This is a genomic window from Prevotella sp. P4-119, assembly GCF_002251345.1.
Classification (GTDB): Bacteria; Bacteroidota; Bacteroidia; order Bacteroidales; family Bacteroidaceae; genus Prevotella.
Genome location: NZ_NPJB01000080.1, coordinates 1 through 49,902 on the forward strand (window position 1 = coordinate 1; position 49,902 = coordinate 49,902).

Genomic DNA, 49,902 nt, shown 5'->3' on the forward strand with positions numbered 1-49,902 from the left:
ACGGTGACCGGTGCAGGTCGCTACCCTGCGGGTCAGTCGGTGGAGATTAGTGCCTCGCCTGCCGAAGGTTACCAGTTCAACCGATGGAGCGATGGCGACACCAATGCCTCACGCAGCATCACGCTCAGTTCAAACACCGCCCTCACTGCCTACTTCAAGTCGGATAGCGACGCTGGTGATCAGGAACCCGGTGGTGGTGGACTGGAAGGCTGAACCACAGAGTCCTGCGGAACGTCCGCGGGACTCTTTAACCCCCACTTTTAGCGTATGAAACGAATACTCTCATTAGCCAGTTTCGTCTGTGCTATCCTCTTCGCTGTAGCTGGCATGATGATGCCTCCGCAAGGTGAGATTTCGGGATCCGTCCTCATCCTCGTTGCCCAGCTTTTGATACTGTGTGCCACCTTCCTCGGCATTAAAGACTATCACAACATCATCAACAGAAAACTATGACTCAAGATTCTAAAAACAAGTGGAGCGTCATCATCAACATTGCTTTGACCACCATCACCGCCGTGCTCTCGGCCCTTGGTTTCACCATCGGGTGACACTCCCTCTCGTAAACCCATGAACCGCCCCGTGTGGTTCGTGGGTGTTTTTTTTATCCACGGATCACACGGAGAACACGGAAAAAGATTCTCGTTAAAGATTATTCTAAAGATTTTTATTTAGATTTACACCATAGGTTATTTTTGTCGCGACTCGGCAAAGAATAAATTTTTGGATTTATTCTCTGTTCTCACTGCTCCAAAAATTCGAGCCGTAAGGCGATCCATAATAAATTCGTCCCCAAAAGCGAGGTATTCGAGCGCATTTTCAGTCGAGATTTTTGTTAAAGATTATATTTTTAGTTGCCTGTCGGCAAGAAATCTTTGGAGGAAATCTTTAATAAAAATATGGCCTATGGCCAGAAATCAATCATCGGAATTTAGACGGTCACACGAAAAGACACGGATTCTAGTTAAAGATTATTCTAAAGATTTTCGTTAAGATTTACACCATAGGTTATTTTTGTCGCGACTCGGCAAAGAATAAATTTTTGGATTTATTCTCTGCTCTCACTGCTCCAAAAATTCGAGCCTGTAAGGCGATCCATAATAAATTCGTCCCCAAAAGCGAGGTATTCGAGCGTATTTTCAGTCGAGATTTTTGTTAAAGATTTTGTTTTTAGTTGCCTCCCTGAATTACAGATTATTTCTTGCCGTAGGCAACATCTTAAACAGGATTTCCTCCAAAGATTTCTTGCGCTCGCGCAACCCAAAAAAAATCCACGGATCACACGGAGGACACGGAGAAAGATTTCCGTTAAAGATTTTGTTTGTGTTACAAGCGTTACAGTTGACAGTTGACAGTTTCCAAAAATGATTTTTTTGCGGTACAGATAACAAATAACAGATAACAGTTTTGGAAAATCATTTTTGCGTTACAGTTACAGTATTACAGTTTTTGGAAAGCAAAAACAGCCTTTGGTGTCATTGATATGCCCTTGACATCATTGCCATCAAAAGAGATTTCGCATGGATGATGCCAAAACATATCCCTGAACAAAAGAACCACCCAGAGTAATCTTGCAGAATGTGGGTAGAATCTAGTTAAATTAAAAAAATTACAACTTAAACAAATTACAATTATGAAGAAAACATTGATTTGGGGATTGCAGGAAAAGTAGCATTATGGTAGATAAAAAGCTATGCATGTGGCTTTAGAGTATTTAAAACTAAAGCCATATGCATTGCTTTCCTTTGACAATAGTCGTGTATCGGTACCTAAAACAATAATTTAAGACAGAATTTTCTTTTTGATCGCTTTTATGCGGTGTTCGATAATATTGTCCCACAGCTTAGAACCGCCCAGTTCTGATGCAGAAATATAATCTCCATACTTTTCGAGAAATTCCTCATTGTAGGTAATAGAATCGTCACCATATCGATCTATTATGTATGCCCAATTCCATCTGTCAGCATACTTGATTAAAAGTTCGTGGGTCATGTCGATACAAGACTTGTCTGATAGCACTTCCCAATCCCAACAATCCTTAAATGTCTCTATGTTGTCTTCTGTAAACAATAGTGTACTACTGTTTGATGTCAATTCGTGCCAGTCAAGTCTGTGCTTGAATTTTTCAAGTAGGCTTTTGGTCCACACTACATCGTTGTTTCTTGAAATTTCTTTCCAGTCCACATAGTTCATATACTTCTCAAGCAACTGTTCTGTCCATGGAAAGTCTTTTGAGAGTTCTTTCCATGCAGCATCGTCCATCATACGAGAAACCAACTCTTTGTTTAACTTATCATTTGCCATATCTTTGAAAATTTAATTACGCTATTGGGTACAAAGGTATGGCTATGGTGCCCCATTATTTATGACAGGTTAGAACTAAATTAAAATTTCTTGAAAGTTTTATTGTTGATTCAATATGTTAATGGCTCTCATTGCACCGTGCCTGTCTTGCCATATTTTTCCTTCAAACTGTAATTGTCTTTGATGGTATTCTGTATTCAGAACACCATCAAAGTCAAGAAAAATTATTTTAGCAACTTTCTTTTCCATAAGTGATCTTAGGAATTTTATGTTTCTTCATTTCAGTGTTATTGTCCACCATATTATATAAACACATGGCTGCATAGTAGGCATTTGGATGTTGTGGAAGCATCATGAATGGCAGGCGATTATCCCATGCTTTTACTGGTGTTCCAAGAATCATGCTCCAAGGGCGTTCATACAAATAGAACTCTTCTTCGGGAGCCTGACTTTCTACTATTTGCCCCGTCCTTTTGGTTTTAAACTTATGTGCAATAACTACCCATGTTCCTGACGCCCACATAAAACCATTTTTGTATGGGCACGGAGTGACGTGACGATATGCTTTAAGCAAGGCATAGACTTTGTGCAATACCGTGAAGTTATTATTTACCTTTGAATCTTCGTTTTTCTGTTGCAAGCATGCCAAGACATCTTCCCAAGTGCTGTTCTTTATATAAAACAGCAACGTAGGCAAAAGCGGCTCTGTCAATTGGTTAACAAAGCCCTCACTCAATAATCGACCTGCATTCAAACGAACGATTTCATGAAATCTCCTTTTTGCTTTAGTTCCCAGCCTTGTTTTTCTTATGCACATTAAACTGAATGGAGGATGCTTCACTGCTTCTATCTTTTGCAACGGATTGTTAGAACAATCAACGATTGTAAGCAACGGATTCTTTCTGAGGTTGATTCTTTGAAGCCTATTTCCATGTACATCAAGCACAGAGAGATATTCTGTCTTGCTTAAAGACATTTGTTTCAACATTTGATTTGGACACAATAGATGCGTCAATCCCTTACAGCCGGAAACATCTATTGAGCATATTGCCTTGTGAGAAACAATATGGAATCCCGTCAATACGTTCTCCTCGTCTGTTTTTATTGTAATACAGTAATAGCCTGGCGATTGATATGAATGTCTTACCTGTCCCCAGTCATCCACTTTCCATTTTACTGATTCAGTTTCACCATCACCCCATTCAATTGTGACTATTGCATTCATCATGACCTTCAACTGAAGAACCATGTCGTTACATTTTTGGCAAGTCGCAAGTGTCAGACAGTCAACTATAGGGTTGAGCTTCTTCTTCATCTGTCTAAAAGCAATCTCCAATCGAAGTGGAAACAAGTCTTTCGGCTTATCTCTCCTGTAGAAGCTGTACTTGCCATACTCGCGGCTATCAATATTTTTCCTATAGTACCACATCGCTTCTATATAGTTATGCCTTTTCTCTGCCATTCTTCCCAACTGGTATTGGGCTCTGTTTCCCCAGCAGTAACCATTTTCAAGCTCTTTGTAGGATTGAGCCCCTTTGTCGAGATTTTGCTCTACACCTAATCCATAGGTATATAGATGAGCGAGTTTGTTAGTGATTTCTTGCTTAATCGCCCAATCATACCATTCGGTTGTCTGCATTTTCTCATGCAAAGCTTTAAATAAAAGAAACGCCTTGGAAAATTGACATTTATCGAAGTAGTAAAGTGACACACGCTCCATGGAAAGAATGTCGCCTTTGGCCGCAAGATGCTCCAACACTTCCAAAGCCAAGCTGTTATCTTCCTGAAGATGGTAGAACAGAGGAAAATGGAAATTGCGCCAGTAGAAAGCGTCGTTGCGAACAAATGGAGAAAGCGGATTGTAGGGTTCGGTTTGTGCAGGATGATTCATCAAGTGTTCAAACCAAGGATGGCGCATCATGTCGGCAAACGTAGGATGCTTGCCAAAGATGTTTTCGCAGACTGTCCTTGAACATTCTGTGCATCCCTTTCCCATGACAAAATCCAAAAGCATATACTGAACGAGGTAGTTTTTTTGCTTTTCTGCTATAGACCGAAGGTCGGACAGAATAGCCTTGGCTTCATTCTGTTCTTCTGCAAAGTTCAATCTACGCATAGTATGATGGAGTTCATCTTCGAAGATTTCATCATCCGTACTATCCGCATTTCTATTCCGCATATGGTGCAATATGCCATTAAATGTCGCAATCCCCATAAGTTTACTTATTTATCTTTTAGAAAAATATCAGGGATATGCTCCTTAATGTCATCTAAAATTGCATGATAATTCTTCCATTTCTCTGCATCTGTGATACCCTTATATCCATCCTTGGTCGCTGTAGGATGGTAAGTCTTGTAAGCAAGGCTGATGCCTTCAATATCAAGTTTTGCTACTGCGTCAACATCATTCCCAGCCAAAGGCATTGGCGAACCCTTTACGTTGAAGTTCTCTTTGATGTAGCTGTAATAGGTGTTTTGGCCAGGACCAGTCAAGAAAACGAGAACATCGGGCTTCAAGATCTCTATCTCTTGTGGGATGACATGAAAGTATTTCTCCTCTAACTCATGTATTTCTTTACAAACTCCATTGCGTCCACCTACAGACAACTTTGAAATGTTGTTCCAAAGGTATGCTACTTTCTTGTCGGAATACTGTTCGCCGAAAACGAAGTCTTTGATACCCGACATGATACCATTGAATCCCATGCTGAAGAACTTATTCTTAGCCAAGTGATTGTCAGAATCAGTAAGGAAATATTGCCCTTTATAATTGTCAGAATAGAAACGTTGGTATAGTTCTACGAAATCGTCCGACTGTATTTGAGTTCCATCATCCGATACAGGTATGGGCCAATTGAGGGCTTCTTGTCCGAATACCATAACTTTCAAGTCGGCATCAGTCCACCAACTCTCGTCAACATAACCTCCTTGGTTGTTATGTTCCAATGCTACACCCAGCATAAAAGGTGCTTGTACCTTGATGCCTTTAGCATCCAACTGTTGTTTCAGTTCATTCCACTTTGGCTCATATAAGTTAGCCAGTTGTTTTGTTAAATTGTTCATAATTAATATGTTTTATAATTAAACTTTTGGTTCGTACAAGTATAGAACCTCTACAATATTGTCTGTAGAGTTTTGGACAGACCACTGCAAACCAATATCTTCACCCATTTCGTCTAAATTTTCATTAAACGTTTTCATGTAAGAATCTGCAAATTCACAATTCAGTTCGAAGCATAGACCATAATATATAGCTTTTGCGTTAGAATCAATTGTGACTTTCTTCCCGATTTCAGTAGAGACAGCTCTCACAAGTGGATATGTAACGCTGTATTCTCTGAATTCTTGTATGGAGAAAGTTATCCTACTTGGATTCACCAAGTGATGATGTATAAAATTAAGAAGTACTCCTACAGATTCCTTGTCTGTCATGATATAATTGTCCCATAGTTTCTGTAAATGCTTGTAATTGGCACATGGATGCAAATTTATCACAAAGCAAGTCTTGGGATGCTTCATTTTTGCAACTATTGCATTTATTTCATTGAGATAAACTTCTGCGTCATCAGTCAGAATTACAACCCAATCTGTTCTTGAATCCATGGTTTCTAATGGTATTGTTTTCCAGTTTTCTGAATTGACAGTATTAGCCTGGTCACCGAACTTGAAGATAACTTCTTCTTCGATGGCCAGGTTTTCCTGAACTAAATTGAAGAAGACATCTGATTCGAAAAAAGCGAACCTGAACTTATACACAAGTTCTTCTTCTGAAACACGTAGCTCCAGGGATTCGGAATCACCTCCCATTTTTCTGACAAGTTCTTTTACAGGCTTCAGGCTACCTTCCAATATAGTAAAATAAATATACCATTCTCCTTCTATACATGAGAAGTTGATATACGTGGTAATCCCATCGTAGCTAACTTGATATCCGTAATTGTCCACGTAGGGTATTCTGCCATCGAAGTTTGCTTTAATCTCCGAATTGATCTCATCGATGAATTTCTTTCGGCAAGAACGCTCGTATTCTTCCAAAATCTCATTTTTGGCATTACTGATATCTGATATGGCTTCTCTTAGCGTACAGCATAGGTCATCCAATGCAGAGCATTTAGCTCTGACAGACAGTCCTTCTAAGTTTTTGAGCTCTTTGTTAATATCAAATCTTTCCATAATCTATATTTTGTTAGTCGTTTTCATATAACTCCCACAAGTCACTTACCCAACCTTTCATGGTCTGTCGTAGGGATTGTGGTTCCAATACCTCTATCATATTTCCAAAATGTAACAGTTCCATGATGAAATCATAGGTAGGACGCAATGTCAGTTCGAAGTCTGCGTAGTCCTTACAGGTGAATATCTCTTTCTGGGTAGGATGCAATGGCAGAGAACGAAGATAATGCTGATGTTGCTTGTTGGCCCGAACCACAATGCGTTGCAATGGGATGGTCTCGTCTGTTACTATTCCATAGAATGAGGAAAAATAGGTGTTTGCATCAAAATTCTTGGGCATCGTGAAATGCTCTTTGGTTTCCTCAAAATTTTCCAAACGGTCAAGCCCATAGATACGCAGATTGTTATCAACGAGATTCTTCGCCAATAAATACCATCTTTTTTGGAACATCTTTAGGCTGTAAGGTTCTACAGAAAACGTATGAGAGGAGCCATGTATAAAACTCTTGTATGTCAGCGTCACCACATGGTTGTTCTTCATCGCCTCTATGATGTCTGTCAAGTAGTTACGGTTGGATGGTATTTCTTCAACAAGAATTCTGTCTTTCAACTGAGTGCTTTGCGACAGGGTATTTGCTGTAGAATATGTATCAAGTAGCCAACGGATGAGCCCACCTTTACTCAAACATTCTGGATTGGAGATGTAATACCGGTAACCGCCTTTTAACCGGCATTCAATGTTCACGCCGAGTATCATCAGAATGTTTCCTTTCCATCGGTCGAAGGTTTGCCGTGGCAAAGGCTCTCCATTGCTGATGTTCTCGTCATGTATCCATTTGTCGTTGAGTTCTTTCAGCGACAATCCACGTTCTCCTTTGTTATAGATAGTATTTACTATCCAAAAATATTTCTCTAATACTGTCATACTTTGAGTCTTTTGTTTGAAAAACGTACAATACTCTTCAATATTGTTTGAAGTCATTTTTTTTATTCGTAATAAGCCACATCTATTCTTATTTCTTTACCAAGAGTATTGTCAAGTCTGTGACAAAATATTTTAGGAAGCAGATCCACAGAAAAATCTCCTGGCGCATAATCGTATGTATAATGCCTTATGAGGAAAGGTGCAATTTCGTCGAACGAAAGCGAGTCGAGTAATTCTTTTAATGTCATAATACAATTATTTTTTATTTCGGCTGCAAAATTACGGCTAAGGTGTCTCAAATCACGTGACACGTTTAATAAATGAGTGATTTCAAAGCAGATTTTCCTAATTAGAACAAGAATCTTGGAGAGTAACCCCAAAAAATGTCACAGGGACGGGTCATGGACATCATGACTTTCAATTCTTACAGCTTACAGTATTACAGTTTTCGGAAAGGAAAAATAGGTTTCGGATTCTTGAAACACGAGGACTGTTCCTGTTTCTTGGTCAACGCTAATTTCAACTCCCAAGCGTTACAATATAACAATATAACAGTTTCCAAAAACGGATTTTTTTTTGCGTTACAGGCGTTACAGTTGACAGTTGACAGTTTCCAAAAACAATTTTTTTAAGATGCCACAGAGAAAGGTCAATGTCATAACGGAACGTCGGATATTTGGGGATGACAATGACCTACCCCATGACATACGAGACATGAAGAGTGGGGGTTCGGGGGATTCTCTGCTCCGTTATAGTAGCGACACTGGAAGTATGACCAGTGTCGCTTGTTTTTTTTTTATGTATATTATACCTTGTCTTTGTCTTCGTCAAAGTAACTGCCTACAGGCATTTCACGTTTGCAGTATAGACATTCATTATAACGCTCTCGGCTTCTGCGCTCCTTGGCGAACATTCTTTCTGTTGACTCGGCATCTTCGGTAAATGAAAGGTGGTTGTCAATGGCCATGGAACCAGCCATGCCTTCCACATCGAGGTCTTCTGTACCAATGAGCGTGAATGTCCAGCCTTGCTTCTTCAGCTTCTCAATGAGGTTCTTGACCATCTTGAGATTGTACTCCTCTGAACAGTTTTCCTCGCCGTCGGTGATGATGGTAACAAGAACATTATCATCGGCTTCTGTCTGTGCGTTGATCTTGGCAATTCCCTTGCCGATAGCATCGTAAAGTGGAGTGGCTGCACATGGCTTGTAGTCCTTCAGAGTCAATGGACATGCTTCTGCTGCATTGATATTGTCATAGTGGAGCTTGAAATGATCGCTGTCAAAGGTGATGAGGGTGATTCGCTGCTCCAGGTCTTTGTGGGCTTTCTGCATCTTCTGACAGGTGGTGATGGTCTCGTTGATACCTGCAAGTGCTTGTCTGCGGATGATATTCATACTGCCTGATTCATCGATGATAACAAGGTTATATACTCTCTTGGTGGTTTTGCTTTCTGTTGTCATAATTGTTGGAATTTAGATGATTAAACATTGATTTATAAGACGTCTTTATACATTAAGAAGAATATAGGGTAAAAAAATTAAGCAGAAAACTGTAAAAACTCGATTTTTTTGATTGAAAAAGATTATCTTTGCAGTTAACTACAAAAGTTCAATATGATGGAACATGCTGATAAATACATCATTGACGGATTCCGCTCGTTCGATCCTGCTATAACCAAAGAATACTTCTATGGTTACTGCCGTCGCGCATATAACATATATGATTATAAATACCAACTCCGCAACAAGACGGGACTGGACTTCTACTCACTGGCACATGAGTATTACATCCATCTGCTGAAATTCAAGTTCAAGCCTCTATTGGATAAGCCAAAGGAGATGAAACTTTCTACTTGGATGGCCAAAGGTTTTCACTTTGTAGTACTCGATGCGCTGAAAGCATACAACAAGGAATTTGAGCACAAGGCTGAGGAAGCTGCTGACGTGGTACTGGAATATGTTCGCTCTACCGATAAGGAAGAGGGAATGCTCTCTTATGTGGCAGAGGCTGTTGCAGCTCACTACCATGACCGTATCATGCATGAAATTGCATTCATGATCTTCCGTGCCGGTTTCAAGCAGAAAGAGGTGGCTGCGCAACTGGGAATGACTCCAGCAGCCGTTAATCAACGATACAAGAAAATGATGGAAGAGGTGGTGACTCCTTTCGTTATAGAAAACTATGGATCCGGACTTTACACAGGCACTGTGGAATTGTGTAAAAGAATGGACAAGGAGACTCCACGCGGCACATCTTGTTATGCTCGCATGTATGAGGAGATCGGACATTCTATTATGGCAAAAAATCAATCATATATGGACAACAAGCGTATTACTCCTTCTTTTATATCTTCCCTCAAATCAAACGAGATATTTGTTTTCGGTTCAAACCTTCAAGGTATTCACGCAGGTGGTGCAGCACGAATGGCTCACACGAACTTCGGTGCTGTCATGGGTAACGGTGTCGGTATTCAGGGACAGTCGTATGCCATTCCTACCATGCAAGGTGGCGTAGAGACTATCAAACCTTATGTGGATGAGTTTCTGGCATTCGCTTCTCAGCATCCTGAAATGCACTTCCTCGTGACTCCTATAGGTTGCGGCATTGCTGGCTTTGAACCAGAAGACATCGCTCCACTATTCATAGCAGCTAAGAATGTGGAGAATATATCTCTGCCAGAAGAGTTCTGGAGTATAATAAGCTAATTTATTGAAAACAAACATGAAACAAGGGGACTTGCCCCCGTGTTTTCACTTTTGTCCTTACAGGACGTAGTTGATAATATGCCATGATATCCTCAGGGCGTTGCCCTGGGCTAGGAAAACCATTGGGCTTTCAGCCCGTTATTGCTTGTTACGTGATTCCGTGTCGTGTGATCCGTGTGACATTAAAAATTTCTGTAGTTTCTATGTGATATAAAGAAAAAGGGAAGCGTCTTCACAGATTGCTTCCCCCGAGGAAAATGATAAATATAGATTAAAATTACTAGTTGCGTGATACAAAGGTACAATTTAATTTCAGAATAGCAACACTCTATCAACACCAAAATGCATTTTAAGCACGTTTTTTAACCATTTATGCATATTATAAGTGTGCTATTAACATTTATTAAGCGCCTCATAGATGCGTTGCACCGGTAATCCCATCACATTGAAGTAACTGCCATGAAGGGAAGTCACGCCAACATATCCGATCCACTCTTGAATGCCATAGGCGCCAGCCTTGTCGAAAGGACGATATGTGCGGATGTAATAATCAATCTCGTCGTCTGACAATGTCTTGAAAGTGACATCAGTAGTGACAGAAAACGATTCGCGATGATGACGGGTAACCAGACACACTCCGGTTGTCACTTGATGGGTTTTACCACTCAGCTTGTGCAACATGGTGCGGGCCTCTTCCTCATCGGCTGGTTTGCCGAGCACTTCCTGTCCTACAATAACCACGGTATCGGCTGTAATGACAAGTTCGTCATCATGCAGGGTCGGCAAATAGGCGTCTGCTTTCTTCTGCGAGATAAATCCTGCCACCTGATCTACGGGAAGCGATGGTGGATAACTCTCGTCGATGTCGGGTATTACCCTTACCTCAAAATCCACATCAATGCCTGCAAGTAATTCGCGACGACGCGGAGAATTGCTTGCAAGGATTATCTTGTATTTGCTGTTTAACATCATTTGTCGTAAAAATAAAGGTCCCTTAACTTCTCTCTTACTTCCCTAACTTCCCTTAACTTCCCCACATGCGCAACTGAGGGAATTGATTGAAGTTAAAGGAGTTATCACTCCCTACGGTCGTTCGGGAAGTTAAGAGACAATAGCCTTTTTGCCGTAAGACGTAGGACATTTGTCCCTTAACTTCTCTCTTACTTCCCTCTAACTTCTCTCTTACTTCCCTAACTTCTCTCTAACTTCCCTTAACTTCCCCACATGCGAAAGTTCAGTAAAGGGAATTACCACCCGAAGGCTTTTTCATCCTTCAGCCATTTGCCTTGTGCTTTCAATACTTGCTCCAATACGTCGCGACCGCAGCCGTAGCCTCCATCGTAGTCGCTGACATAAAGACTGGCTGCCTTGACTTCGGGACAGGCGTCGTGCGGACATACAGGACAGCCTGCCAAGCGTAGCACTTCGAGATCGGGTATGTCATCGCCCATGAACATGACCTCTTCGTCGGTCAGTCCGTATTTCTCCTTGAACTGCTGATAGACCTTGATCTTAACGGATGCTCCAAGATGGATGTCTGTCATTCCCAGGCCTTCGTAGCGTTTGCGTACTGACTCGATAAGACAACCTGAGATGATGGCCACACGGAGTCCCATCTTCACCGCCAGTTGAATGGCATAACCGTCTTTGATATTGACGGTACGCAAAGGGGTTCCGTCGGCACCAAGTGAGATGGTTTCGGCAGAGAGGACTCCGTCCAAATCGAAGATTACGGCTCGAATTTTTTGTAAATCGTAGTTTATCATTTTGTCAATGCTGTGCGTTGTATGTCTTTGGAAAACTCTTCATAGATAGTTGCCAACCACGGTGTAGAGGACAACAGATCGAGATGGTGGGTGACCACATTCATGTCGTTGCGAACGGCAGGACCTGTCTGTGCTTCAACAGGAGTGAGCTGATGGACTTTTCGTGCTGTCTCGTCGATCAACGGCAACATGACACGGAAGTCTATGCCGTGACGTTGCAACACCTCTGCCGACAACGCATAACAATGGTTGGCGAAATTGCAGGCAAAGACGGCTGCAACATGCAGGTATTGGCGGTCGGCGCTGGACAACGGATAGGCTTTTGCCTTAATGCTGTCTGCCAAGGCTAAAGCGGTCTGCAAGGTCTGATCGTCGCTTCCCTCTACAAACAAGGGAATGACTGAGAAATCGACCAACCGCTCCTTGGAAAACGACTGCATGGGATAGAACACTCCGTAATGGCGGGCATGTGCCAACACGTCAATAGACATGGATCCTGCGGTATGAAAGAAGATTTGTTCTTCCCTACCCTTCACCACTTGTCGGGCTATGTCTTCAAGGGCATTGTCGGAAACCGAAAGGATAAAGGCGTCTGCCCTAACAGGCAGTTTGTCTATCCTGTCGGTAGGACACGCACCAACACGCTGCGCCAGTTCCTGGGCAGACTGCATGGTACGACTATATACTGCCACGATGTCATGGCCCACTTGATGGAGGGCAACGGCAAGATTGGTGGCGAGGCGTCCTGCGCCAATCAATACGATCTGCATCAGAACTTGTTGAGGTGTACGTTCTCCCACTTCAGCCGGTCTTCATTCTGAGGCTTGCGTTCGTCTGCTTTATGCCCGACTGCCAAGATGCAGAGGCAATGAAGGTTTTCGGGAATGTCGAGCACACCCTGGATAACCGTATCGGCACTTGTACCGTCGGAAAGTCCTCTGCCTCTCATCTGCACCCAGCATGAGCCAAGTCCGAGGGCCTCTGCCTGATACTGCATGGAAATGGCAGCAATAGAACCGTCTTCCACCCAACAGTCGTTCTGCAGGGGATCACCCAGCACAACAATGGCTAATGCAGCACCCTTCAGAAACTGTCCGCCCAAATCTTTGGCGTCGGAAAGTTTCTCCAAGTCGGTCTTGTCGTCAACCACGACAAACTGCCAGGAGCGCTGCCCCTTGGAGGTGGGTGACATCAGTCCGGCACGCAATATTGTCTTTACATCGTCTCCGTCGATTTCCTGTTCGGTAAACTTACGGTGGGAACGACGCATCTGTACTAAATCCTTAAATTCCATATTCTGTGTTTATAACTTATTATGATGGGATTGTCAACAAGGTCCGTCCAGATCAGATGCTCAGTTCATCAAGCACCTTGATCAGTCCTTTGTTTAATGGTTTGTCGCTGCGGATGGCTTCGCTGAATGGCACAAAGACCACTTCGTTATTGCGCACGCCAATCATCACATTGCGCTGGCCCTGCATCAGTGCCTTGATGGCTCCTACGCCAGTACGGGAGGCCAGGATGCGGTCGTGGGCGGAGGGACTTCCACCTCGCTGCAAATGTCCCAGAATAGATACTCTCACGTCAAACTCAGGGAATTCCTTCTTCACACGGTCTGCATAGTAGAGCGCACCGCATTTGGGACTCTCGGAAACGATGACGATACATGATTTCTTAGACTTTCGGATGCCGCGCTCCATGAAACGTGCGAGCTGATCGACATCGGTAGATTCCTCAGGAATGATGGCTGCCTCTGCACCACAGGCGATGGCTGAGTTTTGAGCAAGGAAACCAGCGTCACGACCCATGACTTCGATGAAGAAGATGCGTTCGTGGGAGTTGGCAGTATCGCGAATGCGATCGACACACTCCATGATGGTATTCATCGTAGTATCGTAGCCGATGGTTGAGTCAGTACCGTAAAGGTCGTTGTCAATAGTGCCTGGAAGTCCCACTACGGGGAAGTCGTACTCCATAGCAAAATTGCGTGCACCGGTCAACGAACCATTACCGCCGATGACCACAAGGGCATCTATCTCTTCCTTGATACATGTTTCGTATGCCTTCTGCATGCCTTCAGGAGTCATAAACTCCTTGGAACGGGCAGTTTTCAGGATGGTACCGCCTCGCGTGATAATGCCACTCACATCCTCAGTCGTGAATGATTTCACTTCGTCTTTGATCAGTCCGTCGTAACCGCGGTAGATGCCTTTTACACTAAGTCCATTGCAGATACCCGAACGGGTGACGGCGCGAATGGCTGCATTCATACCGGGAGCATCTCCTCCCGATGTAAGTATTCCTATTGTTTTAATCTTAGACATAATAATATGGTATTAATGAGTTATCCTTCTTAATATTATAATAGGTGTAGTTCTGCCCACAAGACGGCAAGTCCCAACAACCATCCTACTGCAACTTTCGATGTGAGATGGCGCAGATACCATCCCAAACGAACATGTTCCATCTTCATGAGTGCCACACCGCTGACCGATCCTACACAAAGCAGGCATCCGCCTACAGCCGTTGAGAACACCATAATCATCCAATATGCTCCGTTTACCGCCATCTCCCCACTCTCTGCCAGAGGATAGAGCATGATATGGGTTAAGCCCACGGTAAAGGAGTCTGCCACGGCACTAAGCAGTCCTGCTCCAATGCCAAGCAACCAATTGTTATGGAATGTTTCTGCCAACCAAATGCCTATATCGCCAAGCACTCCCGTTTCAAGCATGACACCCATGCCCATCATGATTCCCATGACAAACAAGATTTGCTGGATGGTGCCATATTGTAAGGCACGGGGGATGCGACGCTGCGCCATCTGATCGGCATTCATCAATCGGCGGTTGAAGGCTTCGTTGACAAGCCAAAGCACGCTCAAGACGCACAAAGCGCCTAAGAAGGGGGAGAGTTTGGTGATATTGTGAAATGTTGGGATGAACCACAATCCGCCGATGCCCACAAAGAGCATGACCAATCGTTGCCAACGGTTCAGACGAGTATCGTCACCACGGTAAGGAGAGGCTATCCACTCGGTATCGAGGCGGTCAGGCAACTCACGATTGATGAGCATGGTAGGAACTATCCAGGCTATCAGGGCAGGCAACAGCATATAGGCTGAGAAATGGCTGGCGGTAACCACGCCATCGCCCCATAGGATAAGTCCGACGGGATCACCTATTACCGTAAAGCATCCGCCACAAGTTGCAGCAAGCACAATGGCAGAACCTACGAGCATCCGTTGGCGTCCGCTCTGCAAAACATTATTCATGATGACAAGCATCATCGTAGTGGTGGTAAGGTTATCAAGATTGGCAGAGATGATGAAAGTGGCCAGGGTAATGGTCCACAGTAATCGTTTGGAGTTGCGTGTCCGGATCCATTCGGAAATGAAATCGAAGCATCCGTTGTTGTTCAACAGTTCGATAATCGACATGGTGGCCAACAAGAACATAACGATTGCCGCAGCCTTGCCTACATACTTCAAGAAGACATTCTCGCAAATGAAATACTTGACTGTTTCACTATTTGGAGTGCGGCCTGAAAGGTATTCGAGGTAATCCGCAGGGTGTTGCTGCATGACAAAGTCTGTGCCATAACAAACATAGACCACCCATCCAGCCGTGCCAAGGAACATGGCAATTGCAGCTTTGTTGACACCGGTAAAATGACCAGTGGCAATCAGCAAATATGCCGCAACGAACATGAGTACGATAATCAGTGTCATAGGTTTACGCCTTTTATTTTGTTGCGACTACAAAGGTAGGCTATTTTCAGCAAATGCGCAACGTTTTTGGAGAATATTTCAATCACGGTCATCGAGCACAGGGAATTTTTCACGTCTTCTTAACAGTTCCGACTGGGAGAGTGCTACGCTGACTGCCTCTGCTGTATCGCCAAGAGAAACCATCGTGCGACCGATAGGGTCAATGGCGCAACTCCCACCAATATAATGTGTGACTAAATCGTCACCGACCCTGTTGACTCCTATGAAATAGGATTGATTCTCTATAGCCCGGGCGGCTGTAAGTATCTGCCAAGCCGATTGGCGACCTTGGGGCCAATTAGCCACCAAGAGGATGACATCATACGCCCGATCGTCTGCATAACGTATCCAGCAGGGGAAGCGCAGGTCGTAACAGGTCAGCAGAAGGATTCTCATTCCTTCATACGCGACAATGGTGTGATGCTGTCCGGGAGTATAATGTAGGTTTTCGCCGCCATAAGAGAAAAGATGATGCTTGTCATAATACGCCACACGGTCATGGCGTCCGTCAACAAAATAAAGTCGGTTGCGATATGCCCCTTCATCATCTCGTACGGCAAGACTGCCACAGATGGCACAACGGCGCCGTGCCGCTTCTTCCTTCATCCACTGCAAAGCCACGCTATGCTTTTCATCTGGAACATTCTCCATGGTGTCTGTTACAAATCCGGTACTCCACATTTCCGGCAAGACATATAAATCGCTTCCTGGCTGGGAGTCCATAAGAGCTGTTGCACGCAAGATATTCCCGCGTTCATCCATCCATTTAGAGTCAATCTGTAACAGCGTGACTTTCATCTTTTTAACGCCTTATCAATAATTCATTTGTTTAATAGACATTTTGCCATTCAGCGATACAACGACTTCTGCCTGATAACAACTGGCATCATCTGGAATTCCTATGGTTGCCAAGAAACGGAATCCGTCGGCACCAACCTTATCATATTCCAAATTTCCCAATACCGACTGTTCCAAGACACCTTTGGGCACATATTTTTCAAACATCTGTTTGCGGAAATCCTGTGAATAAACGCGTGCTGAACCCTGGAAGATACTCAGATGGATAATATTGTCGTAATAGACATTCTCCACTTGAAGTCCGTCGTCATTATAACTCTTTTTCGTCACCTTGTATTTGGACGGATTGACTGCCACATAACAATGATAGCGGTTTTTGTCGTACATCACCACGGTATCGGTCTTTGTGATCTGTCTGCTTGTAAGAACCTTGCCGTGGCGTTTTCGCTTAAAGACATTCGCGTCTTCCGGATCGGTACTCTTGACAAGTTTCACCACGTCACCTCCGGCATTCTTGAACCACAATACATGGGGCATTTGCTTGACGATAGGATATTTGATGTCGTTGTCGCCAATAAACAAGGTGTCGTTGATCACACGAAAATAGGCAGGCACACTGGTAGAGTCAGAAAAATAGACGGTATCACCCTGCATCTTAAAGACCACCATCTCTGATTCCTGATCCATCCAAACGCCTTGCAACAACTGTTTGGCTTGCTTGCTTTCCGCACGCTCTTCTACTTGACCAGCCGATTGTTGTTTACAACCGACAGATAGAAAGACAGACACAACGAGACAAAGAATATATTTCAATTTACACATTCACTTACCAATACAATGATATTCAAATCCATTTTCTTCAAGTTCCTCGCTATCAAAAATATTACGACCGTCGATGACCAGCGGGCGTCGCATGGCCTTACGAATCACTCCCCAGGTGGGCAAGCGAAACTCTTTCCATTCGGTCAGCAACAGAAGTGCATCTGCTTCAAGTACAGCGTCATACATATCACGGCAATAAGAAATACTATCGCCGATACGACGCTTACACTCTGCCATGGCCACAGGGTCGTAGGCACGAACCGTACATCCTGCCTCAAGCAGCAATCCGATCATGACGAGTGCTGTGGACTCACGCATATCGTCGGTTTCCGGCTTGAACGAAAGTCCCCAAAGGGCTATCGTCTTACCTTCAAGCGACTCTCCGTCGAAAGCACGTTTCAGTTTATCGAAGAGTATGCTCTTCTGACGCTCGTTGACGCGCTCCACCGCCTTGAGCACCTCCATGGAATAGCCGTTTTGATCGGCAGTTTTGATCAGCGCCTTCACATCTTTAGGAAAACAACTTCCACCATAGCCACAACCTGCATAGAGGAACTTGCGGCCAATGCGGGTATCTGCTCCTATTCCTGCACGTACCATATTGACATCCGCACCCACGCGTTCACAAAGGTTGGCAATATCGTTCATAAATGAAATACGCGTGGCAAGCATGGAATTGGCTGCGTATTTAGTCATTTCCGCAGACGGAATATCCATAAAGATGACACGGAAGTTATTGATAAGAAATGGCTTATAGAGTTTTGTAAGCACCTTCTTGGCCTGTTCACTCTCCACACCAACCACTACACGGTCGGGAGACATGAAATCCTTAATAGCATTTCCCTCTTTGAGGAACTCAGGATTAGACGCCACATCGAAAGGAACATCCACTCCACGCTTGGCAAGCTCTTCCTCTATAGCCTTGCGCACCTTACGGGCCGTACCAACAGGAACTGTCGATTTGGTAACCACAACCACATAATGATTCAGATTCTGACCGATGGTGCGTGCAACCTGCAATACATATTTAAGGTCTGCAGAACCATCCTCATCGGGAGGTGTTCCAACAGCCGAAAATACAATCTGCACATCATCAAGTACAGCAGTCAAATCGGTAGTGAACTTCAGACGACCGGCTGCCACATTCTTCTTAACAAGTTCGTCAAGTCCGGGCTCATAAATGGGAATCTCCCCATTCTTAAGTCGCTCGATTTTGCCGGCATCAACGTCCACACACGTCACATTAGCTCCCGTATCGGCAAAACAAGTGCCCGATACAAGACCCACGTAACCAGTTCCAACAATTGCTATATTCATATTCCTTAATTAATATTATTATAAAGAGACTGACATAAGCCACCTATCTCTTTTTTTTGTGGTTTTATGTTTGCAAAAGTAACAATTATTCTTTTAATACGGAAATTTTTTTTTGCTTTTATAGCGCTTTTATCTTTATTTTTATTTGTAATTCTCGTAAAAAATGAGTAATTTTGCACACGTGATTGAACTGAAGAGACATTTAGAGATATTGTTGCTTGACAACGATTGCGTCGTGGTCCCCGATTTCGGAGGCTTCGTAGCATATCATGTATCTGCACATTTTGACGAAACAGACAATACGTTTATTCCGCCAATGAGAACTCTTGGCTTCAATCCGCAACTCAAGATGAACGACTCGCTCTTGGCGCAGTCATACGTGGAAGCCTACGACATCAGCTACCCCGAAGCCATACAACGCATCGAGAATGAAGTGGCCGAGTTGCGCGAAACAATCGCTCAACAAGGATCATATATACTCGACGGAATAGGTACGCTGTCAGGCAACGATGAAGGCGGATACCTCTTCACACCCTGTGAAGCAGGAATTTTGACACCAGACCTTTACGGCTTAAACACCTTCAACCTTGCTCCAATAGCAGAAAGCCTCTCTCTTGCCGACACAAACCAAAAGACAGAAGAAACTGCGAAAGCCGACGTTCCTGCTCCAAAGGTACAAACGCCCGCAACTCAAACAAAGAGCGTTGCAATCCCCCAGCCCACCCTTACTGAGATCTTGGATGAAGACGAAGAGCGAACCATCAGTATCAAACTATCGTGGATTCGCAATACCGTTGCCGTGGCTGCATCTGTCATTCTCTTCCTCATGATGAGTACGCCCATAGCCAACAGCAACTATAGTTCGCAAGCCATCACAGGACTAAAGCAAGACATGGTCTATCAACTGGTCAATAAAGATGCGTCTGACAAGCCGGCTATTACAAAGTCCGTAGTGGAAACGATTCAAGAACCAGTAGCTGACGCCACAAATACGCAAGAGCTCAATAGCGAGCCGGTACGTAAAATAGAAAAAGAGGCTATCAGCGAAAAAAGCGCAGAGAAACCGGCTGTGACCCGTCCAAGCAATACCGCACGCCCCTACTGTTTGGTTCTGGCAAGTCGCGTGAAGAAGGCCAATGCCGAAGAATTTGTAAAGAAGCTCAAAGACCGTGGATTTAAAGACACGGAGATCTATATTCACAACAATGTGGTAAGAGTGACCTATGGACATTTTCGTACTGAAGACGAAGCCTATAGTGAACGTAACAACCTCCGCTTTGAAGATGATTTCACCGAAGCGTGGGTTTATAAAAAGACTAATGTATGAAGCGTATCCGTTGCCCAAAATGTGATGCGTATATCACGTTCGACGAAACAAAATACGAAGCAGGACAATCCCTGGTATTTCAATGTGCCGAATGCGGAAAGCAGTTTGGCATAAGAATCGGCGTTTCAAAACTCCGAGAAACTCAACGTAAGGAGAACGAAATTGCCAATGCACAATTCTCCAATCTGGAAACAGACTGCGGAAGTATTGTTGTGATCGAAAACGTATTCCACTACAAGCAAGAATTACCACTACGCATGGGTGATAATGTCATAGGACGCTATCAAAAAGGAAATCCTATCAACACAGCTTTCGAAACTGTTGACCCAAGCGTGGACCTCAATCATTGTACCATCACGGTAAGTCGCAACAAGCGTGGCGAACTGCAATATACACTCAGCGACAACAACAGCAATACTGGAACATTTGTTGACAATGTAGAGCTTTCACCTCGTGAGCGCAGACGTATTGAAGACGGAACTCTCTTCACCCTTGGTGCAACAAGTATTATACTGCGCACCCCACAAAAGTAAGAAGAATAATCCCAGTCATATTTCCACCTCGCAGAACTTTACAAGCAAATAAGTATAACTTACTTATTGACAAAAACATAATACCTATCAGGTAATACAACAGGGTTGCCTGATATGCATCTTCGTATTCAAAATTTACGTCAAAACATACTTACGATTTACCTTCCACATCCGAACGCCACATCCCGACCCCATCCCGACGGCTTCCCGAAGCCGAGAGAAGAGCTGAAAGTTCACTTTTGAGCTTTGCCGAGGCAAAGAAGACCAGGTCAAAGACCGCCAGCATTTACCCACATAAAGAATGCAAACAGCATTATTATGCAGAAGAAATTGCAGAATAGCCATTTTTCATTCATTACCTTTGGTAATGTAACAAAAAAACAGTATCTTTGCAAGGAATTAAATCAAAGATACAAACACCCTTAAAGAAAATGAAAAAACCAACAGCCATTCTGCTCCTGCATTGCCCCGACCAACAGGGCATTATCTCTGAAGTGACCCGTTTTATCACAGACAACCAAGGCAACATCGTATACCTCGATCAGTATGTTGACAAACAAGACGGGATGTTCTTCATGCGAATTGAATGGGAATTAGAAGGCTTCACGATTCCACGCGAAAAAATTTTAGAGTATATCAACACACTCTACGCACAACGCTACCAGATGACCTGCAACCTATATTTTTCTGACAAACGCCCAAGAATGGCCATCTTCGTATCCAAAATGAGCCATTGCCTCTACGACCTGTTGGCACGTTGGAAAGCCGGAGAATGGGAGGTTGACATTCCATGCATCGTATCCAACCACGAAGACCTGCGCTATGTGGCAGAGCAATTCAATATTCCATATTATGTCTGGAGCATCAAGAAAGACCACTCCAACAAAGCCGAGGTAGAGGCTGCTGAAATGGAACTGCTCAAGAAAGAAAAAATCACTTTCATCGTTCTCGCACGATACATGCAGATCATCAGCGACGATATGATTAAGTCCTACCCCAACCATATCATCAACATCCACCACTCATTCCTCCCGGCTTTCGTAGGCGCAAAGCCCTACCACCAAGCATGGGAACGTGGTGTGAAGATCATCGGAGCCACCAGTCATTATGTAACAGCAGAACTCGACGCAGGCCCCATCATCGAACAGGACGTGACACGAATCTCCCACAAAGACACACCAGAAAGCCTCGTGCTGAAAGGTAAAGACTTGGAGAAAATCGTGCTCTCACATGCTGTGTCCAAACATATTCAGCGTAAAATTCTGACATTCAAAAACAAGACAATCATATTCTCATAATATGCAGGTAGCCATCGTAAAATATAATGCAGGCAACATCTTCTCGGTAATCAACGCACTACGCAGACTGGGTATAGAACCCCTGCTGACCGACTCTGCCGAAGCGCTGCAACAGGCAGACAGGGTGCTCTTCCCTGGACAAGGTGAAGCACGCGGTGCCATGGAATACCTCAAGGCTCGACGCCTCGACGAAGTAATCCGCTCGTTGCGCCAGCCCGTGCTTGGCATCTGCGTCGGCCAACAACTGCTCTGCCGCCACTCAGAAGAAGGCAACGTCGATTGCATAGGAATCTTTGATGCAGAAGTGAAGCGATTCTGCCCACAGCATCACGAAGACAAAGTTCCCTGCATGGGATGGAACAAGATTATCAAGCCATCTGCCGACACGACCGGACACGATACGCCTTGCGCCCTCTTCAAAGGATTACCAACCTTCGGACCAAGCGAAGGAGAGGCTTACGCCTACTTCGTTCATAGCTACTATGTTCCCCTCTGTCAGCAAACGGCTGCCGTGGCAGACTATATCCTCCCCTACTCGGCGGCACTTCAAAAAGACAATTTCTATGCCTGCCAGTTCCACCCGGAAAAGAGTGGAAAGACAGGCGAAACAATCCTCAAAAACTTCTTGGCCCTATGATAGAACTCATCCCTGCCATTGACATCATCGACGGACAATGCGTCCGACTGACCAAAGGTGACTACAACCAGAAGACCGTCTATCACAACCGGCCTGCTGACGTTGCTGCCGAATTTGAAAAACTCGGTTTCAAGCGCCTCCATGTCGTTGATCTCGATGGGGCAAAATCCAAACATATCGTCAACAAGGAGGCACTACAGGATATCACAACAGAGACACAGCTCACCGTAGATTTTGGAGGAGGCATCAAAACCGACGACGATATCGAAAAAGCATTCCGTCATGGAGCAAGCATGGTTACCGTAGGATCCATTGCCGTGACAAATCCAGAACTCTTCATCTCATGGCTGGAGAAATACGGAGCTGAACGCATGATTCTCGGAGCGGATGTACGCAACGGAATGATTAGCATCAACGGATGGAAAGAGGACTCTGCAGAACCGCTTCTTCCCTTCCTCAAACGCTACATCGACGCAGGCGTCAAATACGTACTATGTACAGAGATCTCAAAAGACGGAACACTACAAGGGCCTGCCATTGACCTTTATCGTCAGATCATGGAGACTTACCCCCAACTGCATCTCATCGCAAGCGGAGGAGTATCCTCACTCGACGACATCAAAGCACTCGACGCTGCAGGAATCCCTGCCGTGGTCTTTGGAAAAGCCATCTACGAAGGACGTATCGACATGAAAGAACTCATGGCTTACCATAACGCCTCGGCACAATGACAACATAAGAACAACAAGAGAATATTCAATAATATGGGACTTGCCAAACGAATCATACCTTGCCTCGACGTAAAAGACGGACAAACCGTCAAAGGCACCAATTTCGTCAACCTCAGAGCTGCAGGAGATCCTGTGGAACTGGCTAAAGTATATAGCCAGCAAGGAGCCGACGAACTGGTTTTCCTCGACATTACCGCCTCCTACGAAGAGCGCAAGACCTTTACAGAAATGGTCACACGGGTGGCACAGGAAATCAATATCCCCTTCACCGTCGGCGGAGGCATCAACGAACTTGCCGATGTGGAGCGCCTGCTCTATGCCGGCGCAGACAAGGTGAGCGTCAATAGTGCGGCCTTGCGAAATCCGAAACTCATAGAAGATATTGCCAACCGATTCGGTTCTCAAGTCTGTGTATGCGCCATCGACGCTCGCAACGATGAGGACGGATGGCATTGCTACCTCAAAGGCGGAAGAGAACGCACCGAACACAACCTCTTTGAATGGGCACACGAAGCACAAGAGCGCGGAGCAGGAGAAATCCTGTTCACAAGTATGGACCACGACGGAGTAAAAACAGGATTTGCCAACGAAGCCCTGCGCCAACTCACAGACAACCTCTCCATACCCGTCATCGCAAGCGGAGGAGCTGGAGCGATGGAACACTTCCGCGACACTTTCATAGAAGGACATTCAGACGCAGCACTCGCAGCAAGCGTTTTCCACTTCGGCGAAATCGCCATACCGACACTCAAACAGTATTTACACCAACAAGGCATCAAAGTAAGATTATGAAAATAGATTTTGAAAAAATGGACGGCCTCGTGCCTGCCATCATCCAGGACGCAACAACAAAAAACGTGCTCATGCTCGGCTTCATGAATGAAGAGGCCTATAAGAAAACCATCGAAACAGGTCATGTCACATTCTGGAGCAGAAGCCGTCAGACCCTTTGGACAAAAGGTGAGACGTCTGGACATTTCCTCAATCTCGTCAGCATCAAAAACGATTGCGACAACGACACGCTCCTCGTCAGAGTCAATCCCGTTGGACCTACCTGCCACACAGGTACCGACACCTGCTGGGGAGAAGACAACGAAACAAGTCCCATACTCTTCCTCACCGAACTGCAGGATTTTATCGACAAGCGCAAAAAGGAAATGCCTGAGGGATCTTACACTACAAGCCTTTTCAACAAAGGCATCAACAAAATATCACAAAAAGTTGGAGAAGAAGCACTTGAAACAGTAATAGAAGCCACAAACGGTACTGACGAGCACCTGGTCTATGAGGCATCAGACCTGCTCTACCATCTCCTCGTCATGCTTACCGCCAAAGGACTCCGCATCGAGGATGTCGCAGCAGAACTGCAAAAACGCCACGACCCCAACTGGGACAAAAAACGCCGCCAAGAAAAGGCTAAAGGAACTATGAAATAAAACTTTTTAAAGCTTCCATATATGCTGATAGACTATAAAAACGCCACCATCCGCCAAGATGACGGGTCTCTCGTACTCGAACATGTGGATTTCCATGTCAACGAGGGCGAATTCATCTACATCATCGGTCGTGTAGGTTCAGGAAAGAGTACACTACTCAAAACACTCTACTTCGAACTCGACTTGGACGAGGCAGACAATGCCATGGTTTTCAACCACGATATCCGCAAATTGAAACGCAGATACGTACCTGCCTTGCGCCGACAGATGGGAATTATCTTCCAGGATTTCCAACTCCTGAGCGACAGAAACGTTCACGACAATCTGCAGTTTGTGCTCAAAGCTACAGGATGGAAAGATAAGGAAGAAATCGAACAGCGCATCAGCGAAGTCCTTGAAGACGTTGAAATGACAGAAAAAACAGAGCGAATGCCTCACGAACTCTCCGGCGGAGAACAGCAACGCATCGCTATTGCACGCGCCATTCTCAACAAACCCAAGGTTATCATAGCCGATGAACCAACAGGCAATCTTGACCCAGAAACAGCCAACAACATCATACAGCTGCTGAGAAATGTTACACAGACAGGAACGTCCGTCGTAATGACTACCCACAATATTCCTTTGCTGAAGGATTATCCTGGCATCGTCTATCGTTGCTGCGGAAAACATCTCGAACTGGTTACCGACGATTACAACAAGATCATGATGCTCTCCGACGATACTGACAGTTCGCAGGAAACATACAACAGCGGATATGAAGTGCGAGAAGACCTGTCTGTTTGAAGCAAAATACAAAGTAGAACAAAATTAAAATAAACATACACTATGAAAGTAATGAAATTTGGCGGTACTTCGGTAGGTTCACCAAGCCGCATGAAGGAAGTTGTCAACCTGGTTACGAAATCAGGCGAACCCGTTTTCATCGTTCTCTCTGCCATGTCAGGAACAACAAACTCCCTGATAGAAATCTCTGATTATCTCTACAAGAAGAATCCGGAGGGAGCGAACGAAGTGATCAATATGCTTGAAAAGAAATACATGAAGCATATTGAAGAACTCTACACCACCGACGAGATGAAACAAAACACCCATGAATTCATCGCATCGGAGATGAACTACCTGCGCTCCTTCACCAAAGAGCTCTTCACTTCGTTTGAAGAGAAAAGCATTGTGGCTCAAGGTGAAATGATGTCAACCAACATGGTGGTCAACTACATGAAAGAACAAGGTATCAAGGCTGTACTGCTCAACGCACTCGATTTCATGCGCACCGACAAAAACTCGGAGCCTGACCCCACCTACATCCGCGAGAAACTCTCTGCCATCATGGAGAAGAACCCTGACAATCAGGTATATATCACCCAAGGATTCATCTGCCGTAATGCCTATGGCGAGATAGACAACCTCCAACGTGGCGGTTCTGACTATACTGCATCGCTCATCGGAGCAGCTATCAACGCCGAGGAAATCCAGATCTGGACAGATATTGACGGTATGCACAACAACGACCCACGTGTCGTTGAAAAGACCGAACCCGTACACCACCTCCATTTCGAAGAGGCTGCTGAATTGGCATATTTCGGTGCTAAAATCCTGCACCCCACCTGCATCCAACCTGCAAAATATGCCGGAATCCCCGTACGTCTGCTCAACACGATGGATCCTGAGGCTGAAGGTACTACCATTTCCAACCAGACTGAATATGGCAAAATCAAGGCTGTTGCTGCAAAAGACAATATCATCGCCATCAAGATCAAGTCTAGCCGCATGCTCCTCGCAACAGGCTTCCTGCGCAAGGTATTCGAAATCTTTGAGAGCTACCAAACTCCTATCGACATGGTTTGTACGTCAGAAGTGGGAGTTTCCATGTCAATAGACAACTCCGCACACCTTGGAGAAATCGTTGACGAACTCAAGAAATACGGCACAGTAACCGTAGATACCGGCATGTGCATCATCTGTGTGGTAGGTGACCTCGACTGGTCGAACATCGGATTCGAAACCATGACGCTCGACGCCATGAAGAATATCCCTGTTCGCATGGTCAGCTATGGTGGTTCTAATTATAATATCTCATTCCTTATTCGCGAGGAAGATAAGAAACGTGCACTTCAAAGTTTAAGTGATACCTTATTCAATAAGTAAAACCAACGACAAAGGGAGGAGACCTCTCTACTAAGGCTCCTCCCGATTGTCTGAAATGCAAAATAGACAACACAATGACAAAAGGACAATTTCCCACCCATAAATTTCAACAACTCCGCACCCCTTTCTACTACTATGACACAGAACTGTTGCGCAAGACTCTTCAGACCATCTGTCAAGAGACTATGCGACATGAAGGTTTCTGCGTACACTATGCCGTAAAAGCTAATGCAAACCCATACCTGCTCCGCATCATCAGAGAGGCTGGACTGGGAGCCGACTGCGTGAGTGGCGGCGAAATAGAAGCAGCTCTCAAAGCAGGATTCCCTGCCTCTAAAATTGTCTATGCGGGCGTAGGAAAGAGCGACTGGGAGATCAACCTCGGACTCGACAAAGATATTTTCGCTTTCAACGTGGAGAGTATTGCCGAATTAGAGGTTATCAACGAACTGGCTGCCGCCAAGGGAAAGGTGGCTCGCATTGCCCTTCGCATCAATCCTAACGTAGGAGCACACACCCATGCCAATATCACCACCGGACTGGCTGAAAATAAATTCGGTATTGCCATGGACGACATGCTGGCAAGCATCGAAGAAGCTGCCAAACTCAACAACGTGAAATTTGTAGGCCTCCATTTCCACATCGGAAGCCAGATCCTCGACATGGGCGATTTTGAAGCGCTCTGCAACAGAATCAACGAACTGCAGGACCTACTGGAAAAACACCACATCCAGATAGAAAACGTCAACGTGGGCGGAGGTCTCGGCATCGACTACCAACACCCCAACCGAGTCCCCATTCCCAATTTCCAGGATTATTTCAACGTATATGCCAAAAAGTTGCGCTTGCGTCCAGGACAAACCCTACATTTTGAGTTAGGTCGTGCCGTAGTCGCACAATGTGGAACGCTCATCGCGCGTACCTTATATATAAAACAAGGCGCCGTCAAGCAGTTTGCCATCATCGACGCTGGAATGACAGACCTCATCCGCCCTGCCCTCTATCAAGCCTATCATAAGATAGAGAACATTTCGAGCGACGAACCTGCCGACACCTACGATGTGGTAGGACCAATCTGTGAGTCAAGCGACGTATTTGCCAAACAGATAGACCTCAACAAATGCCATCGTGGTGACTTGATTGCCATCCGGTCTGCTGGAGCTTATGGAGAAATCATGGCTTCACAATACAATTGCCGCCAACTGCCGAAAAGCTACATGAGCGAAGATCTATAAACACCATAACACTCTCATCATCAAAGGACTATGACTATCACATTCGACTATTTCTCTATTGCAATATCTGTTTTCCTATTGCTGTTGGCCCTCATCTCTCCTTGGTTCAGCAGCATGGCAAGACGTCCCCGTATCAAAATGGCTGACGACATACAGAATGCCTCGGAGAACGATGTCGATGAAAGCACCTGCAATAGTGATTCTACAGAGACGACGGAGGTTCATACCCCAACAGGGGCAACCTCCGCACTACCGTTTGTTTCCATTGTCCTGGCCGTACACGACAATGCCTGTGAATTGGAAGAAAGACTGCCCCAACTCTTGGAACAACAGTACCGGGGAAAATGGGAGGTCATCATTGTCGATGAATCATCAACGGATGATACACAAGACGTGCTTACGCGTGCAAAAGCTAAATATCCACGGCTCTACACCACTTTTATTCCCGAATCAAGCCATTACATCAGCCGCAGGAAACTCTCGCTTACCATGGCCGTCAAGGCCTCAAAGGGCGATTGGATATTGATAACCGACATAGACTGCAAACCCACAGGCAACCGCTGGTTGGCAACCATGGCGGAACACGCAACCGACGACAAAGACCTGGTCATGGGCTACACCAGTTATGATGCCGACACTCCTGCCTATTGGCGCTATGACCGCCTCAACACGCTGTGTTACCAACTGCATCGCATCAAAAACGGAATTGCCTATCGTAACATCGGCTGTAATCTGATGTTCCGTAAATCAGACTTTATCCAACAAAAGGGATTTCTCCACAACCTGGTTCATCTTCGGGGAGAATACGACTTCATTGTCAACGAGATGGCAACACCACACCGCACCGCTTTTGTCTATGACTTTCAAGCGCAGCTCTGTCAGCGTTGCCCTGCTGACAAGACGTGGCTTTACGACCATCTCTACTATTTAGAGAGTCGCACGCTGATGAAGCGCGGATTACGACATCGATTGCTCTGCAACACCGACCAATGGATGCTCCATCTGGGATGGCTGCTTCCCATGGCAGCGCTTGCCTATGCCATATCCGCATCAAACCTCGTCGTGACCGTTGCTGCCACCGTAGCCCTTCTGCTGACATTGGTAACACGACTGACCATCTTCCTCAGCACCTGCAGACAGTTTGACGAACACATCTCCTGGTGGAAGGCACCATGGCTTGAAGTGCGAACCGTCTGGCAAAACGCATGGTTGATGTGGCGGCATCGGCGAGCCGACCGCTTTGATTTTATCCGAAAATAATTTCAGAGAAGCACACATAGCCTATTATCACAATTTTCAAACTTCAAATCAAGTTTACGTCTCATGAATATCCTACACTACTTCGACAAGACAGACAGCATGACCGCCCAATATATCGCCATGCTGTCAAGAGTGTCTTCACATGAGACTGCGATGTTCTTCGCCACAGACTGCCAGGAGGCGCTGAAAATACTCCAGATGGCAGACATCAACATCCTCCACATACACGGATGCTGGCGTACATCGACTGCCAGACTTTTTACCAAAGCTCGCACCAAGGCCATTCGCTTGGTCGTCTCTCCCCACGGACAGCTGGAACCTTGGTTTTTCAACCAGCGGTATTGGAAAGAGAAGCTCCCTAAAGCCTTACTGTTCCAACGCCGCATCATCAGTCAGGCATATGCCATCGTTGTGGAGGGAGCCATGGAAGAAGAGTGTCTGCGCAAACTAAACTGGAACAAACGCATCATCATTGTGCGCAACCCCATTATCACCTGTTCCATCACAGCCGAAGAAACACTCCGACAACTGACACAGATCTACCGACGCATCATGGACAGCAATACCATCGAACTGATGCAACCGGAAACCTTGTCAACACTCCGACTGGCCATCAAGGCTGGAATCACCCAAGATATCCGCTGGCTTAATCTGCCGGCATCACACACGCCGCCACACCTTGACGAAGAAGGGTGGCGCCAGATCCGCTGTTATGCACAGCAGGAGCAAATTGAACAGCTGATAGACAGAGGACTTCGTATCCTGCAATGCGATTGCCCTCACTTCGACGAAATGAAGTCGCACCCCTTCTTTCCCGACCACTACAAACCGTCAAAGGGAATAGAAGAAACCATCGGAATGAGTTTCACCAGCGAAAACAAACGACTGATAGAAACCTTCCGACTGTTGCATCGTCTCATATCCCGTAACAAACTAACTGTCTTTCACCTATGCGAACTCGACAAAGAATTACGCGAACACGACTGCAACGAAGAGAAACTCACAGAGAGTTTAGAAGAACTCCGGCTGCTGAAAAGCGCCAGACGCCTGATGCAGGTCATGGTTGAGGAAACCGGCTTCGACGAAGGATTCATGCCATTCCCCCCACTCAACGACCGCGTCACCCGAAACATAGAACGACAAATCAAAAACCATCTGAAGATATGACGAAAGAATCCGTTACCCTCCGTCGCGACATGCACTATTTGCAACTCCTGTCCAACAGTTTCCCTACTGTTGCGGCAGCATCGACGGAAATCATTAACCTTGAAGCAATACTCAATCTCCCCAAGGGCACAGAACACTTCCTTGCCGACTTACACGGTGAGAGCGAGGCTTTCCAGCATGTTTTGAAAAACGCATCTGGAAATATCAAGCGTAAGGTGGGCGAACTCTTTGCCGGCGACATCCGCGACAAAGAACAGCGAGAACTGTGCACGCTCATCTATTATCCCGAACAGAAAATCGAACTCATCAAAGCCGCTGAATCCGATCTGGAGGACTGGTACCATATCACCATCCATCGGTTGGTGGCTGTCTGCCGCGACGTCAGCAGCAAATACACACGTTCTAAGGTTAGAAAATCGCTGCCTCCCGATTTCTCTTACATCATCGAAGAACTGCTTCATGAGCGTACCGACGATACCGACAAGGCTGCCTACGTCACCGTGATTGTAGATACGATTATTTCTACAGGACGTGCCGACGACTTCATCATCGCCCTCTGCCACGTCATCCAGCGACTCGCCATCGACCAATTACACATCCTGGGCGACATCTTCGACCGAGGCCCCGGTGCCCACATCATCCTCGACACCATGCGCCATTACCATTCCTGGGACATCCAGTGGGGCAACCACGATATTCTATGGATGGGCGCTGCTGCCGGCAACGATGCCTGTATCTGCAATGTGCTGCGCCTTTCGTTGCGCTACGCCAACTTAGCCACTCTCGAAGAAGGCTACGGCATCAACCTCGTACCATTGGCAACCTTTGCCATGGAGACCTACGGCGACGATCCCTGCAAAGAGTTCAAACCCAAACTTCTGAAAGGTTCCCACCTCGATGAAAAGACCATGCGCCTCACGGCATTGATGCACAAGGCCATCACCGTCATACAGTTCAAGACAGAAGCTACCATCTTCAAGCGCCGCACAGAATGGGCAATGCAGGATCGTTGTCTGCTCGAAGCGATTGACTATGCTCACGCCACCTGCACCATCGGCGACACCGCTTACCCCATGACTTCCTGCCTCTTCCCCACTATCGTATCAGGTCCCGACTGTCAACCGACATTCGAACTGACTCCCGAAGAGACACAGTTGATGGAGAAGCTCCACCACTCGTTTCAAGTCAGCGAGAAGCTCCACAAGCATGTCAAGATGCTCCTGTCACATGGTTGCATGTACAATATCAGCAACCACAACCTGCTGTTTCACGCCTCCTGTCCGCTCAATGCTGACGGTTCGCTGAAGAGCGTTGCACTCTATCATGGAGAGCATTACAGCGGTATGGAACTGATGACACGCTTGGGCATGCTCATCCGTTCTGCATTCAATAGCGATACAGATCCGGAACTTCGTCAGTACGCCATCGACTATTTCCTCTACCTTTGGTGTGGTAAAGACTCACCCTTGTTTGACAAGTCAAAGATGGCTACGTTTGAGCGTTATTTCCTTACCGACCGCGAGACCTATAAAGAGGAGAAAGGCTACTATTTCCAGTTGCGCGACTCCGAAGAAGTCTGCGACCGCATCCTTGATGCATTCGGTGTGGCAGGCCCCAACCGCCACATCATCAACGGCCACGTTCCCGTCCATGCCTCCAAAGGTGAGAACCCCATCAAAGCCAATGGCAAACTGATGGTCATCGATGGAGGATTCTCCGAGGCGTATCATAGCGAGACAGGTATTGCGGGCTACACCTTGGTCTATCACTCACGTGGATTCCAGTTGGTTCAACACGAACCCTTCACAAGTGCTTCCGATGCTATCAGAAAAGGTTCCGACATCAAGTCAACAACCCAGTTGGTCGAACTCTCCACCCATCGCATGCATGTGGCAGATACCGACAAGGGTGACGAACTGCGTGCACAGATTGACGACCTCCGACAGCTGCTCTATGCCTACCGTCATGGTTTTGTGAAAGAAAAGAAATAGTGCCCTACCCTATGGCAACAGTAATCATCTCGCTCGGTTCCAACCATCGGCAGGCCGCCCACATCCAGTGGGCGTCACAATGGCTGCAGACTATGCTGACCGACACCACATGCAGTCGCCTCTTATGGACTACCGACATCAAAGGCAGCGGCATCATGTATATGAACCGCTTGATCAAAGGCACGACCGACTTGTCTGCCGACTCCCTCAACGCGTTGCTTAAGGCTACAGAACAGCGTTGCGGCCGACAGGGAAGTCGGGTGTCTGTCGATCTCGACCTCATGCAGTACGACCAACAGCGGCTGCACCTTCGCGACTGGCCTCGTCCTTATATCCAACAACTAATCAATGACATCTTATGAAACGTTACGTCTCATTCCTTGTTCTGCTCATGACCGCCATCAGTCTGCATGCACAAGATTTCCAACAGTTCTTCAACGACAGCACCCTGCGCCTCGACTACATCTTTGCCGGTGACAAGAAGAGCCAGCATATCTACCTCGACCAACTCCACAAGAGTGCCGGATGGTACGGTCGGCGTCATCATCTCGACCAACTGCCTTTAGAAGGCAACGGCGACATCACCATGAAAGATGCAGCCACAGGAACCGTCATCTACCGCCACTCCTTCTCCACCCTCTTTCAGGAATGGCTCTCTACTGCCGAAGCACGGCAGACCAGTCGGTCATTTGAAAACGTATTCCTCGTTCCCTACCCCCGCCAAGCTGTAGAGATCACCGTCACCCTGCGCGACTATCATGCCCGCACCATGGCGTCGATGACCCATCGTGTCAATCCCACCGACATCCTCATCCGTCGCCAGCACCAGCAGAGTCGTTACACCACGATTCATGCTGCCGCCGACACCGCCCGATGCATCCATGTGGCTTTTGTTGCCGAGGGCTACACCGTCGGACAGATGGATCAGTATCTTGCCGACTGCCGTGCAGCCACCGAGGCGCTGTTTCGCCACGAACCATTCAAGCAACTGCAAGATCGTTTCAATATCATCGCCATCCAATCGCCTTCCCATGATACAGACGTCAGCCAACCCGGTAAGAACATCTGGCTCGACACCGCCCTGGGAAGCCATTTCGACACCTTCTATTCCACACGCTACCTGACCACCCTGCACCTCAAACGCCTTCACGACCTGTTGGCAGGAACACCATACGAACATATCATTATCCTGGCGAATACAGCCCACTATGGCGGCGGAGGCATCTACAATTCCTACAACCTCTGTTACACGCGTGGCCAACAGTTCCTTCCTGTGGTGGTTCATGAATTCGGTCACTCCTTTGGCGGCCTTGGCGACGAATATCCCTACGGTGACGACGACCCCATGTATTTTGCCGATACCGAACCCTGGGAACCCAACCTCACCACCCACACCACGCATCCTGCCAAATGGCAGAAACTCATCGACGAAGGACGCGCCTCGCTGGTAGAGGGTGGCGGCTATCTCACCCATGGCGTATGGCGCGGACAGGAAGATTGTCGTATGCGCACCAACGAGCACCCCGACTTCTGTCCCGTCTGCCAAGAAGCCCTCACCCGCCTCATCAAGTTCTATACCGAAAAATAAACCGAAACTGGTTTCCGTCCGACAGCGATCCAACACCCATTGGGTCGCTGTCGGTGTGAATAAATCTTAAATAACAGACCATCATCATCATTATCTGTAATTTTTCACTACCTTTGTATCATACTTACAAGAAGAAATAAGGGGTGCGTCACGATTGTGTTGCTGAGATTATACCCATAGAACCTGATGCAGGTAATGCTGCCGAAGGGATTGCTTCTTTTTTCTCGCCTTGATGGTTCAGGCAGAAATCCAGAAGCTGTTTCTATTCCGTATCGTCTTTGAAAGTACGTCAGCAGATGTACCTCAGAAAAATGAAAACAAAATGAGGTATATTAGCGTACTGACCATAGCAGGATCCGACAGTTGCGGTGGAGCCGGCATCCAGGCAGACCTCAAGACCATGTCGGCCTTGGGCATTTATGCCGCTACCGCCATCACATCCGTCACCGTTCAGAACACCACTGGCGTGCAGGCGGTGCAAGCCATCCGTCCAGACATCGTAGCCGGACAGATCAAGGCGGTCATGGACGACATCGCCCCAAATGTAATCAAGGTGGGAATGGTCAATAATGCAGAGATCATCCGTGCCATTGCCGACACCCTCTCCCCTTATCCCCATGCCACATTGGTGATCGACCCCGTTATGGTTTCTACGAGCGGGGCGCTACTCATGCAACCCCATGCGGTTGAGGCATTCTGCCAACGCCTCCTCCCCCTATGCACCCTGCTGACTCCCAACATCCCCGAAGCCGAAGTCCTCTCCCACACCTCCATCCGCAGCATAGACGACACAGAACGTGCCGCCCGCCACATTCTGCAACTCGGTTGCAGGGCGGTACTCATCAAGGGCGGACATCTGGAAGGACAGGCCAAGACCGACGTACTCTACCAAGCCGACACCCCTCCGTTGTCATTCTCCCATCCCACCGTTACTACACGCAACACCCACGGCACGGGTTGCACCCTATCCTCCGCCATTGCCTCATTTATCGCCCGTGGCTCATCCCTTCCCGAGGCGATACAACAGGCCAAGTGCTACCTGTCCTCTGCCATAGAAGCCGGCAAGGATGTCAGCATAGGAAGGGGCAACGGCCCAGTAAACCATTTGTTTAACCCAGAAAAGCTAATCATACAATGATACAGTTTATTACACACACCAACGACCGTTACGACTACGTAGAAGGAGCACGCCTCGCCTTGGCAGGCGGATGTCGCTGGATCCAGCTCCGCATGAAAGACGCGCCGAAAGATACGTTCCTGGCGGCAGCCACAGCCATCGGCCAACTCTGCAAGACATATCATGCCACATTCATCCTCGATGACCATGCAGAATGGGTACAGGAGGCAGGTGCCGACGGCGTACATCTCGGCAAGAACGATATGCCCGTGAGTGAGGCACGCAAACTCCTGGGCAGCCGATATGTCATCGGCGGCACCGCCAACACCTTCGACGATGTCGAACGACTCTACCGCGATGGAGCCGACTACATCGGCTGCGGTCCGTTCCGCTTCACCACCACCAAACAAAAACTGTCCCCCATCCTCGGTGCAGACGGTTACCGCCGTATTGTCAGTCAGATGAAGCTCCACCACATCACCATCCCTATCGTAGCCATTGGCGGCATTTTGTCCTCCGACATCCCTGACGTCATGGCAACTGGAGTCAGCGGTATTGCCGTAAGCGGAGCCATCCTCAATGCCGACAGTCCTGTGGAAGAGATGCAACGTTTCATCCGTCTTACAGAGAAAGAAATAGCCAAATAACTCAATATAAAAGAAATGGAAACAAAAATCAAGATCAATTATCCATCTTCCGAGAAAGTCTATCTGCAAGGAAAACGCTATCCGGAACTGCGCGTGGGTATGAGAAAGGTAAACCTCACCCCCACCGTCACTTTCAAGGGCGATGTGCGCCATGAAGAAGCCAATGCCCCCGTCTATGTCTATGACACCAGCGGACCGTACAGCGACCCCGATATGGCTATCGACCTGAAACAGGGACTCCCTAAATTGCGTCAACCGTGGATTGACGGTCGCAAGGCGGGAGAGACACAGATGTACTTCGCCAAACAGGGCATCATCACGCAAGAGATGGAGTATGTGGCAATACGCGAGAACATGAACTGCGAGGAATTGGGCATTACCACCCACATCACCCCGGAATTTGTCTGCAAGGAGATTGCTGAGGGACGTGCCGTAATCCCAGCCAACCGCAAGCATCCCGAAAGCGAGCCGATGATTATCGGTACCAATTTCCTGGTGAAGATCAATACCAATATCGGTAATTCCGCCACCACATCGGGCATCGAGGAAGAGGTGGAAAAGGCCGTTTGGAGTTGCAAATGGGGCGGCGACACGCTGATGGACCTTTCCACGGGAAAAGACATCCACGAAACGCGCGAATGGATTCTGCGCAACTGCCCCGTTCCCGTAGGTACCGTACCGATGTATCAGGCTTTTGAGAAGGTCAACGGCAAGGCAGAAGACCTGACGTGGGAGATTTTCCGCGATACGCTCATCGAGCAGTGCGAACAGGGAGTGGACTATTTCACCATCCATTGCGGCATCCGTCTGAAGAACATCCATCTTGCCGACACCCGTCTGACGGGTATTGTCAGTCGCGGAGGCAGTATCATCTCCAAATGGTGTAAGGTACACCAGAAAGAGAGTTTCCTCTACGAGCACTTCGATGACATCTGCGACATCTGTGCCCAGTACGATGTAGCCATCTCCCTTGGTGACGGCCTCCGTCCCGGTTCTACCTACGATGCCAACGACGCGGCGCAGTTTGCCGAACTCGACACCATGGGTGAACTCGTAGAGCGTGCTTGGGCCAAACACGTACAGGCATTCATCGAAGGTCCCGGTCATGTTCCCATGCATAAGATCAAGGAGAATATGGAGCGCCAAATCGAGAAATGCCACGGAGCACCCTTCTACACCCTCGGTCCGCTCGTCACCGATATTGCCCCCGCCTACGACCACATCACCTCTGCCATCGGCGCCTCGATGATCGGATGGTACGGCACCGCCATGCTCTGCTACGTCACCCCTAAGGAGCACCTTGCCCTCCCCGACAAAGACGATGTGCGCACTGGTGTTGTAACCTACAAGATTGCCGCCCATGCTGCCGACCTTGCCAAGGGTCATCCCGGTGCCACCGTCCGCGACAATGCGCTGAGCAAGGCACGCTACGACTTCCGTTGGAAAGACCAGTTCAACCTCTCGTTAGATCCCGAACGCGCCCTGGAATACTACAAGGCAAGCAATTCCGTCGATGCCAACTACTGCACCATGTGTGGCCCTAATTTCTGCGCAGCACGCATCAGCCATTCCCTAAAGAGCTGCGAAGAAGAAAAGTAACAAATCTATAACCCAATAAACAACAACAAACAATGATTGAAACACAAGTATCAAAAGGTATCATCAGTACCTATTTCGACAAACTCCAACGTAATCTGAATCTCGACGTAGCCATTGTGGGCGGAGGCCCCTCAGGCATCGTCGCCGCCTATTACCTCGCCAAGGCAGGTCTCCGTGTAGCCCAGTTCGACCGCAAGTTGTCTCCTGGTGGCGGCATGTGGGGAGGCGCAATGATGTTCAACCAGATTGTCATTCAGGAAGAAGCCATGCACATCGTCAAGGACTTCGACATCAACTATCAGGCCTTTGAAGACGGACTCTACACCATCGACTCCGTAGAGAGCACATCTGCCCTGCTCTACCACGCCGTTCATGCCGGTGCCACCATCTTCAACTGCTATTCGGTAGAAGACGTCATCTTCAAAAACAATGTTGTCAGTGGTGTTGTGGTCAACTGGACTCCAGTACTCCGTGAAGGCCTCCATGTTGACCCGCTAAATATCATGGCGAAATGCGTTATCGACGGCACAGGTCACGACAGCGAGATGTGTAAGGTCGTTGCCCGCAAAAACGGCATCAGCCTCGACACAGCCACCGGCGGTGTTATCGGCGAGCGTTCCCTCGACGTAATAGAAGGCGAGCGCATGGTCGTAGAAGGCACCCGTGAGATCTACCCCGGCCTCTACGTCTGCGGCATGGCATCGTCTGCAGTGGCAGGCACTCCTCGCATGGGGCCCATTTTCGGTGGCATGCTGATGTCAGGAAAGCGCGTTGCCGACCAGATCATCGAGAAACTCAAGAAATAACCATCCATCTTCATCCTGCAACCTATGAAATGGATTGTCATCACCTCTCCCGACTTTCTGCCGGGAGAGGTTTCTACCATCGACACCCTCTTCCGCAGCGGTATCGACCTGCTCCATGTGCGCAAGCCCACCGCCTCGGCAGACGCCGTCAGACAGTTTCTTGCCACCGTTCCTACTCAGTGGCTTGGTCGCATCGTGCTCCACGACCATTTCCACCTTGTCGAAGAGTTTCCCCTCCACGGCATTCACCTCAACCGTCGCAATCCCCAGCCCCCCGCTGCCTTCCACGGCAGCCTTTCCGCTTCGTGCCACAGTCTTGCAGAGGTAGCAGAGCGCAAGACCCAGTGCGACTACGTATTTCTCAGTCCCATCTTCAACAGCATTTCCAAGACCGGTTACCATGCCGCATTCCAGGAGTCCGTCCTGCGGCAAGCCGCCCATTCTGGCATCATCGACCATCAGGTAGTAGCCTTAGGTGGAGTCACCGCCCGCCATCTCCCATACCTCAAGTCCCACCATTTCGGTGGTGCCGCATTCTTAGGCGACATCTGGCAGCGCACCACTCTCCCCTCCTTCACCGCCTATCTGCAACAGATCTCGCAAGAGATCTAATGTCTCACAGATTTTCATGTTGGTACTTTCGAGGTTTTTGTTAAGAAAAAAATCCGTAATCCGTGTGAGATATTAAAAATCCGTGTAACACATTACTTTCGTATGAACTTGAGTTTCTGTGGGTTGATAGTCAGAATAGCAACGGCAACGAGAATCAGCATCCCACCGACAACACCAATAAATCCCAAGGGTTCACCCAGTATCACAACACCAACCACCATGGCAGTCAGCGGTTCAAAAGCACCAAGAATAGCCACGATCGTACTGTCGATGAGTTTCAGCGAAACAGTCACGCAGATATTACTTATTGCCGTAGGAATCAAACCTAAGAGCGCCAGGTCAAGCCAGCAACTGCTGTCAGGAACTTCTTCCACCCCACCGTTGGTCATCAGACTATAGGCAATCAGTAGCCACATACCCGTGAAAAACACATAAAAGGTGAGTTTTAGACTCGCGATGTGCTTCACTTTCAATCGAGGCACAAGGATGAGATAGATACCATACGCCAGTCCAGACGCCAATCCCAATAGGAGACCAATCATCGAGAAGGTGCCATCTCCAGAAAACACACCAGTCATCATCATCACACCCAGAGAGGCTAACAAAATACTAGAGGTGAGTTTGATGGAGAACTTATCACCGAGAAATGCCAGTCCGATGAGTGCACACCAGATGGGGTCGGTATAAACCAAAGCCGTTGCAATACCCGACGACAGATACTTGTAACATTCAAGTGTTGCGAGGGCTGTGGTAATATAGAAGAAGGCAAGCAACACGATACGCAGCAGTTCTGACAGACTCACACGCATATTCGTCTTACGCAACAGGAGAATGGCAAGCATGGCTGCCGAACCAAACAGAAAACGATATACCAGGATGCTAACATTATCCATTCCTGCAGCAATAACAGGAATTGAAAACAAAGGTATCATTCCAAACGATACACCAGAAATGATACCATTAACCACACCGCGTAACTGACTATTCATATGCTTTGTACAAAAGAGCTGCAAAAGTACATGATTTTTTTTGAAACACAAAATATTCTGCATCAAATTTCCATTAAACCTTCATGACTGATTCAGGCCATACCCTAACCATTGTAAAATACATCAAAAAGTAATAGGCAGAAGGCTTGGCTGTCTAAGAAAAAAATAGTATTTTTGCAGCCCGTGATTGACGGTCAACCAAACGATAAAAGAAAAATGGCAAGCAAAACAAAAAAAGATTCTCGCGAACGCCGAATCTATCAAGTAACCCTCATGGGCAGCGTGGTCAATATGGTATTGCTATTGGCAAAATTTGCAGCAGGCATTTTCTGCCATTCCGCAGCCATGATAGCCGATGCCGTACACTCGTTAAGCGATTTCCTTACCGATATCGTAGTGATAGTCATGGTCAGGCTAAGTAGCAAACCTGCCGACAAAGACCACGACTATGGACATGGAAAGTACGAAACCATTGCCTCGTCGATAGTAGGAATGGCGTTGATGCTTGTAGCCATCCTGCTGGCATGGAACGGCATCATGAAGATCATTGACGCCATCCACGGCAAACAGTTAGAAGTCCCAGGAGTGTTAGCATTCTTTGCTGCCATCGTCAGTATTGTTGCCAAAGAAATCGTATTCCGCCTGACGCGCCAAACTGCACGTGCAGTCAAATCACAAGCCCTTGAAGCCAATGCCTGGCACCATCGTAGCGATGCCCTTTCGTCAATCGGCACAGCCATAGGTATTGGAGGAGCCATCATGCTTGGTCAGCAATGGGCAGTCCTAGACCCCATTGCCGCTGTTGTAGTGAGCTTCATGATCTTCTATGCCGCCTTTCGCATTTTGCGTCAGGCATCAGGAGAACTCTTAGAAGAAAGTCTTCCTGAATCCGTAGAACAAAAGATTTGCGACATCGTCTATCGTGATCCGTTGGCAAGCGACATCCACCAACTCTACACGCGTCGTATAGGCAATAATATCGCCATCGAAATGCATCTTCGTTTACCAAGCGACCTCAAGCTCTCCGATGCCCATCAGCATGCCTCCTCCATCGAACGGGCCATCCGAGCTGAGTTTGGTGCCGACACCCACATTATGCTGCATATTGAACCAACAAAAGATTAGTTCTGATCTATGATCTATGATTTATGATTTTCGTTAAAGATCCTCCAGGATTTAAATTCTCCTTCCATTAAAACATGTTATGCAGAGCGAAATTACAGCCAAGACGACTCCAACCGTGCACACACCCATCCATCCCTCACGCATCCAAGCCAATCCGGCACAATAGGTGCCAAGAGAACCACCGATAAAATAGGTAGTCATGAAGATGGTATTGGCCCTGTTTGAAGCATGAGGCACCTCCTGAATGCAACCACTTTGATTGCTTAGCTGCAGACATTGCAAACCAATATCCACCAAGATGATAGCCACCACAAGTCCCATAAAAGTATCACCAAACAGATAGGCCGTACCCCACGCCACCAGTTGCAGGCAAGCCCCATAAACACTCATCTTTCTTATGCCCCATTGGTTCACGAGCTTGCCCACACCGCTTGCCGCTATGGCACCAGCGATACCACACAATCCCAATGTTCCAACCATCTCGCTACCAGAGAAGAACGGCGCTTCAGCCAACCGGAAGGCAAGACACGACCAAATAGCCATCATACTGCCAAAACTGAAAGCGGCACGTACGGCATAAAGCCGTATGCGCCCGTTGCTCTTAACCATATCAAACACGCTAACCATCAATCCCCTGTATGAGCCCACATAGTTGCTTTTTATCTGCGGCATAATCTTGAGCGTAAGCACCATACACAGCACCATCACCAGAGCTGCGATGACATACATCTCGCGCCAGCCAAGCCATTCGCCGACGTAACCGCTAACCACCCTCGAAGCAAGAATACCCGTCAGCAGTCCCGACAGAACGCCCCCCATATTCCTACTTTTGTTCTCCTTCTTAGAATATTGTCCTGCTATAGGTATGAAAAACTGCGGAATGACAGAGCAGGCGCCCAATAGCAGAGACGCCCCCCATATCATCCATACCCGATGGGCAACAGCAATGACGACCGCCATCACGGCAGCCACCGTCATATTCACAACAATGATGCGTCGGCGCGAGTAGAGGTCGCCCATAGGAATTAGGAAACACAAGCCAAGCGCATAGCCTATCTGCGTGACAACGGTTATGAGGTTTGCCTCATGTTGGCTCACCCCAATATCGTGACGTATCATCTCCAGCAGAGGCTGGTTGTAGTAGCAATTAGCCACAGTAAGTCCCGCAACAACAACCATTGTGATCAACAGGCTGCGCGCTATACCTTCATTCTCTTTCAGTTGTTTCATTTCTATTCTTATGCCAATTATCTTATTAATTTATCCATGTGGATTGTACGTGATTGCAAAATTACGAAATAAAAACATATAATCAAAAAAATATCGTTCTTCAGAAAGACAATTCAACCACAGTATTTGTTCTCTTTCTTATAGCCTAAATATCACTTATGGGAGCAATTATATGTCACCTATTAGGGGGCAACAATATGTCACTTATGGGGGTACGTTTATATGTCACTCATGGGGTACATTCACATGTCACTTATGGGGGTACGCTTATATGTCACTCTTTGAAAGGCAATGGGTTAGGCTACCTATTTTATTAGAAATATCCTAAAAATTTTGGTGCATTCTTAACAAATAACTACTTTTGCAAAAAACATTAAGAATATGGCAAATTTCAAACTTTTCGATCCTATGACAATGGACAGCAATACGCTTCCAAATGTAGCTGGTAATTACGTTTTCCTTTTACGCAAAGGAAGTCAATTACCTAAAGTAGACATTGAGCCCAAAATACCCGAAGTCACTTTAGATGGTAATACTTATCAAGCAATCTATACCGGTATTGCAAGTGAGAATCTCAGACAGAGGGTCTACCGCACTCACTTTGTAGGCAATAACGCAAGTCGTTCAACCCTAAGAAAATCGATAGGTAGCCTTATCGGATATGATTTAATACCACGAAAAGAGGGTGATTTTAAACATAAAAAATTCAAACCGGCTGACGAAGAAAAGTTGACTGAATGGATGATGAGCAACCTGTTACTTGCCTTTGTTAAAAATGCTGCCCCGGAACCGTGGGAAGAAAAACTTACCGAAGAGCAAAACCCGCCTCTAAACCTTGAAAAAAACACCAACATGGTGAATAAAGAGTTCAGAGCTTTGTTAAGTAAGTTGAGATGCAGACCTGTTATTGGATCTGCAGAACACTTCACTTCTTCTATGAAAACAACAATAAAAAAAACAATACCTACACAATCTTGTTATCCTATAAATGGAGGAAAAATGGTAAAAATTATCCGTAGAAACGTCAACTTTAACAGAGAAACCAACAATTTCAGATGTAAGTTTAACAATAGTTCAACCTTTGATATTTTAAGAGTAGAATGCTCTTATAATGGAGAAACAAAAGTGTATGAGATAGAGTCAAAAAACCTGACAGGTAGAGAGTCTATCACATTCTATGCCTATCAGAACAGTGAATCATTCACTATTGCATGGCAAAAAGCTGTTGCAGATTATATAAAGGAGATAAAGTTATGAACCTCTACCAAGCAGAAATAACAACAGACGCAGACTTCGTTACCATAACTGTGAATGCAGATGATGAAAACGAAGCTATTTCAATCGGAGTCGGTATGTTTGATGCTGGCAATTAGATACAGCAGGCTCTTCTATTGTAAATATCGCAGCATTTCCAGCTTGCATGTAAAAGGAAATAAATCTGAGTTTATTAGAACATTATAAAGAAAATGGGGTGACTTGGAATCACCCCATTTTCTATGAACTTGTTCTTATGGCTTATGTCGCTTTTCAATATTTAGATTGTGCTTATTTTTTTGATTGTTCTTTATTTTCCAGTTCTGCCTTTTCTTTATTCATTATATCAAGCCATTTGTCAAAGCCGAGTCTTTTCGTCTTTTCCATTAAGCCCAATGCACCTTCTGCTTGATTTACTTTTCTAAACTTCTTTCCTCGATGCACAGAAATGTATATATTAGAAACAAACTTGCGTTCACGCGCACTAAACCTATCATTTTCTATTGCCCATCGATAGACATCAAACCATAAATGCGCTTCTATTTTATTAGCACGATTGACAATCTCCTGTTCTTCATCATCACAAGACTCCACAATATTTCCTTCCGACGCAAGAAGGTTGCCACCAATTTTTATGGCATCCTCTAAGCTATCCTTCATATCGTTCCAACAAGCCACACTACGTGCCCATGATCTTTTCTGATTTTGCATCAAGTGTTTCTTTGCTCTACCTACAGCTCGTTGTATGTGAGCTTCCAACTCTGGTTGCAATATCTGAGCATTCCATAATCACACGGTCTTTAGGATATTCTTCCTCAAATATCTTCTTGTCATAACCAGTCAACAAGTTGCGCTCATTACCATATTGACCTCTCATGCGTTCAAAAATACCACTTCTTTCCTGTTTTTGGTACAATCTCTGTTCTACTGATTTTTGAAAATCGAGCAGAAAGTAGTTGGATTTTGATTGTAGAGCCTTGAATTGGTGCTATTTTGTTTAAAAATAGATGTAAAACGCAATAACATGGATAATTATTTCCGTAATCTTTCTTGATTATCCAAGATTACTTTTACCTTTGTAGACCAAGAAACACATGAAAGGATATGGCACGAAAGAAAACGGAATCGGCAAACAGTATTTGCTCATAGAGTACAATCCTGATGAACCTGCAGAATTAGGAGAGTGTGATATACTGAAAGCACAGAGGAAAGGCAGTGACAGGTACATTCCTTTTGTGTGTAAGATTGGAAACATAAAGGTTGGCAATAATGACTGATAAAAACAAACAACTATACCTTGATTTCGAAGCCTACGAGCGTGTGGCAGAGCCACATAAGCGCGAAAGGGCTTCGGCATGGCGCACGGCTATAGGTCTGCAAGATGTTGATGGTCTGAAGGTGTCTGACTATCTGAAAGAGACGGCTGTTAGGCATATTGAGGGCGATATTACTATCGACGATGTTCGTGAACAGTTGAAGTCGTATTATGTCAACAAAACTACGCATGATGAGGACGATGCCGAAAAGGAAGAGGCCGACCGTGTGGCTGCCAATATAGCCAAGTTACTGAGTGAGCAGTCTTTTTCGTTCACAGTATTAGAGTTTTTGAATATCCATAGGCACTTGTTTGAGGGTATATTCAAACATGCAGGTGAGGTGCGACCTTATGACATCAGCAAAAAGGAATGGGTACTGCAAGGCGATAGCGTTGTGTATGGCCGTGCTGCCGACATTATGATGGCGTTGCGATATGATATTCAGCAAGAAAAGGACTTTAGTTATAAAGGACTGTCAACGGATGAAATTATCAGTCACATTGTAGATTTCGTCACCTTGCTATGGCAGAACCATCCGTTTCGTGAGGGCAACACACGAACAACGGCTGTGTTTGTCATCAAATATCTGCGCTCTATCGGTTTCAAGGTAGACAACGATTTGTTTGCCGACAACTCTTGGTATTTCCGCAATGCCCTTGTTCGTGCGAACTATCGCAATCCGTCAAAGGGTATAGAGCCCAACAAGTCATTCCTCATCAGGTTCTTCCGTAATTTGATGTTGGGCGAACATCATGAGCTGAAGAACCGTTATATGCTGATTGGATATGCAGATGTTGGCGACACCCATACAAGTACCCGTACAAGCACCCATACAAGTTTTGACGAAACGGCATCTACGTTATCTGAAAATATAAAACGGTTAGTTGTTGCGATTGGCACATATGAAAAGAGCGTAAAGGAAATGATGGAGGCGGTCGGTTTGAAGAATCGTCCCAATTTCCTTGAATATTCTCTTACACCAGCCATTACTGAAGGCTTGGTAAAAATGAAATTTCCGAACTCGCCCCGTCATCCTCGCCAGAGATATCTTCTGACCGTGAAAGGGCTAGCGGTGTATGATGAGTGTGTCAAATCAATGTGAAAAATCTGCCAGAGCTTGCTCCCCGAAGACGATCAGCCGAGGAACTCCGAGGATGCTTGGCTTGTCCAAGAACTCCTTTTGGAGTGGCAGCCTGATGCGGTTTAGGAAACTGTTATATTGTAACGCTTGAAATGGATATCATTGACCTGTTTCCATGACATTCTAACCCCCGCCATTGCTTGATAGGTTACTAACGCCCCGAATGGGGCAAAATTTTCATAGCATAGAGTAATACCCTGGGGGTGCGGATTATTTAGCCTAAGTCCTGTAAGTACAAAAGTAATTCAGTTCTGCTCATTTGGCTTAACGTTAGGAGCCAGAAAGCTGCCTTTCCCATCAAGTTGAGCAGTTTCTCGTCGAATTTTCGATAGTTTCTCGCTATTTTCTCGACCGACATTCGTTGCTCTTTCGTTCGTTTTTCGCTTGTTCCTCGTTCGGTCCTCGTTCGGTCTTCGATAGACTAACGAATAAGCAACGAGAGACGAACGAGAGACGAACGAGGACCTAACGAGAACCCAACGAGAACCGAACGAGAAGCTATCGAGAACTGGTCGGGTGTAAATCGAAGAACCATGGTCCTTATGTTGTAACCAGTTTGAGGTGCTTAGAGTTGCATTTGTAAACATAATTACGAATTTTTAATTGATAAGACTTGTGGTTTATTGCAAAGGCCTCATCCTTGTTTTGGAAATCAACCTTGGGTTCGCGTGCAAAGATACAATATCACACCCCCCGTTGTCAACCCTTTAGTCTGGATTTTAATTTTATTTAACTAATAATTTAGATTTTTTAATATTATAGAGACAAAATCCCATCAAAAAGCACACCTTTTAGATGAGAAACAACAGTTTATAAAGGTGTTGGATATTCCGTGGATCATAAAAAATCCGAGTAACTGCTCAGAACACGACATGAGATGTGAAATTGGTACTAAATGCTGTGTTTTAGCGCATGGCGTTCTCACGACTGGCGATTGACGTTCTCGTGACTGGCGATTGGCGTTATCGTGACAGGCGATTGGCGTTCTCTCCCCCAGCGATTGACGTTCTCTCCAACAGAGAGCGACATTACCATTAATTCCACAAGACTATAATTTAGTATTTCCCACAAATACCTGGCAACAAAAAGGAGGGTGCATCATAATGGGCAATGCACCCTCCTTGTCATCTGCTGGAAGGTATCATTTGAACTTCCATTCGTCGAATGTGATATTGTTTCCTTTTAGGACAAAACAGAGGTCCATTGTACCTGTCATATTCTTTTGAAGTTGGGATTCTATGAGTTTCATTTGCGGGGTACCGACTTTGATTGAAGCTATGACTTCTCCGTCCGGCCTATCCCGGCGGACTTCTATGATTCCGTTTCCGGATGCCTTAATTTCCAGACTGGAAGGTACTTTGTTGAATGCCACACCTCTGACAGCAATGATGCCAGTCTTGTTGGGAACGGTAACGGCATACATGTCCCCGATGCTTTTTCCATTTGTGAACTTGACACCTTGTGTGGCTGCTGTGGTTTCAGCCTGCTGGATGATGAACGGATTCATCGGCTGTATCTGTTTTGCGCCTTTCAGAGTCTGATTACCCATGTGGATATTCACGGTATTCTCGTCAACTTGTATTTCATCGACACAAACATTACGATAACCAGCTGTTGTATTGAAACTATGTTGCAAACTCATTGTATGATAGAATACATACCATTTCCCGCGGAATTTGTTTAGATGTGTATGATTGTTGCTGTAGTCATATCCATAATCTCCAGGGTTTTTCATATAGTTGTGCTGGTATTTCCAACTTTTGGTTACCAGCGGAGTTTTGCTAGTCATGTAACTCATGCAACAGGTGGTTGGTTTCTCTGTCTGGAGAGGCCAGTCGCTAAAATCTTGCCAATCTATGTTATAAGTATAAACGTATGTGCCGTTGATGTAGTTTAATTCGTTAGCTTCGAAATGATGGGGAGCCCTGATGGGCTTTATCGGGCCATCCACACTAATCATGTCTTTTCCCAAACGCATAATGCGAGCACATCCTCCGCCTACTGTCAGCCAACCTCTTCCTTTGTCATCGATGACTACACCCGGATCGAAAGCGGCTTTGCATTCTCCTGCTATGCCGGGAGTATTTGTGTCTACCAAACTATGATTCAGCGGGCTTGACCACGGTCCTATGGGGGATGTGGATGTCAGCACTGCAGTTCCATCACCGCTATTGGAGAAATAGAGGTAGAAGTGAGTCTTGCCGTCCGCTTCCTCACGTTTTGCGATCGACGGTGCCCATGATGTTTTTATCCATGGGGCAATGCTGTCTGTTTTAATAATTCCATGATAGGTCCAGTTTGTCATGTCATCGGAAGACATCATCACCAGAGATTTGATGTATTCGTAGGAGTTTTTTCCGTAACCGCCTATTGAATCATATTGTTGCTGATCGTTTGTTGCGTACACATAAATTCTGCCATTATATTCTACTGCAGTTGGATCCGCTGTAAACATAAAATCCAGCAGGGGATTTCCATCTCCTGTGGTGAGTTTAGGGGAAACGTCCGGCATGGTTACATAAGGCACGGAATCATTTTGCAAGGACGGATTTTCTCCGGCCTGCGCATTTTGCTGGTGAGATATCAAACATGCAGCAATGACCATTGATAAAACGGAGGTCTGGATGTTTTTCTTTTTCATTGTATAATTGGTTTAAAATAGTAATATGTTCGTTTACTGGCGTGTCATCGTTTTGGGCGGATGATGACCCTTCTGTAACTCGTCAGTGCAGGAGTTCCATTGTCTGTCACTTCACAGATTATATGCAGTTCTCTTCCTGCCGCATCTTGGGGGATAGGTAGAAAGGCTTTAGCTTTGTCTGCCTCTCTGATACTTACCGTTGAGGTGTAAGTACCCGCTTCCGGCATTATCCACCAATGAAAAGTCAGTTTATCTTTATCCGGGTCCGCAGATTCTGAAGCGTTTAACTGGAGTTCCTCTTCTGTTTTTGGTTCAATTATAATCGGACTCAATCCCTTTTTACCGTTTACGATGACTATCGGGTTACGGTTTCCTTTGCCGTATGCAGCCCAATCCATACGTGCTACGAAGTTGGCGAATATTGCGGGATAGAAGTATTTTTCATATTTCTCCGATATGCATTTGACTGCCGGATCTGCATTTGTGTAGCATGTTGTCAGACTGTCTGGTGACAGTCCCCATCGGAAATAGCCACCCCAACCTGTCTGGCTACATACGGTCGGATCGTTTAATCCATTTGGGGTTACATGTAGGAAAGAAGGAGTGTCGCCTTCCACTCCGTATTTGTTTTTCGGATATATTTTCCCTAGATTCCCGTGATTTTGTATATGAGTTGCGTATTCGTTCCAATTCTGGCTTCCTATGGCGTTCTGCACGATCCAGGCGCTGTCGTCCCAGAAAAAGCGGATATCCTTGCCGCAAGTCTTGCGGATCCATTGATGAGAACTGAAGGCATAATCCACAGGGGGGCCTCCGCATACATCTTGGTCTGTAATTGTATAAACACACAACTTATTCACAAACTTTCTAACTTCCGTTTCGCTTCGTTCCTGCTTGACAGTCCATATCGCTTGAGCCAGTGTATTTGCACCGCCCCAAACCAAGACCCATAAGGGACGGTCGTCCTTTTCGTCAACTAAGTCGATAATCATTTTGCTACCTTGTGAGCGATTCTTCTCTCCAAGTTTGGCTACACCTAAATCTCTGCTGCCAAATGCAGTCCTGCTACGCAAATAGGCAACACTTGGCCAATAGCCCAACGTTTGTTTGCCAGCTTCCTTTTCTACTGGCAGAAAACCCTTTTGTCCGGATCGTTTCATTAGATTCGGTAGATCCTTCTCGTAGGCATTAATTACTTTCTGCATGTTTTCCATCCATTCGTCCGGATAACTTCTCCCGCAGTTGTTCCATCCTCCTGTCGCAATCAGTCCCTCTATTTCATAAAGGTCAGCATGGACCAGCAGGCGGACCATTGATTCCATGTCATCGGGTTCAATGTCTGTCGGTGCAATATCCGTCAGAACGACAATCCGCTTTCTATGTTAAAATCCAAATATTTTGACCATTATTTTTAATTTATGCTGATATTTTATATTCTGGTGAGAAAATTTGGCGATTTCGGACCATAGCAGTGACCAAACGTATGAGTTTGTTCT

General features: G+C 46.2%; 50 protein-coding genes, 1 pseudogene and 1 riboswitch. Of the genes and pseudogenes, 28 read left to right on the forward strand and 23 right to left on the reverse strand.

Translation table 11 applies throughout. The features are described 5' to 3' along the window. The 3 genes and pseudogenes from CIK89_RS13570 to CIK89_RS13575 all read left to right on the forward strand — a co-directional run. Positions 1-213, forward strand: a pseudogene (locus tag CIK89_RS13570) (hypothetical protein); the annotation flags it as partial. A 54-nt stretch (positions 214-267) separates the two neighbouring features. Further along, on the forward strand, positions 268-453 hold the full coding sequence (locus tag CIK89_RS08945; RefSeq protein WP_094391038.1) for a hypothetical protein: 186 nt from the start codon (positions 268-270) through the stop codon (positions 451-453). Further along, on the forward strand, positions 450-548 hold the full coding sequence (locus CIK89_RS13575; protein ID WP_158214619.1) for a smalltalk protein: 99 nt from the start codon (positions 450-452) through the stop codon (positions 546-548). The genes CIK89_RS08945 and CIK89_RS13575 overlap by 4 nt, the downstream gene beginning before the upstream one ends. Before the next feature lie 1,231 nt (positions 549-1,779). Here the strand turns inward: CIK89_RS13575 and CIK89_RS08950 are convergent. The 8 genes from CIK89_RS08950 to CIK89_RS08985 all read right to left on the reverse strand — a co-directional run bounded on the left by CIK89_RS08950 (position 1,780) and on the right by CIK89_RS08985 (position 8,861). Then, the gene (locus CIK89_RS08950; protein WP_094391039.1) at positions 1,780-2,301 is read right to left on the reverse strand and encodes a hypothetical protein; all 522 of its coding nucleotides are present in this window, start codon (positions 2,299-2,301) and stop codon (positions 1,780-1,782) included. 99 nt (positions 2,302-2,400) lie between these two features. Further along, positions 2,401-2,550: a hypothetical protein gene (locus tag CIK89_RS13580; RefSeq protein WP_158215005.1), complete on the reverse strand. Its 150-nt coding sequence runs from the start codon at positions 2,548-2,550 to the stop codon at positions 2,401-2,403. Next, positions 2,531-4,516 carry a sel1 repeat family protein gene (locus CIK89_RS08955; RefSeq protein WP_144007388.1) on the reverse strand — a complete coding sequence of 662 codons (1,986 nt, stop codon included), beginning with the start codon at positions 4,514-4,516 and terminating at the stop codon, positions 2,531-2,533. Before CIK89_RS08955 ends, CIK89_RS13580 begins: the two co-directional genes overlap by 20 nt. Positions 4,517-4,524: 8 nt before the next feature. Then, positions 4,525-5,364, reverse strand: coding sequence for a hypothetical protein (locus CIK89_RS08960; protein ID WP_094391041.1), 840 nt, complete (start codon positions 5,362-5,364; stop codon positions 4,525-4,527). A gap of 18 nt (positions 5,365-5,382) precedes the next feature. Beyond that, positions 5,383-6,474, reverse strand: coding sequence for a hypothetical protein (locus CIK89_RS08965; RefSeq protein WP_094391042.1), 1,092 nt, complete (start codon positions 6,472-6,474; stop codon positions 5,383-5,385). 13 nt (positions 6,475-6,487) lie between these two features. Continuing rightward, positions 6,488-7,399: a YafY family protein gene (locus CIK89_RS08970; RefSeq protein ID WP_094391043.1), complete on the reverse strand. Its 912-nt coding sequence runs from the start codon at positions 7,397-7,399 to the stop codon at positions 6,488-6,490. A 62-nt stretch (positions 7,400-7,461) separates the two neighbouring features. Then, complete coding sequence (locus CIK89_RS08975) at positions 7,462-7,647, reverse strand: hypothetical protein (RefSeq protein ID WP_094391044.1); 186 nt, start codon at positions 7,645-7,647, stop codon at positions 7,462-7,464. Between the two features lie 557 nt (positions 7,648-8,204). Beyond that, entirely contained in the window at positions 8,205-8,861 is a 657-nt protein-coding gene (locus CIK89_RS08985; RefSeq protein WP_144007390.1) for a vWA domain-containing protein, read from the reverse strand. A gap of 855 nt (positions 8,862-9,716) precedes the next feature. On the opposite strand from CIK89_RS08985, the gene CIK89_RS08990 reads away from it, so the two are divergent. After that, on the forward strand, positions 9,717-10,106 hold the full coding sequence (locus tag CIK89_RS08990; protein ID WP_173815113.1) for a hypothetical protein: 390 nt from the start codon (positions 9,717-9,719) through the stop codon (positions 10,104-10,106). Between the two features lie 393 nt (positions 10,107-10,499). Here CIK89_RS08990 and CIK89_RS08995 read toward each other — a convergent pair whose 3' ends face one another. From CIK89_RS08995 to CIK89_RS09035, 9 genes are all read right to left on the reverse strand, one after another. Continuing rightward, positions 10,500-11,075 (reverse strand): Maf-like protein, encoded by a 576-nt coding sequence (locus CIK89_RS08995; protein ID WP_094391082.1) that lies wholly within the window; start codon positions 11,073-11,075, stop codon positions 10,500-10,502. A 278-nt stretch (positions 11,076-11,353) separates the two neighbouring features. Next, positions 11,354-11,872, reverse strand: coding sequence for an HAD family hydrolase (locus CIK89_RS09000; RefSeq protein WP_094391046.1), 519 nt, complete (start codon positions 11,870-11,872; stop codon positions 11,354-11,356). Next, entirely contained in the window at positions 11,869-12,672 is an 804-nt protein-coding gene (locus CIK89_RS09005) for a Rossmann-like and DUF2520 domain-containing protein (protein ID WP_371593389.1), read from the reverse strand. Before CIK89_RS09005 ends, CIK89_RS09000 begins: the two co-directional genes overlap by 4 nt. Then, a complete protein-coding gene (locus tag CIK89_RS09010; protein ID WP_094391048.1) occupies positions 12,642-13,166 on the reverse strand; it encodes a nitroreductase family protein in 525 nt (174 codons plus the stop codon). The genes CIK89_RS09005 and CIK89_RS09010 overlap by 31 nt, the downstream gene beginning before the upstream one ends. Before the next feature lie 52 nt (positions 13,167-13,218). Beyond that, the gene (gene pfkA, locus CIK89_RS09015) at positions 13,219-14,196 is read right to left on the reverse strand and encodes a 6-phosphofructokinase (protein ID WP_094391049.1); all 978 of its coding nucleotides are present in this window, start codon (positions 14,194-14,196) and stop codon (positions 13,219-13,221) included. Positions 14,197-14,231: 35 nt separating this feature from the next. Next, positions 14,232-15,602 (reverse strand): SLC13 family permease, encoded by a 1,371-nt coding sequence (locus CIK89_RS09020; protein ID WP_094391050.1) that lies wholly within the window; start codon positions 15,600-15,602, stop codon positions 14,232-14,234. 78 nt (positions 15,603-15,680) lie between these two features. After that, positions 15,681-16,439: a nitrilase-related carbon-nitrogen hydrolase gene (locus tag CIK89_RS09025; protein WP_094391051.1), complete on the reverse strand. Its 759-nt coding sequence runs from the start codon at positions 16,437-16,439 to the stop codon at positions 15,681-15,683. Positions 16,440-16,454: 15 nt separating this feature from the next. Further along, entirely contained in the window at positions 16,455-17,261 is an 807-nt protein-coding gene (locus CIK89_RS09030; RefSeq protein WP_094391052.1) for a DUF4738 domain-containing protein, read from the reverse strand. Continuing rightward, on the reverse strand, positions 17,262-18,578 hold the full coding sequence (locus tag CIK89_RS09035) for a UDP-glucose/GDP-mannose dehydrogenase family protein (RefSeq protein ID WP_094391053.1): 1,317 nt from the start codon (positions 18,576-18,578) through the stop codon (positions 17,262-17,264). A gap of 163 nt (positions 18,579-18,741) precedes the next feature. On the opposite strand from CIK89_RS09035, the gene CIK89_RS09040 reads away from it, so the two are divergent. The 20 genes from CIK89_RS09040 to CIK89_RS09135 all read left to right on the forward strand — a co-directional run bounded on the left by CIK89_RS09040 (position 18,742) and on the right by CIK89_RS09135 (position 38,710). After that, positions 18,742-19,905: an SPOR domain-containing protein gene (locus CIK89_RS09040; protein WP_094391054.1), complete on the forward strand. Its 1,164-nt coding sequence runs from the start codon at positions 18,742-18,744 to the stop codon at positions 19,903-19,905. Further along, entirely contained in the window at positions 19,902-20,438 is a 537-nt protein-coding gene (locus CIK89_RS09045; protein WP_094391055.1) for an FHA domain-containing protein, read from the forward strand. Before CIK89_RS09040 ends, CIK89_RS09045 begins: the two co-directional genes overlap by 4 nt. A gap of 431 nt (positions 20,439-20,869) precedes the next feature. Continuing rightward, the gene (gene purU / locus CIK89_RS09050) at positions 20,870-21,736 is read left to right on the forward strand and encodes a formyltetrahydrofolate deformylase (protein ID WP_094391056.1); all 867 of its coding nucleotides are present in this window, start codon (positions 20,870-20,872) and stop codon (positions 21,734-21,736) included. A 1-nt stretch (position 21,737) separates the two neighbouring features. Next, on the forward strand, positions 21,738-22,373 hold the full coding sequence (hisH, locus tag CIK89_RS09055) for an imidazole glycerol phosphate synthase subunit HisH (protein WP_094391057.1): 636 nt from the start codon (positions 21,738-21,740) through the stop codon (positions 22,371-22,373). Beyond that, positions 22,370-23,104 carry a 1-(5-phosphoribosyl)-5-[(5-phosphoribosylamino)methylideneamino]imidazole-4-carboxamide isomerase gene (gene hisA, locus CIK89_RS09060; protein WP_094391058.1) on the forward strand — a complete coding sequence of 245 codons (735 nt, stop codon included), beginning with the start codon at positions 22,370-22,372 and terminating at the stop codon, positions 23,102-23,104. Before hisH ends, hisA begins: the two co-directional genes overlap by 4 nt. Positions 23,105-23,137: 33 nt before the next feature. Then, entirely contained in the window at positions 23,138-23,896 is a 759-nt protein-coding gene (hisF, locus tag CIK89_RS09065; RefSeq protein ID WP_094391059.1) for an imidazole glycerol phosphate synthase subunit HisF, read from the forward strand. Further along, the gene (hisIE, locus tag CIK89_RS09070) at positions 23,893-24,540 is read left to right on the forward strand and encodes a bifunctional phosphoribosyl-AMP cyclohydrolase/phosphoribosyl-ATP diphosphatase HisIE (RefSeq protein ID WP_094391060.1); all 648 of its coding nucleotides are present in this window, start codon (positions 23,893-23,895) and stop codon (positions 24,538-24,540) included. Before hisF ends, hisIE begins: the two co-directional genes overlap by 4 nt. Before the next feature lie 21 nt (positions 24,541-24,561). Continuing rightward, positions 24,562-25,326 (forward strand): cell division ATP-binding protein FtsE, encoded by a 765-nt coding sequence (locus CIK89_RS09075; protein ID WP_094391061.1) that lies wholly within the window; start codon positions 24,562-24,564, stop codon positions 25,324-25,326. A gap of 42 nt (positions 25,327-25,368) precedes the next feature. Beyond that, positions 25,369-26,688: an aspartate kinase gene (locus tag CIK89_RS09080; protein ID WP_094391062.1), complete on the forward strand. Its 1,320-nt coding sequence runs from the start codon at positions 25,369-25,371 to the stop codon at positions 26,686-26,688. 74 nt (positions 26,689-26,762) lie between these two features. Further along, complete coding sequence (gene lysA / locus CIK89_RS09085; protein WP_094391063.1) at positions 26,763-27,923, forward strand: diaminopimelate decarboxylase; 1,161 nt, start codon at positions 26,763-26,765, stop codon at positions 27,921-27,923. Between the two features lie 30 nt (positions 27,924-27,953). Then, entirely contained in the window at positions 27,954-29,183 is a 1,230-nt protein-coding gene (locus CIK89_RS09090; RefSeq protein WP_094391064.1) for a glycosyltransferase, read from the forward strand. Between the two features lie 63 nt (positions 29,184-29,246). Then, positions 29,247-30,350 (forward strand): hypothetical protein, encoded by a 1,104-nt coding sequence (locus CIK89_RS09095; protein ID WP_094391065.1) that lies wholly within the window; start codon positions 29,247-29,249, stop codon positions 30,348-30,350. Next, complete coding sequence (locus CIK89_RS09100) at positions 30,347-32,341, forward strand: fructose-1,6-bisphosphatase (protein ID WP_094391066.1); 1,995 nt, start codon at positions 30,347-30,349, stop codon at positions 32,339-32,341. The genes CIK89_RS09095 and CIK89_RS09100 overlap by 4 nt, the downstream gene beginning before the upstream one ends. A gap of 11 nt (positions 32,342-32,352) precedes the next feature. Continuing rightward, the gene (locus CIK89_RS09105) at positions 32,353-32,703 is read left to right on the forward strand and encodes a 2-amino-4-hydroxy-6-hydroxymethyldihydropteridine diphosphokinase (RefSeq protein WP_094391067.1); all 351 of its coding nucleotides are present in this window, start codon (positions 32,353-32,355) and stop codon (positions 32,701-32,703) included. Further along, entirely contained in the window at positions 32,700-33,929 is a 1,230-nt protein-coding gene (locus CIK89_RS09110) for a M64 family metallopeptidase (protein WP_094391068.1), read from the forward strand. The genes CIK89_RS09105 and CIK89_RS09110 overlap by 4 nt, the downstream gene beginning before the upstream one ends. 129 nt (positions 33,930-34,058) lie before the next feature. Next, positions 34,059-34,157, forward strand: a riboswitch (TPP riboswitch). Positions 34,158-34,251: 94 nt separating this feature from the next. Further along, positions 34,252-35,067 (forward strand): bifunctional hydroxymethylpyrimidine kinase/phosphomethylpyrimidine kinase, encoded by an 816-nt coding sequence (gene thiD / locus CIK89_RS09115; protein ID WP_094391083.1) that lies wholly within the window; start codon positions 34,252-34,254, stop codon positions 35,065-35,067. After that, complete coding sequence (locus CIK89_RS09120; RefSeq protein ID WP_094391069.1) at positions 35,064-35,693, forward strand: thiamine phosphate synthase; 630 nt, start codon at positions 35,064-35,066, stop codon at positions 35,691-35,693. Before thiD ends, CIK89_RS09120 begins: the two co-directional genes overlap by 4 nt. Positions 35,694-35,708: 15 nt before the next feature. Then, positions 35,709-37,292 (forward strand): phosphomethylpyrimidine synthase ThiC, encoded by a 1,584-nt coding sequence (gene thiC / locus CIK89_RS09125; RefSeq protein WP_094391070.1) that lies wholly within the window; start codon positions 35,709-35,711, stop codon positions 37,290-37,292. Between the two features lie 32 nt (positions 37,293-37,324). Continuing rightward, the gene (locus tag CIK89_RS09130) at positions 37,325-38,098 is read left to right on the forward strand and encodes a sulfide-dependent adenosine diphosphate thiazole synthase (RefSeq protein WP_094391071.1); all 774 of its coding nucleotides are present in this window, start codon (positions 37,325-37,327) and stop codon (positions 38,096-38,098) included. 24 nt (positions 38,099-38,122) lie between these two features. Beyond that, positions 38,123-38,710: a thiamine phosphate synthase gene (locus CIK89_RS09135; RefSeq protein ID WP_094391072.1), complete on the forward strand. Its 588-nt coding sequence runs from the start codon at positions 38,123-38,125 to the stop codon at positions 38,708-38,710. A gap of 92 nt (positions 38,711-38,802) precedes the next feature. Here CIK89_RS09135 and CIK89_RS09140 read toward each other — a convergent pair whose 3' ends face one another. Continuing rightward, on the reverse strand, positions 38,803-39,699 hold the full coding sequence (locus CIK89_RS09140) for a DMT family transporter (protein WP_158215006.1): 897 nt from the start codon (positions 39,697-39,699) through the stop codon (positions 38,803-38,805). Between the two features lie 216 nt (positions 39,700-39,915). On the opposite strand from CIK89_RS09140, the gene CIK89_RS09145 reads away from it, so the two are divergent. Continuing rightward, positions 39,916-40,824, forward strand: a complete 909-nt coding sequence (locus CIK89_RS09145) for a cation diffusion facilitator family transporter (RefSeq protein ID WP_094391084.1) — start codon at positions 39,916-39,918, stop codon at positions 40,822-40,824. Positions 40,825-40,875: 51 nt separating this feature from the next. On the opposite strand, the gene CIK89_RS09150 is transcribed toward CIK89_RS09145, so the two are convergent. Beyond that, positions 40,876-42,054, reverse strand: a complete 1,179-nt coding sequence (locus tag CIK89_RS09150; RefSeq protein WP_094391074.1) for an MFS transporter — start codon at positions 42,052-42,054, stop codon at positions 40,876-40,878. 381 nt (positions 42,055-42,435) lie between these two features. Between CIK89_RS09150 and CIK89_RS09155 the strand changes: the two genes are divergently transcribed. Further along, positions 42,436-43,311: a GIY-YIG nuclease family protein gene (locus tag CIK89_RS09155; RefSeq protein ID WP_094391075.1), complete on the forward strand. Its 876-nt coding sequence runs from the start codon at positions 42,436-42,438 to the stop codon at positions 43,309-43,311. A 288-nt stretch (positions 43,312-43,599) separates the two neighbouring features. Here CIK89_RS09155 and CIK89_RS09160 read toward each other — a convergent pair whose 3' ends face one another. Next, entirely contained in the window at positions 43,600-43,968 is a 369-nt protein-coding gene (locus CIK89_RS09160; RefSeq protein WP_144007392.1) for a hypothetical protein, read from the reverse strand. 434 nt (positions 43,969-44,402) lie between these two features. Here CIK89_RS09160 and CIK89_RS09165 point away from each other — a divergent pair, with 434 nt between their 5' ends. After that, positions 44,403-44,585 (forward strand): hypothetical protein, encoded by a 183-nt coding sequence (locus CIK89_RS09165; protein ID WP_094391077.1) that lies wholly within the window; start codon positions 44,403-44,405, stop codon positions 44,583-44,585. Continuing rightward, a complete protein-coding gene (locus tag CIK89_RS09170) occupies positions 44,578-45,726 on the forward strand; it encodes a Fic family protein (protein WP_094391078.1) in 1,149 nt (382 codons plus the stop codon). The genes CIK89_RS09165 and CIK89_RS09170 overlap by 8 nt, the downstream gene beginning before the upstream one ends. 960 nt (positions 45,727-46,686) lie before the next feature. Here the strand turns inward: CIK89_RS09170 and CIK89_RS13940 are convergent. The 3 genes from CIK89_RS13940 to CIK89_RS09180 form a co-directional block, all read right to left on the reverse strand. Next, positions 46,687-46,809: a hypothetical protein gene (locus CIK89_RS13940; RefSeq protein ID WP_256387825.1), complete on the reverse strand. Its 123-nt coding sequence runs from the start codon at positions 46,807-46,809 to the stop codon at positions 46,687-46,689. A gap of 97 nt (positions 46,810-46,906) precedes the next feature. Beyond that, positions 46,907-48,406 carry a glycoside hydrolase family 43 protein gene (locus CIK89_RS09175; protein WP_254046659.1) on the reverse strand — a complete coding sequence of 500 codons (1,500 nt, stop codon included), beginning with the start codon at positions 48,404-48,406 and terminating at the stop codon, positions 46,907-46,909. Positions 48,407-48,450: 44 nt separating this feature from the next. After that, positions 48,451-49,776, reverse strand: a complete 1,326-nt coding sequence (locus CIK89_RS09180) for a nucleoside hydrolase-like domain-containing protein (protein WP_371593394.1) — start codon at positions 49,774-49,776, stop codon at positions 48,451-48,453. Between the last annotated feature and the right edge of the window lie 126 nt (positions 49,777-49,902).

Excerpts from the sequence above, each read along its gene's own strand:
- CIK89_RS09120 (WP_094391069.1), top strand. The coding sequence starts at position 35,064 with ATGATACAGTTTATTACACACACCAACGACCGTTACGACTACGTAGAA.
- CIK89_RS09170 (WP_094391078.1), top strand. The coding sequence starts at position 44,578 with ATGACTGATAAAAACAAACAACTATACCTTGATTTCGAAGCCTACGAG.
- CIK89_RS08975 (WP_094391044.1), bottom strand. The coding sequence starts at position 7,647 with ATGACATTAAAAGAATTACTCGACTCGCTTTCGTTCGACGAAATTGCA.
- CIK89_RS08965 (WP_094391042.1), bottom strand. The coding sequence starts at position 6,474 with ATGGAAAGATTTGATATTAACAAAGAGCTCAAAAACTTAGAAGGACTG.
- CIK89_RS09110 (WP_094391068.1), top strand. The coding sequence starts at position 32,700 with ATGAAACGTTACGTCTCATTCCTTGTTCTGCTCATGACCGCCATCAGT.
- CIK89_RS08960 (WP_094391041.1), bottom strand. The coding sequence starts at position 5,364 with ATGAACAATTTAACAAAACAACTGGCTAACTTATATGAGCCAAAGTGG.
- purU (WP_094391056.1), top strand. The coding sequence starts at position 20,870 with ATGAAAAAACCAACAGCCATTCTGCTCCTGCATTGCCCCGACCAACAG.
- hisH (WP_094391057.1), top strand. The coding sequence starts at position 21,738 with ATGCAGGTAGCCATCGTAAAATATAATGCAGGCAACATCTTCTCGGTA.
- CIK89_RS08970 (WP_094391043.1), bottom strand. The coding sequence starts at position 7,399 with ATGACAGTATTAGAGAAATATTTTTGGATAGTAAATACTATCTATAAC.
- CIK89_RS09080 (WP_094391062.1), top strand. The coding sequence starts at position 25,369 with ATGAAAGTAATGAAATTTGGCGGTACTTCGGTAGGTTCACCAAGCCGC.
- pfkA (WP_094391049.1), bottom strand. The coding sequence starts at position 14,196 with ATGTCTAAGATTAAAACAATAGGAATACTTACATCGGGAGGAGATGCT.
- CIK89_RS09130 (WP_094391071.1), top strand. The coding sequence starts at position 37,325 with ATGATTGAAACACAAGTATCAAAAGGTATCATCAGTACCTATTTCGAC.
- CIK89_RS09140 (WP_158215006.1), bottom strand. The coding sequence starts at position 39,699 with ATGAATAGTCAGTTACGCGGTGTGGTTAATGGTATCATTTCTGGTGTA.
- hisA (WP_094391058.1), top strand. The coding sequence starts at position 22,370 with ATGATAGAACTCATCCCTGCCATTGACATCATCGACGGACAATGCGTC.
- CIK89_RS13580 (WP_158215005.1), bottom strand. The coding sequence starts at position 2,550 with ATGGAAAAGAAAGTTGCTAAAATAATTTTTCTTGACTTTGATGGTGTT.
- CIK89_RS08955 (WP_144007388.1), bottom strand. The coding sequence starts at position 4,516 with ATGGGGATTGCGACATTTAATGGCATATTGCACCATATGCGGAATAGA.
- CIK89_RS09150 (WP_094391074.1), bottom strand. The coding sequence starts at position 42,054 with ATGAAACAACTGAAAGAGAATGAAGGTATAGCGCGCAGCCTGTTGATC.
- CIK89_RS09175 (WP_254046659.1), bottom strand. The coding sequence starts at position 48,406 with ATGAAAAAGAAAAACATCCAGACCTCCGTTTTATCAATGGTCATTGCT.
- CIK89_RS09155 (WP_094391075.1), top strand. The coding sequence starts at position 42,436 with ATGGCAAATTTCAAACTTTTCGATCCTATGACAATGGACAGCAATACG.
- CIK89_RS08995 (WP_094391082.1), bottom strand. The coding sequence starts at position 11,075 with ATGTTAAACAGCAAATACAAGATAATCCTTGCAAGCAATTCTCCGCGT.
- CIK89_RS08950 (WP_094391039.1), bottom strand. The coding sequence starts at position 2,301 with ATGGCAAATGATAAGTTAAACAAAGAGTTGGTTTCTCGTATGATGGAC.
- CIK89_RS09090 (WP_094391064.1), top strand. The coding sequence starts at position 27,954 with ATGACTATCACATTCGACTATTTCTCTATTGCAATATCTGTTTTCCTA.
- CIK89_RS09030 (WP_094391052.1), bottom strand. The coding sequence starts at position 17,261 with ATGTGTAAATTGAAATATATTCTTTGTCTCGTTGTGTCTGTCTTTCTA.
- CIK89_RS08985 (WP_144007390.1), bottom strand. The coding sequence starts at position 8,861 with ATGACAACAGAAAGCAAAACCACCAAGAGAGTATATAACCTTGTTATC.
- CIK89_RS09010 (WP_094391048.1), bottom strand. The coding sequence starts at position 13,166 with ATGGAATTTAAGGATTTAGTACAGATGCGTCGTTCCCACCGTAAGTTT.
- CIK89_RS09095 (WP_094391065.1), top strand. The coding sequence starts at position 29,247 with ATGAATATCCTACACTACTTCGACAAGACAGACAGCATGACCGCCCAA.
- CIK89_RS13575 (WP_158214619.1), top strand. The coding sequence starts at position 450 with ATGACTCAAGATTCTAAAAACAAGTGGAGCGTCATCATCAACATTGCT.
- CIK89_RS09135 (WP_094391072.1), top strand. The coding sequence starts at position 38,123 with ATGAAATGGATTGTCATCACCTCTCCCGACTTTCTGCCGGGAGAGGTT.
- CIK89_RS09145 (WP_094391084.1), top strand. The coding sequence starts at position 39,916 with ATGGCAAGCAAAACAAAAAAAGATTCTCGCGAACGCCGAATCTATCAA.
- CIK89_RS09020 (WP_094391050.1), bottom strand. The coding sequence starts at position 15,602 with ATGACACTGATTATCGTACTCATGTTCGTTGCGGCATATTTGCTGATT.
- CIK89_RS09025 (WP_094391051.1), bottom strand. The coding sequence starts at position 16,439 with ATGAAAGTCACGCTGTTACAGATTGACTCTAAATGGATGGATGAACGC.
- CIK89_RS09040 (WP_094391054.1), top strand. The coding sequence starts at position 18,742 with ATGAGTAATTTTGCACACGTGATTGAACTGAAGAGACATTTAGAGATA.
- hisIE (WP_094391060.1), top strand. The coding sequence starts at position 23,893 with ATGAAAATAGATTTTGAAAAAATGGACGGCCTCGTGCCTGCCATCATC.
- CIK89_RS08990 (WP_173815113.1), top strand. The coding sequence starts at position 9,717 with ATGGACAACAAGCGTATTACTCCTTCTTTTATATCTTCCCTCAAATCA.
- CIK89_RS09000 (WP_094391046.1), bottom strand. The coding sequence starts at position 11,872 with ATGATAAACTACGATTTACAAAAAATTCGAGCCGTAATCTTCGATTTG.
- CIK89_RS09165 (WP_094391077.1), top strand. The coding sequence starts at position 44,403 with ATGAAAGGATATGGCACGAAAGAAAACGGAATCGGCAAACAGTATTTG.
- CIK89_RS09100 (WP_094391066.1), top strand. The coding sequence starts at position 30,347 with ATGACGAAAGAATCCGTTACCCTCCGTCGCGACATGCACTATTTGCAA.
- CIK89_RS09035 (WP_094391053.1), bottom strand. The coding sequence starts at position 18,578 with ATGAATATAGCAATTGTTGGAACTGGTTACGTGGGTCTTGTATCGGGC.
- CIK89_RS09160 (WP_144007392.1), bottom strand. The coding sequence starts at position 43,968 with ATGAAGGATAGCTTAGAGGATGCCATAAAAATTGGTGGCAACCTTCTT.
- thiC (WP_094391070.1), top strand. The coding sequence starts at position 35,709 with ATGGAAACAAAAATCAAGATCAATTATCCATCTTCCGAGAAAGTCTAT.
- CIK89_RS09105 (WP_094391067.1), top strand. The coding sequence starts at position 32,353 with ATGGCAACAGTAATCATCTCGCTCGGTTCCAACCATCGGCAGGCCGCC.
- thiD (WP_094391083.1), top strand. The coding sequence starts at position 34,252 with ATGAGGTATATTAGCGTACTGACCATAGCAGGATCCGACAGTTGCGGT.
- CIK89_RS09075 (WP_094391061.1), top strand. The coding sequence starts at position 24,562 with ATGCTGATAGACTATAAAAACGCCACCATCCGCCAAGATGACGGGTCT.
- CIK89_RS08945 (WP_094391038.1), top strand. The coding sequence starts at position 268 with ATGAAACGAATACTCTCATTAGCCAGTTTCGTCTGTGCTATCCTCTTC.
- hisF (WP_094391059.1), top strand. The coding sequence starts at position 23,138 with ATGGGACTTGCCAAACGAATCATACCTTGCCTCGACGTAAAAGACGGA.
- CIK89_RS09045 (WP_094391055.1), top strand. The coding sequence starts at position 19,902 with ATGAAGCGTATCCGTTGCCCAAAATGTGATGCGTATATCACGTTCGAC.
- lysA (WP_094391063.1), top strand. The coding sequence starts at position 26,763 with ATGACAAAAGGACAATTTCCCACCCATAAATTTCAACAACTCCGCACC.